Raw genomic sequence first — 55865 nt, 5'->3', positions numbered from 1 at the left:
CCGGTCGGGGTCGTGGCGGCCGTGGTGCCCTGGAACGTCCCGCAGTTCGTCGCCGCCGCCAAGCTCGCGCCCGCGCTGCTCACCGGCTGCTCGGTGATCCTCAAACCGTCCCCGGAGTCGCCGCTGGACGCGTACATCCTGGCCGACATCACCCGCGAGGCCGGGCTGCCCGAGGGGGTGCTGTCGATCCTGCCGGCCGACCGCGAGGTGAGCGAGTACCTGGTCGGGCACCCGGGCGTCGACAAGGTCTCCTTCACCGGATCGGTGGCGGCGGGCAGGCGCGTGATGGAGGTCGCCTCCCGCCATCTCACGCGGCTGACACTGGAGTTGGGCGGCAAGTCGGCGGCGGTCGTCCTGCCGGACGCGGACGTCGAGAGCACGGTCGCGGGCGTCGTCCCGGCCGCCTGGATGAACAACGGCCAGGCGTGCGTGGCCCAGACGCGCATCCTGCTGCCGCGCTCGCGCTACGACGAGTTCGCCGAGGCCTTCGCGGCCGCGGCGGGCGCCCTCGTGGTCGGGGACCCGCTGGACGCGGCCACCCAGGTCGGCCCGCTGGTCGCCCGGCGCCAGCAGCAGCGCAACCTCGACTACATCCGCATCGGCCAGGAGGAGGGCGCCAAGATCCTCACCGGCGGCGGCCGTCCGCCGGGCCTGGACCGCGGCTGGTACGTCGAGCCGACCCTCTTCGGCGATGTCGACAACTCGATGCGGATCGCCCGGGAGGAGATCTTCGGACCGGTGATCTGCCTGCTCCCCTACGGCGACGAGTCCGACGCCGTGAAGATCGCGAACGACTCGGAGTACGGGCTGAGCGGCAGCGTGTGGACCGCGGACGTCGAGCACGGCATCGACGTCGCGCGCAGGGTCCGTACCGGCACCTACTCGGTCAACACCTTCAGCCTCGACATGCTCGGCCCCTTCGGCGGCTACAAGAACTCAGGTCTGGGGCGGGAGTTCGGGCCTGAGGGGTACGGCGAGTACCTGGAGCACAAGATGATCCACCTGCCGGCCGGCTGGAAGGCGTGAGCGGCATGGGCGACCGCTGGCACATCGAGGTCGACCGCTCCGTCTGCATCGGCTCGGCCCAGTGCGTCAACCGCGCCGAGGGCGCCTTCCGCCTCGACTCCGCCATGCAGTCCCACCCCGTGGAACCGGAGACCGACGCCAACGAACGCATCCTGGCCGCGGCGGAGAGCTGCCCGGTGGAGGCCATCGTGATCACCCTGCTGGGCAGCGGGGAGCCGGTGTTCCCGCCGGAGGACTAGGAGTACGGTGCGGCTCGCAGGGTGGCGATCAGCCCCCGCACCCGACTGCCGTCGGACTGCTCCCACACCCCGGAGACATGGCCGACGGTCTCCGGTACGGGGGCCTCGTCCACGAGGGTTTCGTCCACGGGGGCCTCGTCCCGTATCGGTGTCAGTGCGCGGTGCAGGCGCAGGATCAGGCCGCCCGGCACGGTGAACTCGGTGCTGTCCTGGGTGTCCTCTGGGGCGCCCGGGGCGCCGATCGGGCCCTCGCCGGTGTAGGAGCGGACGACCTCGTGGTCGAGGGTGTCGCTGACGCTCTGCGCGTGCGCGGGGGTGCGGCCCTCGATCAGGGCGAGCAACTGCCTTGTCAGCAGGGGGTCGTGGCAGCCGTCGTAGGCCCAGCGGGGGCCGAGCACGCCGTGCTCCATGGTGCCGACGAGCGCGTGCTCGGCGCCGTCGAGCGGGGCGCCGCGATACGTCAGCGGTACGAGATAGGTCCCCGACGCCTCCCTGGCGACCAGGAACTCGATCCCGACCTCGCCCTCCGGATCGTCCAGCCGGAATCCGCCGGCCTTGGCCAACTCCGGTTCGGCGGAGCCGTGGTACCAGGAGCGGGTGGGCAGCCATGCGGAGAGGAGTTCGAGTTTGGTGGGCTTGAGGGTGGTGTGGTGAATGACGGCCATGCCGGCATTCTCCGGTCCGACCGGCCCGGCCCGCCAGACGACCTCAGCGAGGCGTCACTCCGGCGCTCTGGGATCGGTCAGGTCGATCAGCCGGCACACCGTCTCGATGTCGATCTTGACCTGGGCGATGGAGGCGCGGCCCGACAGCCAGGTGATCAGGGCGGAGTGCCAGGTGTGCTCGATGACACGGACGGCGGACAGCTGCTCGGGGGTGGGGTTCTCCAGGCCCACCGCGTCCAGGATGATCATCGTGGTCTGGCGGGAGACCTGGTCCACCTCCGGCGAGACGCTGCGGTCGGCGAAGGTGAGCGCGCGGACCATCGCGTCGGCCAGATGCGGCTCGCGCTGCAGGGCGCGGAAGGCCCGCATCAGGGTCTCCGCGACCCGCTGGGCCGCCGTGTCGCCGGTCGGCGGTTTCTTGCGCAGCGTGCCGTGCATGTGCTCCAGCTGGTCCTGCATGGTGGCGACCAGCAGATGGATCTTGGACGGGAAGTACCGGTACAGCGTGCCCAGCGCCACCTGCGAGGACTCCGCGACCTCACGCATCTGCACCGCGTCGAAACCGCCCCGGCTGGCCAGCTGCGCGCTCGCGTGCAGGATGCGCCGGCGACGCGCCTCCTGCCGCTCCGTGAGGGGCGGGGAGGCCGGCTGCGAGGCATTCATTTCCACCTTGGCCTCCTTGGCTTCCGCAGACATGGGTCCCGTTCCGTGACGGTCGGTGAGGGCTGGTGATCGGACCGAGCATGGCAGCAGCTCCGCCGTGGCGCGAATCACCTGATCCACTGCTCACAGCGCCCCTACCGCCCGGTAGATTCAGAGCCTCCTGGACGATCAAGTCTGAAACTTGTTCTAGATTAGCGTCCCGGCGTAATCTCGCGGGACAGTGCATGCAGAAGGGGGCCCAGAGTGACCGCTGAGGCCAGTCAGGCGGGGCCCCGGGAGGACCCCGCCGCGGACGGCGAGCGACCGCTCCACATCGCGCTCCTCACCTATAAAGGGAACCCGTTCTGCGGCGGCCAGGGCGTCTACGTCCGGCATCTCTCGCGTGAACTGGCCCGCCTCGGCCACCGCGTCGAGGTCATCGGCTCCCAGCCCTACCCGGTCCTCGACGAGGGCGCGGACTACGCGCACCGTCTGAGCCTGACCGAGCTGCCCAGCCTCGACCTCTACCGCTCGCCGGACCCCTTCCGCACCCCCGGGCGCGAGGAGTACCGCGACTGGGTCGACGCGCTGGAGGTCGCGACGATGTGGACCGGCGGCTTCCCCGAACCGCTGACCTTCTCCCTGCGCGCACGGCGCCATCTGCGCGCCCGGCGCGGCGAGTTCGACGTCGTGCACGACAACCAGACGCTGGGCTACGGCCTGTTGGGCGACGTCGGCGCCCCGCTCGTCACCACGATCCACCACCCCATCACCGTGGACCGCCAGTTGGAGCTGGACGCGGCCGAGGGGTGGCAGCAGAAGCTGTCCAAGCGCCGCTGGTACGCCTTCACCCGCATGCAGAAGCGTGTCGCGCGCCGCCTGCCCTCCGTGCTCACCGTCTCGGGCACCTCCCGCGCCGAGATCGTCGACCACCTCGGCGTGCGTGAGGACCGTATCCACGTGGTGCACATCGGCGCGGACACGCAACTGTTCTCGCCCGACCCGTCCGTGCCTGTCGTGCCCGGCCGGATCGTGACGACCTCCAGCGCGGACGTGCCGCTCAAGGGCCTGGTCTTCCTCGTCGAGGCGCTGGCGAAGGTCCGCACCGAGCACGCCTACGCCCACCTCGTCGTCGTCGGCAAGCGGCCCACCGAGGGACCCGTCGCCCAGGCCATCGAGCGCTACGGCCTCGAAGGCGCCGTCGAGTTCGTCAAGGGCATCTCGGACGCCGAACTGGTCGACCTGGTCCGCTCGGCGGAGGTCGCCTGCGTCCCCTCCCTCTACGAGGGCTTCTCCCTCCCGGCGGCCGAGGCGATGGCCACCGGCACACCGCTCGTCGCGACGACCGGCGGGGCCATCCCGGAGGTCGCGGGACCCGACGGCGAGACCTGCCTCGCCGTGCCCCCGGGCGACCCGGGCGCGCTGGCCGCCGCCGTCAACCGCCTGCTGGGCAACCCCGAACTGAGGGTGCGCCTGGGCCGCGCCGGGCGGGAGCGGGTGCTGAAGCACTTCACCTGGGCCCGCGCCGCCGAGGGCACGGTGCGCCACTACCGCGACGCCATGGCCGCCTCCGCCGGGCGGCCCCCCGCGCGCCCCGCCGCCCCGCACACCCCCGCGGCCGGCCAGGCGGCAGCCGTGGAAGAACTAGCCGTATCCAACCCCGAAAGCAGGGCCACGTGCTGACCGTCGACTTCTCCCGGTTCCCGCTCGCCCCGGGCGACCGCGTCCTGGACCTCGGCTGCGGGGCGGGCCGGCACGCCTTCGAGTGCTACCGGCGCGGCGCGCAGGTCGTGGCGCTCGACCAGAACGGCGAGGAGATCCGCGAGGTCGCCAAGTGGTTCGCGGCGATGAAGGAGGCCGGCGAGGCGCCCGAGGGCGCGAGCGCCACGGCCATGGAGGGAGACGCCCTCCAACTCCCGTTCCCCGACGAGTCCTTCGACGTCGTCATCATCTCCGAGGTGATGGAGCACATCCCCGACGACAAGGGCGTGCTCGCCGAGATGGTCCGGGTGCTGAAGCCCGGCGGCCGCATCGCCATCACCGTCCCGCGCTACGGCCCCGAGAAGGTCTGCTGGGCGCTGTCCGACGCCTACCACGAGGTCGAGGGCGGCCACATCCGCATCTACCGGGCGGACGAACTCCTCGCCAAGATCCGGGAGGCCGGACTCAGGCCCTACGGCACCCACCACGCGCACGCGCTGCACTCGCCGTACTGGTGGCTGAAGTGCGCGTTCGGCGTCGACAACGACCAGGCGCTGCCGGTGAAGGCGTACCACAAGCTGCTGGTCTGGGACATCATGAAGAAGCCGCTGGCCACCCGGGTCGCCGAGCAGGCGCTCAACCCGCTGATCGGCAAGAGCTTCGTGGCCTACGCGACCAAACCGCACCTGCCGACGCTCGCCGAGGCGGGGGCGGAGACCCGGTGACCACTCCCCGGACAGAACACCTCGTCCTGCCCGGGGTTCTCACCGCCGGGCAGGCCGCCGCGACCGTAGGGGGCATCCTCGCCGTGCAGCGGGAGGACGGGGCGATCCCGTGGTTCCGCGGCCACCACCTGGACCCCTGGGACCACACCGAGGCCGCCATGGCGCTGGACGCCGCGGGCGAGCACGAGGCGGCCGAGCGGGCCTACGCATGGCTCGCCCGCCACCAGAACGAGGACGGCTCCTGGTACGCGGCCTACGCCGACGGGGACTTCGCGGACGTCACCGACCACGGCCGGGAGACGAACTTCGTCGCCTACATCGCGGTCGGCGTGTGGCACCACTATCTGTCGACCGGCGACGACCTGTTCCTGGACCGCATGTGGCCGTCGGTGTACGCGGCGGTCGAGTACGTGCTCAGGCTCCAGCAGCCCGGCGGGGAGATCGGCTGGAAGGGCGAGGACGACGGCAGCTTCACCACCGACGCGCTGCTGACCGGCTCCTCCTCCGTCCACCACGCGCTGCGCTGCGCGCTCGCCATCGCCGAGCAGCGTGAAGAGCCGCAGCCCGACTGGGAGTTGGCCCTCGGCGCCCTGCGGCACGCGATCCGCCGCCACCCCGAGCGGTTCCTCGACAAGGACCGCTACTCGATGGACTGGTACTACCCGGTGCTGGGCGGCGCGCTGACCGACACGGAGGCCAAGTCCCGTATCCAGGAAGGCTGGGACCGCTTCGTCGTGCCCGGCCTCGGGGTGCGCTGCGTCGTGCCGAACCCGTGGGTCACGGGCGGGGAATCGGCCGAACTCGCCCTCACGCTCTGGGTGATGGGCGAGTCCGACCGCGCGCTGGACATCCTCCAGGCGATCCAGCACCTGCGGGACGCGGAGAGCGGCCTGTACTGGACGGGATACGTCTTCGAGGACGAGGCCGTCTGGCCCCGGGAACTGACCACCTGGACGGCCGGCTCGCTCCTCCTCGCGGTCGCCGCCCTGGGCGGCCACGAGGCGACGTGCACGGTGTTCGGCGGAGAGAGCCTGCCGCGAGGACTCGACCCCGACTGCTGCTGAGCCCTCGGCCCGCGGCGATCGGGGCCTACGGCCTCAGCGACGTCGGCGTCGGCGTCAGTGGCGGTGGACGCGGTTGGCGATGGCGTGGCCGACGAAGAGGTAGACCACGGCCGCGAGGCCGTAGCCGGCCACCACGCGCGCCCACGCATCGTCGAACGTGAACAGGTCGTGCGACCAACCCGCCAGCCACAGAGCCGCGTTGTGGATGAACTGCACGAAGTCGTTCGCGCGGTTCGCGTCCAGCAGGTACATGAGAATCCACAGGCCCAGGATGAGGGCCATGACGTCGGCAACGATCGCGATGACCGTTCCGGCCTGGTTGGCACCGTTGCGATATCGAGGGGACATGCCGAACAGGTTGCCGCCGAAGCGCATGTGAAACCTTCGTGACCGACGGCCCCTACGAGTTGAGCTCCGCCAGCACCCGCAGCGAGTGCCGGTCCGGGGACAGCGCGAGCAAATCCGTCACCGGGCCCTTGCGCCACAACTCCAGCCGCTCCGCGATCCGTTCACGCGGCCCGACCAACGAGATCTCGTCGGCGAAGGCATCCGGGACCGCGAGCACCGCCTCCTCGCGCCGGCCCTCCAGGAACAGCCGCTGAATACGCCGCGCCTCCTCCTCGTACCCCATGCGCGCCATCAGGTCGGCATGGAAGTTGCGCGACGCGTGGCCCATGCCGCCGATGTAGAAGCCGAGCATGGTCTTGACCGGCAACAGCCCCTCCGCCAGGTCGTCGCAGACCTGGACGCGCGCCATCGGGGCGACGAGAAAACCGGGCGGGAGCTGCTCGAGTGCCGGGCCGTACACGTCCGGACGGCTCGGCGACCAGTACAGCGGCAGCCAGCCGTCGGCGATGCGCGTCGTCTGCGCGACGTTCTTCGGCCCCTCCGCACCGAGCAGCACGGGCAGATCGGGGCGCAGCGGATGCGTGATGGACTTGAGCGCCTTCCCGAGCCCCGTCCCGTCCTCGCCGCGATACGGATGCGCGTGGAACCGCCCCTCCGCCTCGACGGGCCCCTGCCGCCGCAACACCTGCCGTACGACGTCGACGTACTCCCGCGTCGCGGTCAGCGGCGACCTGGGGAACGGCCGCCCGTACCACCCCTCCACCACCTGCGGTCCCGACAGCCCCAGACCGAGCATCATCCGCCCGCCGGAGAGATGGTCGAGGGTGAGCGCGTGCATCGCGGTGGTGGTCGGCGACCGGGCCGCCATCTGCGCGACGGCCGTGCCCAGCTTGATCGTTGAGGTCCGCGCCGCGATCCAGGTGAGCGGCGTGAAGGCGTCCGAACCCCAGGACTCCGCGGTCCACACGGAGTCGTACCCGAGCCGCTCGGCCTCCTGCGCGAGCGGTACGTGGTCCGCGGAGGGGCCGCGGCCCCAGTAGCCGAGGGCGAGCCCGAGTCGCATCGACGCCTCCTGACGGGTCGTCAGTTACCTGCCGGTGGGCTGCGACTGTACGGCAACGGCCCCCCCACCCGGAAGGGCGAGGGGCCGGTGTGAGGCCGTGCGCGCGGACTCAGCCGCGTTGGATGCCGGACGTGTCCTGCAGAACGCCACGACGGCCGTCCTGCGTCTGCGCCACCAGACCCGGGCCGCGCTGCTCCACGGCCAGGTACCAGGTGCCGGGCGCCAGTTCGGCGATCGGCGTCGGCGAACCGTCCTCCGCGAACAGCGGCCGCGGCACGGGCACCGCGAACCAGAACGGCGAGAAGTCCCCACCCGCCGCCTGCGGCTGAGGCTGCCCCGGCTGCGGCTGCCCGGGCTGAGGCGCGCCCGCCTGCGGCTGGGCACCGTAGGGCTGCCCCGGCTGCGGCTGACCCCCGTACTGCGGCTGCTGCGCACCCGGGTAGCCGTAACCACCCTGGGGCTGGGCGCCGTAGGGCTGGGGGGCGGCGGGCTTGGGGGCGGGGAGGAGCGGCGCACGGAGCGCGGGGACGAGAGCGGTGGCGACCGCGGCTCCGGCCATGACCAGGGTCGCGATGAGCGCGAGAATCAGGCCGGTGCCGGCGCTGACGCCGTTGTCCGAAGCGGAGCCGACGTTGTCCGTGCCGCCGAGCGGGTCGAAGATGTTCCCGAGCGCGGCCCAGGCAGCGAAGACGGTGAACGCCGTGCCGAACTGGCCGAGGTCGAGACCGGCCACCTTCGGGACCTGCGGCAGGCCGTGGGACACAACGACGAGCGCGGCGCCGATGATGCCTGCGAGGACGACGCCCATCAAAACCGGACCGCTTTCCCAGGAGTTGGGGAGCTCGGCGCTGTCAGGGGCCCCATCGACGGAGTAGATGTCGAGGAACGACGCGATGAACAGCAACACCGCTGCTCCGATCACCACGCCGTCGCCTCGAGTGAGGGAGCGGATATTCACTTCAGGTCCTTCGTAGGTCGTCTCGTCGTCGGTAGACACTATCGCCCCCCGACCAGGGTGTCTGCCGGGATCCGCCCGCCTGTCACGAAGCGTGCAGGAAACTCACGATTCCATCAGAGATCCCTTGCGCGGCCTTCTGTCGCCAGGTGCTACTGGTGAGCAGTGCCGCATCCTTGCTATCGCGCATGTTGCCGCACTCGATGAAGACCTTGGGAACTGTTGACAGATTGAGACCGCCCAGGTCCTTACGCGTGACGATGCCGGAGCCGTCGCCGATGTAGTTGGCCGGTGCGCTGCCGGTCACGCGCACGAACTTGCCCGCGATGTAGTTGCCGAGATCGGCGGAGGGGCCGACGATCTTGCGGGTATCCGCGCCGCCCGCGTCGACGAACCCCGGGAGGATGACGTGGAATCCGCGGTTGCCGACGGCGGAGCCGTCCGCGTGGATGGAGATCGCGGCGTCGGCGTGGGCCTTGTTGCCGATCTCGGCCCGTTCGGTCACACAAGGGCCCCAGGCGGGGGAGCCGTTGTCGTGGGTCAGCTTCACCGTGGCGCCCTGCTTCTCCAGCAGCGCCTTCAGCCGGTGCGAGACGTCCAGCGTGAACTGGGCTTCTGGGTAGCCCGCGTTGGTGGCCGTGCCCGTGGTGTCGCACTCCTTGCGGTTGGTGCCGATGTCCACCTGGCGGTTGATCTCGGCCGTGTGCCGGAAGTTGCCCGGATTGTGGCCCGGGTCGATGACGACGACCTTGCCCTTGAGGGAGCCGGTGGCGGCGGGCGCCGAGGAGGTGGGGGAGGCGTGCGTGGCCGGCGCGCTCGGCCGCTTGCCGTCGTCGGTGGCGGTGGAGCCGGCGGCGCTGGGTCCCGACGATCCCGACGCCGAGGTGGCCGAGGTCTGCACGGTCGCCTTGTCCGCGCCGTCCCCACCTCCCGTCCCGCCGACCGCTTCGTACACGAGCCACCCGAGCAGCGCACCCGGCACGAGCGCGGCGACCGCGACGGTCAGAGGGCGGCGGCGGGGGCGGCGGGGCTGGGGAGGATCGAAATCCGGGCCTACATACGACACGGCTGTAACCCTAGCGGCCGTTCAGGAAGCGCGTGGCAGTCCCACCCCCTTGCGGCGCCTATCGAAAATCGATAGATTCCCATCGCGAATCGATGGAAGGATGGCTCATGGGGCAGCTGGCGGTACGTGCGCTGCGCGCCGTGCTCGGTGTGGTGCTGGTCGGCACCGTGCTCGTTCAGGCATTGATGGTGTGGGTGCTGATCAGCGGGAACGACCCGGAGGACGGGACGCTCCCGCTGACCGCGATGCGCGTGATCACGATCCTGGGCATGGTGACGGTCCAGGTCGCCGTGGTCTGCGTGGGGCGGCTGGTGGCGATGGTGCGTCGCGGAACCGTGTTCTCCCACGCGGCCTTCCGGTACGTGGACGGGGTGATCGGCGCGGTCGTGGCGGCCGCCCTGGTGTGGTTCGCGGTCACGGGCGTCAACGCGCCGGGCCAGCGCGAGGATCCCGGCGTCACCGTCATCATGGCCGGGATCGGCCTCGCCATCCTGGGGGTCGCCCTGATCGTGCTCGTGCTGCGGATGCTGCTCGCCCAGGCCGTCGCCCGCGACGTCGAGGCGACGCGGATGCGGGCCGAGCTGGACGAGGTGATCTGATGCCGATCGCCGTCGACATCGACGTGATGCTGGCCCGGCGCAAGATGTCCGTGGGCGAGCTCGCGGAGCGCGTGGGGATCACGCCCGCCAATCTGGCGGTGCTCAAGAACGGCCGCGCCAAGGCGGTGCGCTTCACGACGCTCGCCGCACTCTGCGAGGCGCTCAAGTGCCAGCCGGGCGACCTGCTCCGCTGGGAGGCCGACGACTCCGCGAGCGGATGAGGCAGTGCGTCAGCGCCCGGTGGCCGACGTCCCCGCGCCCGTCCGCCGCAGGACGCGCAGCGAACCGGTCGCCGAAACCTCCGTGAAGGCCCCGGACCGCAGGGCCCGGAGGTAGACGCGGTACGGGGCCTGTCCGGTGAACTCGTCCTCGGGGTCCGGGAAGACGTCGTGGATGAGCAGCAGTCCGCCCTCGGCGACGTGCGGGGCCCAGCCCTCGTAGTCGGCGGTCGCGTGCTCGTCGGTGTGCCCGCCGTCGATGAAGACCAGGCCGAGAGGCGAGCCCCAGACCGACGCCACCTGCGGCGAACGGCCGACCAGCGCCACCACGTGCTCCTCGAGACCGGCCCGGTGCAGGGTCCGCCGGAAGGTGGGCAGCGTGTCCATCAGGCCGATCTCGGGGTCGACCGTCTCCGGGTCGTGGTAGTCCCAGCCGGGCTGCTGCTCCTCGCTGCCGCGGTGGTGGTCGACGGTCAGCGCCATGACCCCGGCCTCACGCGCCGCGTCGGCGAGCAGAATCGTGGACCGCCCGCAGTACGTCCCCACCTCCAGCAGAGGCAGCCCCAACGCCCCCGCCTCCACGGCCGCCGCATACAGCGCCAGCCCCTCGTCCACAGGCATGAACCCCTTCGCCGCCTCGAACGCGGCCAGAATCACGGGCTTGGGTGCGGCCGCGGGCATGGGGGTTCCTTCCGTTCGTACGTGCACATAGCCGCCCCATGCTGCCGCACCCCCGGCCGAAGCATCGACGGGGGGTGCGGCAACGGTTTTTGCTTTTAGGGGCGCGGGGAACTGCGCGACAAGCCACATCAATGCCGCAGCCGCCCAACGACGGACCGCGGCACCGCATTGGGCGCTACGCCGTCACCGCATCCCCGGGCAACGCCAAATCCACGGACACCGCCCGCTCCTCCCCAGGATGCGTAGCAGCAGAAGCAAGCGGCCCATACCCCGCAGCCCGTGCGGCCAGCACATACGCCCCCTGCGCCGGCACGGCGATGACATAGCTGCCGTCCTCCCCGGAGACGGCGGCCCCGGCCTGGCGCCCCCGCCGGTCGATCAGCGTCACCTTGGCGCGGGCCACAGGCGCACCCTCGGCGTCCAGCACCCGCCCGCGGAAGCCCCGTAGAACCTCCTCGGCACGTGCGATACCGGCCTCCTCCTCGCTGCTGATCCGCAGCTGCGGGGCGCGGTTCGGCTTCGGCAGGAACAGGGCCATCAGCAGGCCGACGGCGACCGCGGCGGTGGCGATCAGGAAGGACACGTGGAACCCGTGCATGGTCGGGATCGCGACGCCGCCCACGTTCTGCGCGGTGTTCGCCAGCACCATGCCGACGACGGCGCTCGACACGGACGTACCGATGGAACGCATCAGCGTGTTCAGGCCGTTCGCCGCGCCCGTCTCCGACGCGGGCACCGCGCCGACGATCAGGGCGGGCAGCGAGGAGTAGGCGAGACCGATGCCCGCGCCGAGGATCACCGCGATGAGGGCGCTCTGCCAGGGCGCGCTCATCAGGCCGAGGCCGGCGCCGTACCCGATGCCGATGATCAGCATGCCGAGGATCAGGGTGACCTTCGGGCCGTACTTGGCGGACAGCCGGGCGTAGACCGGCGCCGTGAACATCATCGTCAGGCCCAGCGGGGCGACCAGCAGACCGGCGACGACCATCGACTGGCCGAGGCCGTAGCCGGTGGACTTCGGGAGCTGCAGCAGCTGGGGAAGGACGAGGGAGACGACGTAGAAGCTGACGCCGACCATGATCGAGGCCAGGTTGGTGAAGAGGACCGCCGGGCGGGCGGTGGTGCGCAGGTCGACCAGGGGGGCCTGCTTGCGCAGCTCCATCACGCCCCACAGGAAGAACACGAGGGCCGAGGCGCCGAACAGGCCGAGCGTGGTGGCCGAGGTCCAGCCCCAGTCGCTGCCCTTGGTGATCGGCAGCAGGAACAGCACCAGTCCGGCCGACAGGCCGACGGCGCCGAGCACGTCGAAGGTGCCCTTCGCGCGCATTGGCGACTCGGGTACGACGAGGAGGGTGAGGGTGATCGACAGGACGCCGAGCCCCGCGGCGCCGTAGTAGAGGGCGTGCCAGTCGGCGTGCTGGGCGACGAGCGCCGCGAGCGGCAGGGCGAGCCCGCCGCCGACGCCTATGGAGGAGCTCATCAGGGCCATGGCCGAGCCGAGCTTCTCGCGGGGCAGCATGTCGCGCATCAGGCCGATGCCGAGCGGGATCGCGCCCATGGCGAAGCCCTGGAGGGTGCGGCCCGCGATCATCGTGAGCAGGTCGCTGGTGAACGCGCTGATCAGTGCGCCGACCACCATCACGGCGAGGCTGAGGATCAGCATGCGCCGCTTGCCGTAGAGGTCGCCGAGCCGGCCCATGATCGGAGTGGCGACGGCGCCCGAGAGCAGGGTCGAGGTCAGGACCCAGGTGGCGTTGCTGGGTTCGGTGTCCAGCAGCTGCGGCAGGTCCTTGATGACCGGGACGAGCAGGGTCTGCATCACCGCGACAACGATGCCCGCGAAGGCGAGTACCGGGACGACGGCCCCGCTCGTCCTCCTGGTGGGCGGTTCGTTCGTCGTGTGCGTCATTGCGTGAGGCCTCCCGTTAGATAAGTGCTCGGTAAACCTCGTATGCACAGGCAACTATTCCGTTGCTTCGGGTCTCTAATCATTTCTTGACCCGGTCATGGGATTCTGATCGGTCATCAGATCTGGTGGCTGAATGGAACGTGTTCTAGTCTGCGCGCCATGAAGGCCTACGTCGCCGGGGTCGGCATGACCCGATTCGAGAAGCCCGAGACCCGTGAGTGGCAGTACTGGGACATGGTGCGGGAGGCGGGGAGCGCGGCGCTCGCGGACGCCGGAGTGACCTACGAGGACGTGGAACAGGTTCCCGTCGGCTACTGCTTCCAGCCCTCAACCGCCGGGCAGCGCGCCGCCTATGAGCTGGGTCTCACCGGAGTGCCCGTCTACAACGTCAACAACAACTGCGCCACCGGCTCCACCGCCCTGATGCTGGCCCGGCAGCTGGTGGAGGGCGGGGCGGCCGGCTGCGTCCTGGCGCTGGGCTTCGAGAAGATGAGGAAGGGAGCGCTGGGCGGGGGTGCGGACGGCGGGGACTTCGCCACCTCGCCCGTCGCCCGGCACTACGGGATCATGGCAGCCCGGCACGGCTTCGAGGCGACCCCGCCCACCGCGCAGATCTTCGGCGACGCGGCCCGTGAGCACATGGAGAAGTACGGCACCACCGAGGCGCAGCTCGCCGCCGTGGCCGCCAAGAACCACCGGCACTCGGCGCACAACCCGTACGCGCAGTTCCGGGACGTGTACGAGGTCGGCGACATCCTCGCGGCCCGCACCGTCCACCGGCCGCTGACCAAGCTGCAGTGCTCGCCTACCTCGGACGGGGCGGCGGCCGCGGTCGTGGTGTCCGAACGGTTCGCCGAGGAGCGCGGGCTGACCTCGCTCGTCGAGATCGTCGCACAGGCGATGACCACCGACACGCAGGAGTCCTTCGCCTCCGGTTCCTGCATCGACGTCGTGGGGCAACCGATGTCGCGGGAGGCGGCCCGGCAGGTCTACGAGCGGGCCGGGCTCGGCATCGAGGACGTGGACGTCGTGGAGCTGCACGACTGCTTCTCCGTCAACGAACTGCTGACGTACGAGGCGCTCGGGATGTGCGCCGAGGGGGAGTCCGGGAAGCTCGTGGAGTCCGGGGCGACGACGTACGGCGGGCGCTGGGTGGTGAACCCGTCCGGCGGGCTGATCTCCAAGGGGCATCCGCTGGGCGCGACCGGGATCGCCCAAGTCGCCGAGCTGGCCTGGCAGTTGAGGGGCGAGGCGGGGGAGCGGCAGGTGCCGGGCGCCGGTGTCGGGCTGGCGCACAACATCGGGTTGGGCGGGGCGGCGGTGGTGACGCTGTTGCGGGCGGCGTAGGCCCCCTGGGCTTTGTTTTGTGGCGTGCGGGTGCGGTCTCGGTTCTGTGGTCTCGGCGTCGCGGCCTAGGTCTCCCGCCCGAAGCCCTGGTCGGGCGAAATCCCGATGCAAGGGGTGCGGGCGGGTTGAGAGCATGACGGACATGCTGGAAGCCACCGAGGTCACCCCGATCGTCCGCCGTAGCACGCCGCCCACGTGGCTGGTGGTGGCGCTCGCCTGTGCCGGGCAGTTCCTGGTCGTGCTGGATGTGTCGGTCGTCAACGTGGCGCTGCCGTCGATGCGTACGGACCTGGGGCTCAGCCCGCAGGGGCTGCAGTGGGTGGTGAACGCCTACGCGATCGCCTTCGCCGGGTTCATGCTGCTCGGCGGGCGGGCCGGTGACCTGTACGGGCGCAAGCGGATGTTCCTGGTGGGGCTCGCCCTGTTCACGCTCGCCTCGCTGGGCGGCGGCCTCGCCCAGGAGGGCGGCCAGCTGCTGGTGGCGCGGGCCGTGCAGGGTCTGGGGGCGGCCGTGCTCGCTCCGTCGACGCTCACCATCCTGACCTCCGCCGTCCCCGAGGGCCCGGCGCGGGCGCGGGCCATAGCGACCTGGACGGCCGTGGGTGCGGGCGGCGGCGCCGCGGGCGGTCTGGTCGGCGGGGCGCTGGTGGACGGGCTGTCCTGGCGCTGGGTGCTGCTGATCAACGTGCCGGTGGGCGCGGTGGTGCTGGCCGGTGCGATGCGGTGGCTGGTGGAGAGCCGCAACGGCGGCGGGCGACGCCTGGACCTGCCGGGCGCGGTGCTGGTGACGGCCGGGCTCGCGACCCTCGCGTACGGCATCTCGCAGACCGAGGCCGAGGGGTGGACGGCGGCGGCCACGCTGGTGCCGCTGGCGGCCGGACTCGCGCTGGTCGCACTGTTCCTGTTCGTCGAATCGCGTACGGCCGCCCCGCTCATGCCGCTCGGGCTGTTCCGGGTGCGGTCGGTGTCGTCGTCGAACGCGGCGATGTTCATCAGCGGGTCCGCGATGTTCTGCATGTGGTACTTCATGACGCTGTACGCCCAGAACGTGCTGGGCTACTCCCCGCTGGAGGCCGGACTCGCGCTGGTGCCCAGCTCCCTCGCGGTGCTCCTCGGCTCCAAGGCGGCGCCCCGCTTCATGCCGCTGCTCGGCGCGCGCACCGTGGCCGCGCTCGGGGCGGTCGTGGCGGCGGCCGGCTTCGGCTGGCAGTCGCTGATGACGTCCGAGGGGGCGTACCTCACGGAGATCATGTTCCCCGGCATCCTGATGATGCTGGGCGCCGGCCTGATGGCGACCCCGCTCGCCGCGCTCGCCACCTCGGGGGCGGCGCCTGGGGAGGCCGGACTCGTCTCCGGCCTGATCAACACCTCCCGCACGATGGGCGGTTCACTGGGCCTCGCGATCATGTCGACCATCGCGGCGGCACGGACGGGTGACCGGCTGACGCCCGCGGCGCTGACGGAGGGCTATGCGCTGGCGTTCCGGGTCGGGACGGTGGTGCTGCTGGCGGGCGTGGTGCTGATGCTGGCGTGGCTGCCGCGCGCAAGCTCCGCCGCTGCGGCCTCGGGGAAGGTGACGCGGTAGTCAGCGCGTCACAGCCACCCCTGCTGGCGGGCCTCCCGCATCGCCTCCATCCGGTTGCGGGTGCCCGTCTTGCCGATCGCGGACGACAGGTAGTTGCGGACCGTGGACTCGGACAGGTGCAGCTTTGCGGCGATGTCGGCGACGGTCGCGCCGTCCACGGAGGCCTTGAGGACGTCGCACTCGCGGGCGGTGAGGGGGCTGGGCCCGGCGCTGAGCGCGGCGGCGGCGAGTGCGGGGTCGATGACGGTCTCGCCGGTCAGCACCCGGCGGATCGCCTCGGCCAGCTCCTCCACGGGGCCGTCCTTGACCAGGAAGCCGGCGGCCCCGGCCTCCATGGCGCGGCGCAGATAGCCGGGCCGGCCGAACGTGGTCAGGATCAACACCCGGCAGTCCGGGGCCTGTTCACGCAGCTCGGCCGCCGCGTCCAGACCGCTCATGCCCGGCAGCTCGATGTCGAGCAGGGCCACGTCCGGCCGGTGGGTCAGTACGGCGTCGACGATCACGTCGCCCGTCGCGACCTGGGCGACGACCTCCAGGTCGGCTTCCATGCCCAGCAGCAGGGCGAGCGCGCCCCGCATCATTCCCTGGTCCTCGGCGAGCAGAACCCGCACACTCTTCGACGGCCGGTGGTCCCGGGGCATCTCGTTCACGGACCAAGAATAGGGCCAGGTCGGGGCCGGGAGGCGGACAAAGCCCCCACCCGCCGCCTGCCCGAAGAATTGTCATGGTTCCGTTCCGCGAGTCTTGACGGTTCCCAAAATCACCTCAACAATCACCTCTGCATTGGGAGTTCACCTTTGCAATTTCTGTGCCTCTGCCCCCACCCGTAATTGTTCGGCATTTCGATCGAATAATTAGGTTCGGTATTTCGGCCGAACAACGTTCGGTATGTCGGACGTCAAAGGAGGTCCACCGTGCTCTCCAGACTCAGAACCGCGACGCTCGCCGCGCTCTCGGCGCTGATCACCGTCCTCGCGCTCGCCGCCGGCGTCCCGCAGGCCCAGGCCGCCGGCTCGCTGCCCTGCGACCTCTACGCCGCCGCGGGCACCCCCTGCGTCGCCGCGCACAGCCTCGCCAGGGCGCTCTACTCCTCCTACAACGGCTCGCTGTACCAGGTGCAGCGAGCCTCCGACGGCGCCACCAGGAACATCGGGCTGCTGTCCGCCGGCGGATACGCCGACGCCGCCGCCCAGGACTCGTTCTGCACCGGCACGACCTGCATCATCACCAAGATCTACGACCAGTCCTCGCGCCACAACGACCTCACGATCGAGGGCGCGGGAGGCGCCGGCGCGGCCGATGTCGGGGCGCCCGCCGACGCCCTGCCGGTCACCGTCGGCGGGCACCAGGTCTACGGCCTGGAGATCTCGGCCGGCATGGGCTACCGGGACAACTCCACCTCGGGCGTCGCGGTGGGCGGCCAGGCCGAGGGGATGTACATGGTCACCTCCGGCACCCACGTCAACAACCGCTGCTGCTTCGACTACGGCAACGCCGAGACCAACAACCAGGACACCGGCAACGGCCACATGGACGCGATCAACTTCGGTACGGAGTGCTGGTTCTCGCCCTGCTACGGCGGCGGCCCCTGGGTGCAGGCCGACCTGGAGAACGGCCTGTTCCAGTCGGACGCCGGCTACAGCAAGAACTCCTCGAACACCGGAACAGGAGCCATGCCGTTCGTGACCGCTTTGCTGAAGAACAACGGTCAGGACCATTTCGCGCTGAAATACGGCAACGCCCAATCCGGCGGACTCACCACCACCTATTCCGGCGGTGAACCCACCGCCGGCGGCTACTCGCCCATGCACCAGGAGGGCGCCATCGTGCTCGGCACCGGCGGCGACAACAGCAACGGCTCCATCGGGTCGTTCTTCGAGGGCGTCATGACGTCGGGCATCCCGACCGACGCCGCCGACAACGCCGTACAGGCCAACATCGTCTCCGTCGGCTACGGCGGCGCGACCGGCTCCACCGGCTCACTGACGCCGGGTTCGGAGATATCGCTGCGCGCCACCACCGCGTGCTGCACCACCGACTACATCCGCCACCAGAACAACAACGCCGTCATCTCGCCGGTCACCTCCGGCAGTTCGGCGCTGGACAAGGGCGACGCCACCTGGATCGTGCGCCGTGGCCTGGCGGACAGCTCCTGCGTCTCCTTCGAGTCCCGCAACTACCCCGGTGACTTCCTGCGGCACTCGAACTTCCAGCTCTACCGGCAGCCCATGGACGGCACCGCGCTGTTCAGAGGCGACGCGACCTTCTGCCCGACGACCGGGAAGAGCGGCACGGGCACCTCGTTCGCGTCGTACAACTACCCGACGAGATTCCTGAGGCACTACGACCTCAACGTCTACATAGCGAGCAACGGCGGCTCGAACGCCTTCGACAGCGCGACGTCCTGGGCGGACGACGTGAGCTGGGCCGTCAGCCAGCCGTGGGCGCCGTAGCCAGCACCGCGTCCGCCAGGTCGCTGGGCTCCCGCGGGAGTTCCGCGGCGACCGTGAAACCGCCTCGCGGCGACGGGCCGGCCGTAAGGGAGCCGCCGGCCGCCGCGAGGCGCTCGGTCAGGCCCTTCAGACCGGTGCCGCCGATGCCCGGCGGGCAGGGCGCGGACGGCTCGCCGTCCCCGGTGCCGTTGTCGGTGACCGTGAGGCGGACCCGCTCGGAGGTGCTGTCCACGGTGATCGAGCAGCGCGTGGCACCGGCGTGCCGCACCACATTGGTGACCGCCTCGCGCACCACCCAGCCCAGCAGCGCCTCGGTCTGCGGGGCCAGCGGGGTGCCCGAGCGGACCACCACCGGCTCGACCGCCGCCGCGCTCAGCGCCGAGCGGGCCCGGTCCAGTTCGGTGGCGAGACTGCCCTCGCGGTAGCCGGTGACCGCCTCGCGGATCTCCGTGAGCGCCTGGCGGCCGACGGCCTCGATGTCGGTGACCTGCGCGATCGCGGCGTCCAGGTCGCGCGTGGCCAGCCGCCTGGCCGCCTCCGACTTCACCACGATCACCGACATGGTGTGCCCGAGCAGGTCGTGCAGGTCGCGGGAGAAGCGCAGGCGTTCCTTCTCCACGGCCTGCAGCGCGAGCTTCTCGCGGGCCTCGTGCAGCTCGCGCACCGCCTCCGACAGGGACAGGATCGCGGCCGTGACCATGGTCGACAGGAAGGTGCCGTAGGCGACGTTCAAGGAGGCGTTCCAGCCCGTGCGGTACACCGAGACCGCCGCCGCGAGGGCGGTCAGCGCGAGACCGAACTGACCCAGCCAGGGGCCGCGCATGGCGGCGCCGGTGGCCAGGCCCAGCAGCGGGAAGAAGTACAGCCAGCTGCCGCCGTAGCCCATGGCGAGCCCGATGGTCAGCAGGGTCATCACGATCAGCGCCACCCGGGTCGAGGTGGACTTGCGCTTGTCCTTCACGAAGGAGCGGAAGGTGACGTAGATGTAGAGGGAGTTGAAGGCGAACAGGCCGATGCCGCCGATCCAGGGACTGGGCGTCTTGCCCTGGAGGAGGTTGGAGAAGGCGCCCATGCCCATCAGCAGCCAGGGCAGCAGCGCGAAGCCGCTGGGCGGCGGACCCGGGTTCACGGGTGTCCGCCCGGTTCGGCGGGCCTCCTTCTGCGCGGCCTTGTACTGCGCCATGTCCGCCCTCCAGCGGGCCCGCGCCGCCCGCCACATGCCCAGCTGGCAGGTGACCTCTCGCATCCAGGACATGTCTCGCTCCCCGTTCAGACGGTCCGGCCGGAACGTCGGTACGACAGCACAGCGTACGAACCGAAGGCCAGCATCCAGAGGGTAAGGACCGCGATCGCGCCGAATGCGGGGGCACGGCCCACCGCGACGGAGGTGCCGAGCTCGGCGAAGCGGTTGGTGGGCGTGTACTGCGACACGCTGCGCAGCCAGTGCGGGAACAGGCTGATCGGGAACCACAGGCCGCCGAGGACCGACAGGCCCAGGTTGCACACCATGTTCGTGACGCCGGTGGTCTGCCCGGTCAGCCGGTAGCCGTTGCCCAGGCCCAGCAGGGTGAAGGGCACCGAGCCCAGCCACAGCAGCCCCGCGACCGCCGCCCACTGCCAGGCGTCCAGCCGTACGCCGTTGATCAGTCCGCCCGCGGCCAGCACCGCGAGGATGGCCGGCAGCACCGTCACCGAGCCGGTCAGGGTCCGGCCGATCACCACCTCGCGCGGCGTCATCGGCGTCACCCGCAGCTGCCGCAGCCAGCCGATCGCCCGGTCCTCGGCGACCCCGCCGCCGGTGTTCAGCGCGGAGCCGACCGCCCCGTACCCGGCCATCCCGACCATCGCCCCGGTCTTCCACCCGCCGTCGTCCCCACCGAGATTGGTGAACAGCAGATACATCAGCACCGGCATGGCGACCCCACCGATGACGAAGCCGACGTCACGGAGAGTGCGGCGGACTTCCAGTCGCAGGTAGTCGAGCATCACGCAGCCTCCTTCACCGGTGCCGCCGTCAGGGCGAGGAACGCGTCGTCCAGTGACGCCGGGGCGACCTCCAGGCCGCGTATCGCGTGCAGTTCCGCCAAAGCGATCACCGTCGCGTCCGGGTCGTCGCTGCGCAGCCGCGCCCGGTCCCCGCGCACCTCCACCGACCGTACGCCGGGCAGCAGCTCCAGGCCCGCGGTGGAGCGGCCCCCGAGGTCGAAGGCGACCAGGCTGCCGCCCACGGCCCGTTTGAGCTGCTCACCGGTGCCGTCGGCGACGATCCGGCCGTGGTCGATGACGAGGATGCGGTCGGCGTGCGCGTCCGCCTCCTCCAGGTGGTGGGTGGAGAACAGCACGGTGTGGCCCAGGCGGGCGTAGGAGCGCATCGACGCCCAGAACGCGTGCCGGGCCTCCACGTCCAGGGCGGCGGTGGGCTCGTCCAGGACGATCACCGAGGGGTTCCCGGCGAGCGCCACGGCGAACCGCACGCGCTGCGTCTGGCCGCCGGAGAGCCGGTCCACGCGCCGCCCCGCCAGCTCCGGGATCCCGGCCAGCTGCAGGGCGCGCGCGACGGGCATCGGCTCGGGGTAGCGGCGGGCCACGAAGGAGACCAGCTCCTGCACGGTGACCCGGGGGACCGCACGCCCCTCCTGCAGCATGGCGCCGACCCTGCCCGCCCGTACCGCCCGCTCCGGGGGCGCGCCGAAGAGCCATACCGTGCCCTCGTCGGGCTCGTCCAGGCCGAGCAGCAGCGAGATCGTCGTCGACTTGCCGGCACCGTTGCGCCCGAGCAGCGCGACCGTCTCGCCGGCCGCGATCTCCAGGTCGACGCCGTCGACGGCCCGTACGGTGCCGAAGGTCTTGACCGCCCCCGTGAAGGACACGGCGGCGTTTTCCGTCTGTGTCATACCGACGACGCTACGGAGCAGGGTCCGCGCCCGGCAGAGGCTCCTGTACCGACTCCGGCAGGACAAATGTCACGGGTGCCCGCCCAACAGAACTGACACAGCGTCAGGAGCCTTCACAAGTGCGGAGCGCTGGGCTATACAGAGGGCGCCGGACTGGAACGCGTTCTAGACCGGCACGCGTGACGACCTCGGTGCGGCCGACGGTGCGGACGGCCGCGCCGGGGTCCCGCACTTCTCCCACGTCAGGAGCCGTATGCCCATCGACGCAGCGAAGGCCCTCGCCGCCGAGCCCCACACCGGCGAGATCACCTGGGACCGCAAGGACGTCCAGCTCTACCACCTCGGCATCGGCGCGGGCATCCCCGCCACCGACCCCGACGAGCTGCGCTACACCCTGGAGTCCCGGCTGCACGTCCTGCCGAGTTTCGCCACCGTCGCGGGCGCCGGTTCGCCCGGGGTGATCAGCGGACTGTCCATGCCTGGCGTCGAGGTCGACCTCGCCAAGGTCCTGCACGGCGGCCAGTCGCTGACCCTGCACCGCCCCATCCCGGTCGCGGGCACCGCCACCGCGACCGGCCGCATCGCCGCTGTGTACGACAAGGGCAAGGCGGCCGTGCTGGTCATGCGCACCGAGGTCGCCGACGCCGACGGGCCGCTGTGGACCAACGACGCCCAGATCTTCGTACGGGGAGAGGGCGGCTGGGGCGGCGACCGAGGACCGTCCACGCGTACGGACCCGCCCGCCGGCGACTCGGACCGCACCGTCGAGCGGGCGATCCGCGAGGACCAGGCCCTGCTCTACCGCCTGTCCGGCGACTGGAACCCGCTGCACGCCGACCCCGACTTCGCCAAGCTCGCCGGATTCGAACGGCCCATCCTGCACGGCTTGTGCACCTACGGCATGACGCTCAAGACGGTCGTCGACACCCTGCTCGGCGGTGACGTCACCCGGGTGCGCTCCTACGCCACCCGGTTCGCGGGCGTCGTCTTCCCGGGCGAGACCCTGCGCATCCGCATGTGGCAGGGCGAGGGGCGGGTACGGGTGGCCGTCGGCGCCGTCGAGCGGGACGACGCGCCCGTCCTCGCCGACACGATCGTCGAACACTCCTGACACAGCCGATAGTTGAGGGGAGCCGCACCATGCGCGCAGCCGTACTGCACGAGATCGGCCAGGACAAGCTGGAGGTCCTCGACGACGTCGAGGCGGTGGGGTTCGGACCCGGCAAGGTGAGGATCCGGGTACGGGCCACGGGGCTGTGCCACTCGGACCTGTCGGCGATGAGCGGGGTGCTGCCGCAGCCGGGCCCGTTCGTCCCCGGGCACGAGGGCGCGGGCGAGGTCGTCGAAGTCGGCGAAGGCGTACGGAACCTGAAGGCCGGCGACCGTGTGGTGGTGTGCTGGCTGCCCGCCTGCGGCGCCTGTGCCGCCTGCAAGCGCGGCCAGACCCAGCTGTGCCTGGCCGGGTTCATGAACGCGGGCAACCCCAACTTCAAGCGCCCCGCCGGTGACGTCTTCGGCTTCGCGGGCACCGGCACCTTCACCGAGGAGGTCGTCGTCGACGCGGGCTGCGCGGTGCCGATCCCCGACGACGTGCCCTTCGACATCGCCGCGCTCATCGGCTGCGGCGTGACGACCGGGCTCGGCGCGGCCCTCAACACCGCCGACGTACAGGCCGGTTCGTCGGTCGCCGTCATCGGCTGCGGCGGCGTCGGCATCTCCGCGATCCAGGGCGCACGGCTCAAGGGCGCCGCCGAGATCGTCGCCGTCGACCCGGTCGCCTCGCGCCGCGAGTCGGCGCTCAAGTTCGGTGCCACCAGGACCGTTTCACCGGACGAGCTGGCCGGGGTCAAGCAGGAGGTCACCGCGGGCGAGGGCTTCGACTACGTCTTCGAGGTCGTCGGCAAGTCCGCCACCGCCCGCACGGCGTACGAGAACACCCGGCGCGGTGGCACCCTCGTCATCGTCGGCGCGGGCGCCATGGACGACTTCCTGCAACTCAACATGTTCGAGCTGTTCTTCGACGAGAAGCGGATCCTGCCCTCGATGTACGGCGGCGGCGACGTCCTGCGCTCCTACGAACGCACCATCGCCCTGTGGCGGGCCGGCCGCATCGACCTCGCGGGGCTCATCACGCACCGGGTGCCGCTCGCCGACATCAACGAGGCCCTGGACCAGATGCGTACGGGGACGGCGCTGCGTACGTGCATCGAGATCTGACCCCCGCCGTCGGCCGAACGCCCCTTTCTGGAAAGGACCTTGATGTCACCGCCACTCGAGGGACTGTCCGCGATCGTCACCGGCGCCGGCCGGGGCCTTGGCCGGGCCGAGGCGCTCGAACTCGCCCGGCTCGGCGCGGCCGTCGTCGTCAACGACTTCGGACAACCCGGCCGCGACGGCTCGGGCGAGGCATCCGCCGGTCCCGCCGAACAGGTCGCCGAGGAGATCCGGGCCGCGGGCGGCAGGGCGCTGGCGCACACCGGTGACGTCGCCGACTTCCAACAGGCGGGTGAACTCGTCGAGTTGGCCGTCGCCGAGTTCGGCACGCTCGACATCCTGGTCAACAACGCGGGCATCCTGCGCGACCGCATGGTCTTCTCCATGACCGAGGACGAGTGGGACTCGGTGATCCGCGTCCACCTCAAGGGCCACTTCAACACGACCCACTTCGCGGCCGCGCACTGGCGCGAGCGGTCCAAGGCGGCGGGCGGCCCGGTGTACGGGCGGATCGTGAACACCTCCTCCGAGGCGTTCCTCGCGGGCTCGGCGGGCCAGCCCAACTACGCGGCCGCCAAAGGCGGAATCGTCGGCCTGACCACCTCCACCGCCCTCGCCCTGGCCAAGTACGGCGTCACGGCCAACGCCATCTGCCCGCGCGCCCGCACCCGCATGACCGAGGACGTCTTCGCCGGATTCGAGCAGCCCGCCGACGCCCTCGATCCGCTGGCCCCCGAGCATGTCGCCCCGCTCGTCGGCTATCTGGCCTCGCCCGCCGCGGCCCGCGTCAGCGGCCAGCTGCTCGTCGTGCACGGCGGCATGGTGGCGATCGTCGAACGGCCGCGCGTACAGGCGCAGTTCGACAGCAAACAGGAGACCTTCACCTACGACGAACTCGACGGGCTGCTCACCCCGCACTACGCGGAGCGACCGCACGGGGAGACGTTCGCGGCGGCGGAGGTGCTGGGGCTCAAACGGCGGGGCTGAGCGGGGCTGAAATGCTGAAGAGGGGGTGCCCGTCGGGCACCCCCTCTCCCTTACTGCCTACTACCGTCAGACAGCCGCCTCGGCGGTCTCCCCGGCCGGCTTGCGGTGCCGGCCGTGCGGAGAGGACTCGCCCTCCTGGGCCGAGACCGGCCCCCGGTGCCGGCCGTGACCGGTGTCCTCCAGGGAGTCGGCGGACAGCTGCTCCGTCGTGCTGGTGTCGCTCATCGGACGTATTCACCCCGTCAAAACTGATCTTTCTTACAGCCCGGCGAGCATATCCATCACCCCGTTGTTCGAATCCACACGGGCACGCCCATCGGCACTAGTTCGTTACAAGACGTCCCAACGGTGCTTGCTGCAGGGGCACGGGACGTGCCGCGACAGGCTCCGGAGGATCCGGCTGCGAGGGCTCGCCCGGCGCGGGGGACGACGTCCCCGACGCCCCCTGACCTGCCGCGCCGCCCCCCACCGGATCCTCCGGTCCCGCATCCCCCGCGCCCCCCGATCCCCCTGCTTCCCCCGAAGGTGCCGCCATCCGCGCCACGCCGCACGGCACCTCGGCCGTGGCGTAGGGCAGTTGAAGCACCCCGTCCTGTGTCCACCATCCGGTGCCCGCCAACCACCCGGCGGGCGCCGCGAGTTGGTGCACCTGCCGGCGGTCCGGCCGCCACAGCCCCACCCAGCTGCCGACCGGGCCGTCGATGCGCAGCGCCACCCCGCAGTTCTCCGGCGTCAGCACCTGCCCCGGCTGAATGGCGAACGGCGTCACCGCGCAGTCCGCGAGCCGCAGGCATTCCGGGAACCGCACCGGCAGCGTGCTGCCCAGCACACCCCAGCCCAGCCGCTCCTCGCCCGGCGAGGGCGCGTCCGAGCGGATCAGCAGCAGCCCGCTGTCGGGGTCGGCGAGCAGCAGCCGGTCGTCGCTGTCATCGGCGATCTGCAGCAATGGGGAGATCTCCCCGGCCCGCTCCAGATCCACCACGACCGCCTTCGTACGGTCGCCGATCTCACGGTCCAGCGCCAGCATCCGCCCCGCGCGGTCCAGCCACACCCCGCCCGAGCAGCGCCCGGGGATCTCCGCCACGCGCTCGGGCCCGAAGGCACCGCCCACCACCTGCCACACCGCGCTGGAGTGCCGGCCCACGGCGAGGGCGTACGCGTTCTCACCGCCCGGTGCGGGCGGCAGCAGCCGTAGCCGGGTGTCGTCGTCAGGGCACTCGACCGCGCCGATCATGACTTCGCCGGTGCCGGGGCCGGTCGGGTAGAGCAGACAGAAGACGTGCCGCCCGGCCACCGGCCGGCACACCAGGACCCGCCCGTCGCCCATCGGCTGCACCTGCGTGCCGGGCTCCTCGGGCTGGTTCACCGGCAGCGACACCGCGTACGGTTCCGGGCCGTCCAGCGTCCAGCGCTCCGGGTACCAGGAGTCGCCGTCCCGCGTGAGACGGGCGCCGTAGGCACCGTCCGCGGTGATGGTGCAGCCCGATTCCGGTGCACCGCCCTCGGGGGCAGCCTCGGGCTCGATCGCACACGCCGTCATGGTCTGGTCACCTCCGGCGACGAAACTAGTTTTCGCACGCACACACGTGGGACGCCGGGCTTCTGCTTCACACATAAGGGTGGCCGGGGCACGATTCGCCTGAGGAAACGGGGACGGGTGTGCTGGAGGCGCCCCGTGGGGGCCGTGAGCGTGCCCGGGCGCTCCGCACACTCGGCGCCGACGGAAACGAATCCGGGCGCCTACGGAAACGGGACCCTGGCACGGACGGAAACGGCCTTCGGTTCAGCAGCGCAGATCAGGCAGGTAGCCTTTTGTCCGTGCCCCGTCTGTCTGAAGTCATCGCCGCGCTGGACAACCTGTGGCCCGCCGAGCGGGCCGAGTCCTGGGACGCGGTCGGCACCGTCGTGGGCGACCCCGACCAGGAGGTCTCCCGGGTCCTGTTCGCCGTCGACCCGGTCCAGAGAATCGTCGACGAGGCGATCAAGCTCGGCGCCGACCTGCTCGTCACGCACCACCCGCTCTACCTGCGCGGTACGACGACGGTCGCGGCGAGCCACTTCAAGGGCCGCGTCGTGCACACGCTGATCAAGAACGACATCGCGCTGCACGTCGCCCACACCAACGCGGACAAGGCCGACCCCGGCGTCAGCGACGCGCTGGCCGGAGCGCTGGACCTGCGCGTCCTGCGGCCGCTCGTGCCGGACCCGAGCGACCCGCACGGCCGCCGCGGCCTCGGCCGGATCTGCGCACTGGACCACCCGCTGACCGTCCGCGCCTTCGCCGCCCGCGCCGCCTCCCGGCTGCCCGCCACCGCGCAGGGCATCCGCGTGGCCGGCGACCCGGAGGCCACGATCAGCACGGTCGCCGTCAGCGGCGGCTCGGGCGACAGCCTCTTCGACGACGTACGGGCGGCAGGTGTCGACGCCTTCCTGACGGCCGACCTCCGCCATCACCCGGCCGCGGAGTTCACGGCGGCCGTGGCACACAGTCCCCTCGCGCTGCTCGACGCGGCGCACTGGGCCACCGAGTGGCCCTGGTGCGAGCTGGCCGCAACCCAGCTCGACGAGATCTCCGACCGCCATGGATGGGACCTTCGCGTCCATGTCTCCAAGACGGTCACCGACCCCTGGACGGCCCATGCGGCCTCCCCTGACACCCCTGCAGGAGCCCCCAACTGAACGCCGCGCCCGCCGACCAGATCCGCCTTCTCGACGTCCAGGCACTCGACGTCCGCCTCCAGCAGCTCGCCCACCGGCGGAAGTCGCTGCCCGAGCACGCCGAGATCGAGTCCCTGAACAAGGACCACACCCAGCTGCGCGACCTGCTGGTGGCCGCGCAGACCGAGCAGAGCGACACCGCCCGGGAGCAGACCAAGGCCGAGCAGGACGTGGACCAGGTGCGCCAGCGCGCCGTCCGCGACCAGCAGCGCCTGGACTCCGGCGCGGTGACCTCCCCGAAGGACCTGGAGAACCTGCAGCGCGAGATCGCCTCCCTCGCCAGGCGGCAGAGCGACCTGGAGGACGTCGTCCTGGAGGTCATGGAGCGCGTCGAGTCCGTGCAGGAGCGGGTCGCCGAGCTCACCGAACGGGTCTCCTCCGTCCAGTCCAAGGTCGACGACGCCACCGCGCGCCGCGACGCCGCCGTCGAGCAGATCGACGGGGAGGTGGCCACGGTGACGAAGGAGCGCGAGGTCATCGCCGGCACCATCCCGGCCGACCTGCTCAAGCTCTACGACAAGCTGCGCGAGCAGCAGGGCGGCATCGGTGCGGCCAAGCTCTACCAGCGCACCTGCCAGGGCTGCCGCCAGGAGCTGGCCATCACCGACATCAACGAGATCCGCGCCGCCGCCCCCGACACGGTGGTGCGCTGCGAGAACTGCCGCCGCATCCTGGTGCGTACGGCCGAGTCCGGTCTGTAGACGCCTTCAGACGCCTTTCCGAGGTCAGTAAGGGGCTGGTGCCGTGCGGGAGTTCATCGTCGAGGCGGACGGCGGGTCGCGGGGGAACCCGGGGCCCGCGGGCTACGGCTCCGTCGTGCTGGACGCGACGACGGGCGAGACGCTGGTCGAGGCCGCCGAGTACATCGGCGTCGCCACGAACAACGTCGCCGAGTACCGGGGCCTGCTGGCCGGCCTGCGCGCGGCACACCAACTCGACCCCTCGGCGATCGTCCACGTCCGCATGGACTCCAAGCTCGTCGTCGAGCAGATGTCCGGCCGCTGGAAGATCAAGCACCCGGACATGAAGCCACTGGCCATGCAGGCGTCCCAGGTCTTCCCGCCGGAGCGGGTGACGTACGAGTGGATCCCCCGCGAGAAGAACAAGCACGCGGACCGACTGGCGAACGAGGCGATGGACGCGGGCGCGCGGGGAGAGCAGTGGTCGGCGGCGGATTCGACGGCGGAGCTGGAGGCTGCCGCGGCGAAGGTCGAGGCGGATGTGCGTGCCGCAACGGTGGTCAGCAAGGTGAGCAGTCCTGGCTGGGCGCCCGCCGACCTGGGTGCGCCCGCGACCTTTGTGCTGCTGCGGCACGGTGAGACGCCGTTGACTCCGCAGAAGCGGTTCTCCGGGAGCGGGGGGACGAACCCGTCCCTGTCCGAGGTCGGGCGGGAGCAGGCCGAGCGGGCGGGCGCCGCGCTGGCCCGGCGTGGGACGATCCAGGCGGTCGTCGCGTCGCCGCTCGCGCGCACCCGTGAGACCGCCGAGATCGTGGCCCGGCACCTCGGTCTTGAGGTGAGCATCGAGGAAGGGCTGCGCGAGACGGACTTCGGGGCCTGGGAGGGCCACACCTTCGGCGAGGTGCGCGAGCGCTACCCGGACGACATGAACCGCTGGCTGGCCGACCCGACGGCGGAGCCGACCGGCGGCGGGGAGAGCTTCGCCGCGACCGGGGCCCGTATCGAGGCCACCCGGGAGAAGCTGGTGGCGGCCTACGCGGGCCGCACCGTCCTGCTCGTCTCGCACGTCACCCCGATCAAGACGTTCGTGCAACTGGCCCTGGGCGCCCCGCCCGAGGCCCTGTTCCGCATGGAACTGTCGGCGGCCGCGCTGTCGGTGGTGGCGTACTACGCGGACGGCAACGCGAGCGTGCGGCTGTTCAACGACACCTCTCACCTGCGCTGAGCGCGCTGAGCGGCGCGCCTGACATCCGCTCGACGGAGGATGTCCGCCGTCTGCGTGTCCGCCGGCAGGAACGCCTCCAGATGCAGCTCGGCCAGCGTCACGTCGACGGCGGTCGCGAAGGACGTGAGCGTGGTCAGCAGCCTCAACTCGCCCTCCGGGCAACGCAGTCGGAGCGGTACGGCGAATCCCAGGTAGTCGTCGCCGGGATCGGTGAGCGGCGGGACGTACGCGGCGAGTTCGTCCGCCAGCTCGCTCAGCAGCGGGTCCGGACTGGTGCGCGCCCGCGCCCGCAGGTTCTCGATGATGTGTCGCCCCCAAGCCTCCAGGTTCACCACGCGTGAGGCCATGCCGTCCGGATGCAGGGCCAGCCGCAGGACGTTGACCGGTGGCTTCAGCAGGTGCGCCGCCGCCCCCTGCGTCAGCACGTCAAACGCCGCGTTGGCCGCGACCAGTTCACCCCGCGGCCCGGCGACCACGGCCGGATACGGCAGATGACCGTCCAGAATCCCGTCCAACGCCTCGCGCACGGGCTTCAGCTCGGCCGCGTCCAACGACGACTCGGAGAACGCGGGCGCGTAACCGGCCGCCAGCAGCAGCGCGTTGCGCTCGCGGAGCGTCAGCCCCAGCGACTCGGCCAGCCGGATCACCACGGCCCGCCCCGGCACGGAACGCCCCCGCTCGATGAAGCTGACGTATCTCTGCGTGGTCCCGGCCCGCGAGGCGAGCTCCAGCTGACTGACCCGCCGGGTGGTGCGCCAGCGCAGCAGCTCGCGGGCGAAGGGTGAGGGTTCGACGGCGTGCGTGGTCATGGATCCAGTTGTACGTCACGGGTACGACAACGGCCTTCACCAGCGCCGATACCCTGCCGGGAATTGAGGACGCCGCCCCCTCCGACCAGCATGACCGCATGGGCACCCAAAGCAGCCACCCCACCCACCACACGTACCGCACCCACCACCTGCAAACCCCCGGCCCGGTCGAGGGCATAGTCCCCCGTGACACCCCCGGCGCCCCGCCCGCACCCGGCCCCCGCGACATCCTCGTACGCGTCCACGCCGTCTCCCTCAACAAGCGCGATCTGCTGATCCTGGACGGCAGTTACCCCCTCAAGGCGGCCCCCGACGTGATCCCGGTCAGCGACGGAGCGGGCGAGGTGGTCGCGGTGGGGGAGGAGGTCACGCGCTTCGGTGTCGGCGACCGCGTCACCAGCACCTACTTCCCGCGCTGGCTGGACGGCCGGATCACCCCCGCCATGATCGACCAGCCCGGCGCGACCCTCCCCGGCATGCTCGCGGAGTACGTCCGCCTCGACGAGAACGCGGCCGTACGGATGCCCGACCGCCTGACCTGGGAGGAGGCGGCCTGTCTGCCCTGCGCGGGGGTCACCGCCTGGAACGCCCTGACCGGCGCCGAAGCGGTTCTCCCCGGCGAGACGGTCCTGACACTCGGCACCGGCGCACTGGCCTTGTTCGCGGTGCAGTTCGCCAAGACGCTGGGAGCGCAGGTCGTGGCCACGACGTCCAGCGGCGCGAAGGCCGCACGTCTCAGGGAACTGGGCGCCGACCACGTACTGAACTACGTGGAGCACCCGAAGTGGGCCGCGAACGTACGGGAGTTGACCGGTGGCCGCGGCGCGGACCTCGTGGTGGAGACCGGCGGCCCGGACACCATCGAACAGTCCGTCCGGGCGACCGCCCTCTACGGCCGCATCGCCCTGATCGCCGCCAACAGCCCGCACAGGCCCAACCTGGAGATCACCACGGACGCTCTCGCGTCGAGCGTGCTGACGATGCGGCGGATCTTCGTCGGCAGCCGCGCCCACCACGAGCGGATGAACCGCGCGATCACCGCGCACGGCCTGCGCCCCGTCGTGGACCGCGTGTTCCCCTACGAGGAGGTGCACGCGGCGTACCGCTACTACGCGTCCGGTGCGGCCTTCGGCAAGGTCGTCATCCGCGTGTCGTGAGTTCCGCGGCCTCGCGCGCCAGCGTCTCGATCCGCGCCCAGTCCCCGGACGCGACGGCATCCGCGGGGATCATCCACGTCCCGCCCACGCAGGCGACGTTGGGGAGCTGGAGATAGTCGAGCGCGTTCGCGGCGCCGACCCCGCCCGTGGGGCAGAAACGGGCCTGCGGCAACGGCCCCGCGAGGGACTTCAGATACGGCGCCCCGCCCGCGGCCTGCGCCGGGAAGAACTTCATCTCCTGCACCCCGCGCTCCAGCAGCGCGACCACCTCGGAGGTGGTGGACACCCCCGGCAGATACGGCACCCCGGACGCCTGCATCGAGTCCAGCAGCAGATCGGTCCAGCCCGGGCTGACCAGGAAGCGCGACCCTGCGTCCACCGACGCCCGCACCTGCTCCGGCGTGATCACGGTCCCGGCCCCGACCACGGCCTCCGGCACCTCGCCCGCGATCGCGCGGATGGCGGCCAGGGCGGCCGGCGTACGCAGCGTCACCTCGATCGCGGGCAGCCCGCCGGCCACCAGGGCGCGGGCGAGCGGTACGGCATCGGCGGCATCGTCGAGCACGACGACGGGGATGACGGGCGCGAGATCGAGAACGGAGGCGGGCAGGGAGGCGGCGGGCTGCGAGGTCATGACCTCATCGTGCCCCGTGGTGCGCACTCTGCGCAAAGACCATTGCGCAGAACGCAACCATCACCGGCATCAAGACGGCATCAGGCCAGGTCAGACCGGTCAGTGCACCTCGTCCACCAACACGTCCAGCAGCCACGCCTTCCCGTTCCCCTTCGGAGGCTCCACCTCGACGACGTGGCCGAGGTCGCGCAGCGCCTCCACCAGTTCGGCCGGACCCTTGGGCGCCGCACCGGCCGTCAGCAGACTCCGTACGATCCGCCCCTTCGTCGCCTTGTTGAAGTGGCTGACGACCTTGCGGGTCGGCGCGTGCAGCACCCGTACGCTCGCCGTCCGCCCGGCTGTCTCGCCCTTCGGCTTCCAGGCGGCGGCGTAGGCGGAGGAGCGCAGGTCGAGGACCAGGCCGTCCCCGGCGACCTCGGGCAGCACGTCCGCCATGGGCGCCCGCCAGTGCGCGCCGAGCGCCCCGAGCCCGGGCAGCTTCACGCCCATCGAGCAGCGGTAGGAGGGGATGCGGTCGTTGACGCGGACCGCGCCCCACAACCCGGAGAAGACCAGGAGGGAACGGGTGGCGCGCCGCTTCGCCGCCGCGTCCAGCGAGGCCAGGTCGAGGGCGTCGTAGAGGACACCGGTGTAGATCTCCCCGGCGGGCCGTGCGCCGGCGACCGGCAGCTCGACGTTCTTCGCGATCTCGCCGCGCAGTCCTTCGCTCAGCCCGAGCACCTCGCGCGCCTTGTCCTCGTCGCCGGCACACAGCTCGACCAGCTCGCCGAGTACGGCCTCACGGGCTGCGGTCAGGCCGGGCAGCGACAGCGACTCCAGCTTCAGCGGGGCGCCACGGCCGGAGGTCGCCTTGCCTTCGGAGGGCGGCAGCAGGACCAGCACGGAAGATCTCCTTCTGTTTGAGCTCCCGAACAGCGTACGGGCCGCGATCTGCATACCCTCGCTGTATGCCTCGCCGCCACATCCGCGTGACCGGCGCCCCCGAAGCACCCCTGAGGGCCGCCCTCACCGCGCTGCGCACCGAACTGGGCGCCCCCGAGAGCTTCCCGCCCCAGGTGGAGGCCGAAGCCGAGGGGGCCGCGAAGGCGCCGGTTCTTCCGCCGTACGACGCCACGGACATTCCCTTCTTCACGGTCGATCCGCCCACCTCCCGGGACCTCGACCAGGCGATGCACCTGTCCCGGCACGGCACCGGCTACCGCGTCCACTACGCCATCGCCGACGTAGCCGCCTACGTCGCACCGGGCGGCGAGGTCGACGCGGAGGCCCACCGCCGGGCGAACACGCTCTACTTCCCGGACGAGAAGGTCTCCCTTCACCCCTCCGTGCTCAGCGAGGGCGCCGCCAGCCTGCTGCCGGGCGAGACCCGCCCCGCCGCCCTGTGGACGATCGACCTCGACGCGGACGGCCGTACGGTCGCGGTCGACGTCCGCCGCGCGACCGTCCGCAGCCGTGCCCGCCTCGACTACACCGCCGTACAGAAGCAGATCGACGGCGGCACGGCCGAGGAGCCGCTGGCGCTGCTGAAGGAGATCGGGCAGGCGCGGGAGCGGCTGGAGGTGGAACGCGGCGGGATCTCGCTCAACGTCCCCGAGCAGGAGATCGTCCAGCGGAACCACGCGTACGAGCTGACCTACCGGGCCCCGCTCCCGGCCGACGGCTGGAACGCACAGATCTCCCTGCTCACGGGGATGGCGGCCGCGGACCTGATGGTCGCGGCGGGCACGGGTGTCCTACGAACCCTGCCCGCCGCCCCCGACGGCGCGGTCGGCCGCCTGCGCCGCACCGCACTCGCACTGCACATCGACTGGCCCCACCACGTCTCGTACGCCCAACTGATCCGCTCCCTGGACCCCCACCAGCCGCACCACGCGGCCTTCCTCCAGGAGTGCACGACGCTGCTGCGCGGCGCCGGATACACGGTCTTCCGGGACGGCGCCCTGCCGTCCATCACCACACACGCCGCAGTGGCGGCCCCCTACGCCCACTGCACGGCCCCGATCCGACGACTGGCCGACCGCTACGCCGCGGAGATCTGCCTCGCGACGGTGGCGGGCGACCCCCCTCCCGACTGGGTCCTCGCCGCCCTCGACGCCCTCCCGCACGAGATGGCCGACGGCGCCCGCCGCGCGGGCACAGCCGAACGCGAGTGCGTCGACATCGTGGAAGCGGCCCTGCTCAAGGACCGAGTGGGGGAGATCTTCGACGCCTACGTGGTGGAAATCGACGACCACAAACCCACGGTCGGCAAGGTGCAGTTGACGTCCCCGGCAGTCATCGGCCGGGTCGAGGGCGGCGGGGACCTGCCGCTGGGGGAGCGACTGCGGGTACGGCTGACACAGGCTGACCCGGGGTCGGGGAAGGTGCGGTTCGCGCCTGCGTGAGGGCCGTGCCACGATCGAGGGAACGGGCCCCGATCTCTTGGACAGGTGATCTTTCGATGTCCCAGTCTGGTGAGCGACCGAAGGAGGGGCGTGACATGGCCATGGCTCACGAGCCGCTCACGCAGGAAGAGGTCCTGCTGGAGGGCTTTCTCGCCCTGGACACGCCGGAAGGTTTCAGGTCGGAGCTGATCGAGGGGGACATCGTTGTGACGCCGCCGCCGGACGGCGAGCACGAGAAGTACATCAGCCGGATCGTGCGGCAGGTGATCAAAAGTTCGCGGACCGAGATGGACTTCTCCGGGAACAAGGGGCTCAGGATGGGGAGCGGTGGGGCCTGCCCGAAGAACCACGTGGTCCCAGACGTCACCTTCGCCCCCCTCGCGCGCGACCTCTTCGGCGGCGCCGACTCCTGGATGCCCTGCGACGGCGTCGCCATGGTTCTGGAAGTGACGTCCACCAAGGCCAGGCCCGACCGGGAGGCCAAGCGTCACTGCTACGCCCGCGGCGCCATCCCCCTGTACCTGCTGGTCGACCGCGAGGTCTCCTCGATCACGCTCTTCAGTGACCCGGAGAAGGACGACTACCGCGAGCTGTGCACCCGCCCCTTCGGCAAGCCGCTCACTCTCCCCGCACCCTTCGCCTTCGACCTGGATACCGCGGATTTTCTCTGAGCCCTCCGGCGTTGCACCCTGACGGTGGAAGGGGGCGACGTATGGAACAGGCATTGTGGACGAGGGCGAGGCTGGGGCGTTGTGGGCCGGCGTTGGATCTGCTGACGGCGCGCTTCGACAAGCATGTCTACGCCCCGCACGCGCATGACGAGTTCACGATCGGTGTCTGTGTCGACGGTTCCGAGGTCATCGACTATCGCGGCGGTCATATCCGCACCGGCCCGGGCTCCATCGTGGTCCTGGCCCCGGGCGAGATGCACACGGGCGGCCCGGGCAACGCGACGGACGGGTACGCCTACCGGGCGCTGTACGCCGACCCGGCCCTGCTCACCGACGGAACGTTCTCCGAGGGCCTGCCCCACTTCCGGGAACCCCTGATAGACGACCCGGAACTGGCCGCAGCGATCCTGCGCACCCACACGGATCTGCGCGCGTGCCCCGACCCGCTGGAGGCGGAATCCCGCCTGCCCTGGCTGCTGACGGCCCTGGCCCGCCGCCACTCCGCGTCCCGCCCGACGTCGGACGTGATCCCCGGCGCGGACCGCATCGCGGTCGCCGTACGAGACCGCCTGGCGGACGAACTCCTGGACCCCCCGTCCCTGGCGTCGCTCGCGGCGGACGTGGGCCTGTCCCGCTACCAGCTCCTGCGGGCCTTCCGTACGACGATGGGGATACCGCCGTACGCCTGGCTGGCCCAGTACCGGGTGACCAGGGCACGCCGCCTGCTGGACACCGGCCTGCGCCCGGCCGAGGTCGCCGCCCTGGTGGGCTTCGCGGACCAGGCGCACCTGACGCGCTGGTTCCGCCGCGTGCTCGGGGTGACGCCGGCGGCGTACCGCAACAGCGTTCAAGACGGCCGGTAGCCGGTCGGCCGAAACTCTCCGTATGACTGCACGCGGCTGGTTCCTGTTCTCCCTGATGGGAGTCGTCTGGGGCATCCCCTACCTGATGATCAAGGTGGCGGTGGACGCCCCGCTCTCCCCGTCCATGGTGGTGTTCACGCGCTGCGCCCTCGGCGCCCTCCTCCTGCTCCCCTTCGCGCTACGACAAGGCGGCCTGGTCCGCATGGTCCGTACGCACTGGCTGCCGATGCTGGGCTTCGCGTGCATAGAGATCATCGGGCCCTGGTTCACGCTGACGGACGCGGAGCGGAACCTGTCGAGCTCGACGGCGGGCCTGCTGATCGCCGGTGTCCCGATCGTGGGCGTGGTCCTGTCCCGCTTCTTCGGCAACGTGGAACACCTGAGCACCCGGAGGACGACGGGGCTGGGCCTGGGCCTGGCGGGCGTGGCGGTCCTGACCATCCCGCACCTGACCGGCGGCGACGCGCGGTCGCTGGGCGAGGTCATGCTGACGGTGCTGGGCTACGCGACAGCCCCGCTCATCGCGGCCCGCTGGCTCAAGGACGTGCCGACGCTGCAACTGACGGCCCCGTGCCTGGCACTGGCGGCCCTGGTCTACGCACCGGCCGCGGGCATGAGCTGGCCCACGGAGATGCCGTCGACATCGGTGCTGGTGGCCCTGATCGGCCTGGGCGCCATCTGCACGGCACTGGCCTTCGTGGCCTTCCTGGAGCTGATCAAGGAGGTGGGCCCGACGCGGGCGACGGTCTTCACCTACGTCAACCCGGCCGTCGCGGTGGCGGCGGGCGCCCTGTTCCTGGGCGAGGAGCTGACGCTGGGCATCGGAGCGGCGTTCACCCTGATCCTGGCGGGCTCGGTACTGGCGACGGCGGGCCCTGGCGCGGCCACGGGCGGTTCCGGCTCCGGCTCCGGTCCTGCCGGTCGGGACAAAGCCACCCGCCGGGTAGCATGGTCGACACGGCAGACGAGCCGGGCGGACGGCCGCGTGGAGTCCTCTTGACGGAGAACTCCCCGAGGAACGTCCGGGCTCCACAGGGCAGGGTGATGGCTAACGGCCACCCGGGGTGACCCGCGGGAAAGTGCCACAGAAAACAGACCGCCCGGTACTTCGGTGCCGGGTAAGGGTGAAACGGCGGTGTAAGAGACCACCAGTGCCCAGGGCGACCTGAGCAGCTAGGTAAACCCCACCCGGAGCAAGGTCAAAAGGAGCCGCTGTAAAAGGCGCGCTCTGCGGGGACGTTCGAGGGCTGCCCGCCCGAGTCCCCGGGTAGACCGCACGAGGCCTACGGCAACGTAGACCCTAGATGGATGGCCGTCTCCCCGGCCGCCGCGAGGCGACCGGGTGACAGAACCCGGCGTACAGCCCGACTCGTCTGCCGTTGTACGACGGATCGCCCGACCCTTCCTCCTGCCGGCTCCGCCGCGCTCCCGGGCCGCCGGTCTGAACCGTCATGGCCCCGACAGCCGTTGTGCGATCACGACCGGCGTCGACGCCCGGTCGTCCGGTCGTCGCGTCAGGAAGGTCGTCCATGCCCGCGCCGCTGTTCACGTCACCGGAGCCGTCCGGCTCGTACATCCCCTCCGGTCCCTCCGGCCGCACCCCCCGGCTCGGCCCGCACGGGCTGCTGAGCCGGCGCAGGGTCGCGCCGGGCACGGACGGGTCCCGGCAGGCAGGGCCCGCACAGCAGGCGCGGCCCGGCGGTCGTGCTCCGGAGCCGGCCGGCACGCCGCTGCCGTCCGCCCTGCTGCCGTTGCCGCCGGGGTTCGCGCTGAACCGCGACCAGGTCGCGTTCGTTGTGCCTGCGTAGGCGCCACCCGACACCCCGATGCGGGGCAAGCGCGATCCGAGAGGCACGCTTCATGCGCAGACGCTCACTCCTGCTCGTTCTGTTACTGGTCCTCGTGGGCGCGACGACCACGACGGCCGTGGTCCTCGGCCGGCACAGCGACGGCGCGGGTCTGCACGGCACGCCGGCCGCCGACGTGGCCGACGCGGAGCACACCGTCACCCTGCAGAACAGGACCGACAGCCGCATCTGGGTCGGCAGCAGGGTCAACGCGGACGGCTCAGCCGCGCTGACCGGGCTCCCGGCCCTCGACCCCGGCCAGTCCGCCACCATCACCGTCCCCGAACGCGAGGGCGCCGGGCACTGGCGCGGCACCTTCTTCGCCCGGCAGGGCTGCTCCGGCGACGACGGCAGCACCTTCCACTGCGCGGTCGGCGACTGCGGCCCCTACGCCGACCACTGCACCACCGGCCAACAGCCCACCAGCCTCGCCGAGTTCAACTTCGACCCCGCCGACTCGCACGCACCCTGGTACGACGTCAGCTACGTCGACGCGGTGTCGACCGCCGTCACCATCACCCCGAACGACATGACGCCGCCCGCCACGGGCGAGTGCGCGGCGGCGGGCTGTGCCGTCGACCTGCTGTCGTCCTGCCCGGCCGAGGACCTGACCAAGGACGCGTCGGGCAAGCCGCTGGTGTGCGTCAACCCGAACCGGGACGCGAAGACCCCCTACAGCGACGCGATCAACCAGAAGTGCCCCACCGCGTACGCCTGGTCGAAGCAGGACGCCGAGCCCGGGAACCGGACCATGTACCAGTGCTCCAAGTGCAGCGGGATGACCGTCACCTTCAACGGCGCCGGCACCCCTCCCGCCCCCGTCCCGACCACCACGTCGCCGGCTCCCGCCCCCACCACACCGGCCCCGGTCCGCAAGGGCGTCAGCCTGAACCCGTTCGACGGCGCCTCGCAGGCGCTGGCGGACTCGGGCGTCTCCTGGTACTTCAACTGGGCCTCGTCCACGGGCAGCGTCACCCCGCCGCAGGGCGTCGAGTACGTCCCGATGATCTGGGGCCCCGGCGCGGTCACCGACGACCAGCTCGCCAGTGCCAGGAAGGAGGGCAAGGAACTCCTCACCTTCAACGAGCCCGACTCCGCCACCCAGTCGAACATGACCCCCGAACAGGCCCTGGACCTCTGGCCCAAGCTGCAAAACACCGGCCTGCGCCTGGGCGCTCCGGCGGTCTCCCGCGACGCCGACGTCCCCGGCGGCTGGCTGGACCGCTTCATGCAGGGAGCCGAACAGCGCGGCCTGCGCGTCGACTTCATCCCGCTGCACTGGTACGGCAGCGACTTCGGCCCGGACGCGGCCGGCCAGCTGCGCGACTACATCCAGCGGGTGCACGACCACTACCACAAGCCGATCTGGCTGACCGAGTACGGCCTGATCGACTTCACCCACGGCACCCCGCGCTACCCCGGCGACCAGCAGAGGACCGACTTCATCACGTCGTCGACACGGATGCTGGACGGGCTGGACTACGTGGAGCGCTACGCCTGGTTCACGCTGTCCACGAAAACCGACCCGAACGGCCTGTACGACGGCACCACCGCGAACGCGGCGGGCCGGGCCTACCGCGCCGCGAACTGAAGGGATTGCAGCTTCTGCTCGATCTTCGCGGCGTCCGGATGATCGAACTCCGCGAAGATCGACAGGGCCTGCCGCCAGGTCGTGCCGGCCATCTCGGGTGCGCCGATGGCCAGTTGGACGTCGCCGAGGTGGCCCAGGGTGTGTCCCTCCCCCCACCGGTTGCCGAGGTCCCGGTGGACGGCGAGAGCCTCCCGGTAGTACTCGACCGCGCGGTCGCGGGCACCCAGACGGTGGTGGACCGTGCCGAGGATGTCGAGGGTGACGCCCTCGACCCACCGGTTGTCGCTGTCGCGCAGGACGACCAGCGCCTGTTCCAGGATGCGGACGGCCTCGTCGAACCGGCCGAGCCGCTGGTAGGCGTCGCCCAGGTTGCTCAGGGAGATTCCCTCGCCCCACTTGCTGCCGACGGCTCGGCCGAGGGCCAGCCCGCGGCGGCAGTATGCCGCGGCCTTGGCGAACTGGCCGGCGTGGAGGTAGGCGTCGCCCAGGTTGGCGACGGCCCGCAGCCTGCCCTTCGAGTCTCCCAGCTCCCGGAAGACGGCCATCGCCTGAAGGTAGTGGTCGATGGCCTCGTCGTAGCGGTTCGCGCAGCGCAGTGCCGCGGCCGTGTCCGAGAGTCCCTGTGCCTCACCCCGGCGGTCGCGGACGGCGCGAGCGGCGGACAGGCCCGCCCGGGCGGCGTCGAGCCAGTCGACCAGATGACTGCGGAGGTAGAAGAACCCCCACAGGACGGCGGGCAGGCGCCAGGCGATGCCCGGCTGTCGGCACGCGGCGGCCTGGTGGACCGCGCGGACCAGGTTGGCCCGCTCGGTCTCGCACCAGTCCAGGGCCTGGTCGTAGGTCGTGAACGACAGGGGCCGGCAGGACGGTGGCAGCGGTTCCAGGGTGACCCGGTGGCGGCCGGGCGTGATGTGCGCACAGGTGGCGTCCGCGGTGTGCAGATACCAGGACAGCAGTCGCTCCACCGCCAGGTCCCGTTCCTGCGCCGTCTCCTCGGCGGCGACGCGCTCGGCGGAGTAGACGCGCAGCAGGTCGTGCAAGGTGTAGCGGCCGGGGTAGTGCTCGGTGAGTAAGTGGGCGCGGGTCAGCTCGACGAGCAGGCCGCGGGTCTCGCGCGGGGTGAGCCCGGCGAGAGCGGCCGCGGCGGGCGCGGAGATGTCCGGCCCCGAATGCAGCCCCAGCAGCCGGAACAGCCGCGCCGCCGGGGGCGACAGGGCTTCGTACGAAGAGGAGAACACCGACCGTACGTCGATGGCGATGTCGTCCCCGGCGAAGACGTCGAGGCTGTCGTGGCTGTCCCGCAGTTCCTCCGCGATGGCGCTGAGCGGGAAGCCGGGGTGGGTGGCGGCGCGGGCGGCGACCACCGCGAGGGCCAGCGGCAGCAGGGCACACCGCGCGACGATCTCCTCCACCGCCTCCGGTTCCTCCGCGAGCCGCTGGGCGCCGAGCCGGCGCGCCAGGAACTCGTGTGCCTCGGCGGACGTCAGCTGGTCCAGCGTCAGCGGGTGCGCCCCCTCGCCGACGACCAGGCCGGTGAGCTGGTTGCGGCTGGTGACGATGACGAGGCAGCCGGGGGAACCGGGCAGCAGCGGGCGTACCTGCTCGCTGTCGCGGGCGTTGTCGAGCAGGATCAGCACCCGCCGCTCGGCCAGCACGCTGCGGTAGAGCGCCGCCTGTGCCTCGAGTCCGGCCGGCAGCCGCTGCGGGGGTACGCCCAGGGCGTCGAGGAGGATACGGATGGCCTCCTGCGGGGGCATGATCGAGCCGGTCGGATCGAAGCCGCGCAGGTTGATGCAGAGCTGCCCGTCGGGGAAACGGTCGGCGACCCGGTGGGCCAGGTGCACCGCCAGGGTGGTCTTGCCTATGCCGGCCATGCCGCCGATCGCGCTGATCGTCAGCGTGGCCGGCCCGCCGCCGTCGAGGGGCAACAGGCTCAGGGACCGCTCCAGTTCGGCGTCCCGCCCGGTGAAGGCGGTGAGGTCGGCGGGGAGTTGGGCGAGGCGGGGTGTGTAGCCGGGCGGGGTGGTGGTGACCGGGCTCGGGTCGGGGGACTGTCCGACGGCGGGTTGGAGGAGGGCGGCTGGAGCTTGCCCTTCCGCGCGGGCCTGGTCGTCGGCATCGGCGTCGGCGTCGGCGTCAGGGGAAGTGCGCTGCTGCGGGAGGGGAGTTGTGCTGTCCCGGAACCGGCCGGGCGCGTCGGGGTGCGGGGCGTAGGCGGCCGTGCCCGGGGTGTTCGTGGTGCCTGCGGAACCGGAGGGGTCCGTCGTGCTCTGCGTGGGTGCAGCGGTGGTCGCGGTGTGCCGTGCGGGTGACGGGGCGGCCGGCGGTTCCTCGTGGCGGAGCGGTGAGGAGCCCGGATTCGAGGCGGGGGCCGGCGAGGCGAGCGACGCGTCGGACGCGAGGATCCGCGCATGTAAGTCCCGTAGGGCGGGGCCGGGTTCGACGCCCAGCTCGGCCACGAGGGTGTCGCGCGTCGTGCGGTAGGCCGCAAGGGCCTCTGCCTGTCGCCCGGAGCGGTAGAGGGCCAGCATGAGGAGCCGGCACAGTTCCTCCCGCAGCGGGTGCTCCCCGGTCAGCGACATCAGTTCGCCGATGACGTCACCGGGGTGGCCGAGCCGGATGTCGAGATCCAGACGCCTCTCCAGCGCGGTCAGCCGTACCTCGGCGAGCCGGGAGCGCTCGGCCTCGGCCAGCGGGCCGGGCAGCCCGGCGAGCGCCGCGCCCCGCCGCCCGTCCAGGGCGTCGTGCAGGAGTTTCGCGGCGGTGGACTCGTCGCCGGCGGCGGATGCACTCGCTGCGTCCGCGATCCGCCGTTCGAACACGGCCAGGTCCAGGGTCTCGTCGGGTACCTGGATCTGGTATCCGTCCCCGACGGAGATGATCGTCCGTGGCGGGTGGGCCGAGTCGCGGCCGGGCTCCAGCACCTTACGAAGGCGGGAGACGTAGGTGCGCAGGACGGACGCGGCGGTTGGCGGCGGCTCGACACCCCAGACGGCGTCGACGAGTTCGGCGAGAGTCACGGCCTGCCCCCGGCGCAGCAGCAGCACGGCCAGCACGACGCGTTGCTGTGGCGAACCCAGGTCCAGCTCTCGATCGTCGTGCCAGGCCCGCACCGGGCCGAGCAGGGAGAAGCGCAAGGTGGTCAAGTTCGCTGCGTTCACCCTGCGGACTGTACTGACACTCCGCGTGGTCAATGGTGCTGCTGAGGTGAACTGTTTCCGTTCAGCGACCGTTGCATTACACGAACCGATACGGTCGTCTTCAATCAGGACGGGGCGGGACGGAACAGGACGGGGTGGGGCGGGCGGGACGGGCGGGACGGGGTGGGCTCACACCGCGAACTTGACCGCCTCCAGCCACACGTCGTTGCTGAGGGTGCCGCCGAAGGTGTACTCGGGGCGAGGGTTGACGCAGCCCTGCTGACCCCAGTCGGCGTTGTGGACGCGGGCGACCTGGCAGATCTGCCCGCCGCTGCCGATGTTGATGGCGAAGCCCAGCATGTTCGGGGCGCTCTTCCTCCCGCTGCCGATGTAGATGTTCTTGCCGTCGTCGGTGTTGGGAGTCCAGTGCGGCATCCAGACGCCCTTGCCGTCGGTCGAACCGGCCTTGTGCACGAAGGCGTTGGCGGCCACACCGCCCGTGCCGCGCACCGCGATGTTGAGTGCCTTGATCGCCCGGTTCTGGCCCGTCGTACCGGCCACTGTCCCGTCGCACACGGGCTTTTGCCAGCCGCGTCCGGAGACGTAGGCGCGATAGCAGATGTGCCGTCCGGGATCGTTTTTGGCAAGGCGGTTCACGGCGCTGGCGGCGGTGTCCGCCGAGGGTTTGGCGGTCACGGTGACCCTGACCTCCGACGGCCGCACGGTCACGGTGGCGGTGGCCTTGTCCTTCGGTTTGCGCTTGGCCTTGGCCGACGGTGAGGCACTGAACGACGGCGGCGGCACCAGGCTCGGCGACACGGAGACGGTTGGCGACGTCTTCGACTTGTCGTGTTCCGGGGACCTGTCCAGCTTGTCGCTGGTGCCGGCGGCCTGGTTCTGGCCTCCGTCGCCGTCCGATCCGCTGCCCAGTATCACCAACGGCACGATGACGAGCACGGCCACTCCGAGCGCCACCGGCCCGACGACCAGGGGCCGGTGAAGCAGACCGGTGGCCCGGTACTCGTCGTCCGACTGCCGCGTCGCCCGCGCGCCGGAGTCCTTGGAACGGCGCGGCAGCGACAGGGAGGGGATACCGGGGGAGAAGGAGGGCAGGGAGGGGCGGGGGAGCGAGGGGCGCGGCAGCGCGAAGCGCGATTCTTCGAGGCCGTCGTCGGGGCTGTCGTTGAAGTCGTCGTCCCGGCTGTCCTCGTGCAGGCCGTCGTCGTGAAGGTCGTTGTCGCGGAGGTCGTTGTCGGGAAAGTCTTTGTCGTGAAGGTCGTCCTCGCGGAAGCCGTCGCTGTGAGAACCGTCGTCGGAGGGGCCGCCGATGGGAGCGCCGACGCCCCAGAGTCCGGATTCGGGGGCGTCGGGGGCGTCGGGGGCGTCGGGGGCGTCGTGGACGTCGGGGGCGTCGTGGACGTCGTGGGCGCCGATGGATTCCGAATCCCCGGCCGCCCCCGGCGCAGGCGCAGGCGCAGGCGGTGGCGGAGGCGGCGTCAGCGGCTCCTCCACCAGCTTGCTCGAACCGTCGGGGGCGACCTCGACGAAGGTCACCTCCGCGACGGCAGGGTCGGAAATGGCCGCAGTGACGGGGGAGTTGAGCTCGCGCGCGTGGCGGTGCAGCGTGTCGAGGACGGCCTCGTCGACGGACTGTCCTCCCGCCGCGTGCACGGGCACTCCGTCGACGGAGGCGGAGCCGTCGGCGTCGATGAACACCGAGAAGTGCGACGACGGTCCGGCAGCTTCCGCGAAGGGCTCCCGCTTGCTGAAGTTCACCGGATCCCCGGGCGCAGCGTGCTGGCCCGCCGCGATCGCGTCGTCCGTCTCTTCGTCCCGGCTCATGCCCATCCCTTTCTGGCAGTGCGGCTGCGAGCTACAACGGTGGGCGGGGGACGTACGGTTCAATCGGCCGTGCGGAGGTGGAGTATGTGGTTCAACGGGACGCCGGCTCAGCGGCGGCGCCGCCCGTTCGCGGAAGAGGCCGATCGTGTCTGCGGCACGGCGGCGGGGCGCGTGGCACTCCTTGCGTCGGATCCGTCCATGACGTACGTGACATTGACGTTCGTCGCATAGATGGTTGCGGGGGCCAGTGCCCGCCTGTCGGTCACGGGGTTCGACGGGGCCGAACTGACGTCGGCACCCGCGGAGGGCGTGGCGGGATGGGCGGTGCTTTCCGCGAAGTTCACCGTGGCGGAAAGGTTGTCAGAGTCCTGGTCCCTGTCGGGGAACTCGGGGGCGGAGAAGGGAGCTTCGAGAGAGGCATTCGTAGCCTCGGCGGCTCCCGGATCTGGACTCTCCTGCGGCTCAGTTTTCTTGCCCGCCTGTGTGAACGTGGACGACTGCGACGCCGGATCCGTGCGCGGAGGCTCGGTCCTCTGGAGCAGTTCCTCCACCACCGGCAGCCTTCTGTCCAGGTATGCCTGCTGCAGCTTGGGGTCTTCCGCGATCCGTTCCAGGATGGCGTGCAGGACCTGCTGGAGTTCCGGGGTCGAGAACTCGGCCACCTTCTGGCGCGCCCGACGAGGATTCTCCTGTTGGGCCGGGTAGTTCGCTCGCTCCGGCCGGCTCTGGATGGGCGCTGCAGCACCTGAGGAGAACCTCCTCCGCAGCCACTCCCGCAGTCGGGCCAAGGCCCCCGACCGGCTGGGCTGCCGTTGCGACCGCGGTTCACCCGCTTGCAGGTCCTCGTCGATCAGTTCCCGCGCCAATTGCTGCGCAGGCGTCGGGGGTGCGGGCCTGGTCCACCTCGCCTCGGGACGTGCCGGCCCGGAGCCCGGACTTTCCATGGCCATGCTGGCCCTCCCTCTCGCCTGTTCCGTGAACGGGACCCCTTGTGGCATGGGCCCTGACACGACAAACGACGGGGGGCGGGGGTGAACGGTTCAGTACGGGCGGGCAGGGCGTCACCGCCTTCTGCATCCCTGCAACTCAGGATGTGTTTCACGCTTGGCCGGGCGGCGGAGGCGGAGGCCCGAACGGGTCAAGGGCGTCGACGGTGGGCTTCTCCTTCCCGCGGTGGGAACCGGGCTTGCAGCCGGCGAAGGGGCCCATGGGCTCGCGCAAAGAGTTCATCACTGGTGCAAGGTAGTCACGGTGCCAGTTCGCGGGCCCGCACATCCCGGAACCGGGACCGGTCAACTCGCCCCAGGCGAGCCAGAGGCTGTGCAACTGGGCGACTGCTTCGGGGTGCTCCCACCAGCGGGAGCACCAGGGCTGGGTCGAGGTCACCTCTCTGCCGTAGACGGGCAGCAGAACGTGGTGTGTCCAGAGGGTCAACTGGCGCAGCGCCTCCACATATTCGGGCCCCTCCTTGTAGAGGATGAAGTGCGAGGGGCTCGGAGATTCCTCCTGAGGGGCCGTGCTGTCCGCCTTCGCGTCGGCCTCTTCGGCAGCATCGGCACCCCGCGCTTGCGCGGAGACCTCGACGGTCTCAGTGGGCATGGCAGCCCCACCTTCTCTCGGCAGCTTTGGCTCGGTCCGTGCGTCGACACCACGTGCACACGCGGCATTCGGTTCAACGGTCACTGCCGGCACCCGTCCGCGCACGGAGTCCAGCCCGTTCCGTGTCCGCTTGAACCGCCCCGAAACCGGCGCCGTTGTGGCCCTCTGGAAGCAGGTTTCATGATCTGCGAAAGGACACCCGGCATGCCGACACAACCTGTACGCGGCTTCTCGTTCAATCGTGGCGACGGCCCAGGAAGACGGAATTCGATCCAAGCCACCGGTGACGCTGTGATAAACATGCCGTCCCCGTCGGAGACACAGCCTTCAGCGATCATCCACGACCAGCGATCGGGGTTGTACTACGCGGCCGTCATCGGCAGCAGGGGCATTGAGGTTCTCAAGTGGGGCGCAGAACGCGCCGGGGGCGCTGCCAGGTGGATGTGGGAGCACGACACGGAAACCAAGCAGTACGTCAAGATCGCGGCCGAAATCCTCCAGGCTGCGGGCAAGTTCGTTCAGGCGCATGCGACGTCCGAGCAGTACAAGACGTACGGGAACATCGCGCAGCAACTCGGGGCCGGCACGGCGAGTATCGCCAACGGTTATGACTCGGCGAAATTCGCACACTCTTCATGGCAAACGGGCAGTGTGGTGGACGGTCTCAAGGCGGGAGCCGCGTTCATGGGCGCTGTCGGGGGGATCACAAACGCCACGGGGCAAAGCAGTGCAATGCCCGCCGATCAGGGGAAACAGCAGCAGGCGATCGGACACACCTTCTCGGCCATCGGGCTGACCGCTTTCGGTGATCCAGAGGCCAAAAAGCGGGCAGCGGCGCTAGCGAACCAGTCCAAGCGGCGCGACTTCATGCTGCAGGACAATGATTCGCAGCTCAACCTGACCGAGCTGGTGGATTCCCCCGATGCGGTCGAATCGTCAAGTGATACATACTTCCCGTCGAACTCCACAGGCCTGTCGAGTTCCACGGCGTACCTGAACCAGCAGCCGACCCAACGAGCTCGCCCTCCGCTGGCAGAGCAGCCCGCATACATGTCCGGGGGGCTGCGCATGGTACCGGCAGGCAGGACACTGCCGCCGAGCCCTCCGGGAAAGAGGGGGTCGAACAGCAGCAGTGACGGTGGCAGCGCGGAGCGGCCCAAGGAGAAAGGAAAGGAGAAAGAAAACCGCAGGAATGGGACAACGCGGCGCTGATCCCGGCGGCATCGACGAGGTCTCGGCGACTGAGCCCATACGCGTCTGAACCGGTACGGCCCGATCCACGTTGTGGTTACCAGGAACGCGACCAGAACGAAGGGGTCAAGGAAAATGGACAAAGTATGGGGCCTTTTCAACATGACCAAGGACAAGGCGCCCAGCGGTCGCACGCCGCGTGCGGATGCCCAGCAGCATATCCGTGAGGTGCTGGCACGAAACGGTGTGGATCCAGACCAGGGCGACACCGTGGGACACGGCGTCGCGGCCGCTATCGGCGCCATTCAGGCGTTCGCCGGGGAAAAGGGCGCCCGCCGGGTCGACACCGTGTTCAAGGATCCGGAGGTGTCCCAGTACTACGCCCTCCCCTCCAACCACCCGATGGCGGCGGACGCCCACAAGTACATAGCCCAGAAAGAATTGGAGTACTGGCAGAAGGAGCACACCCAGAAGCCGTCGCAAGGCACGGAAGCCGCCCTCCAGTTCACGGCGGACGAGCGTGTAGCGGTGCAGCGGGGTTTCGCCGCGTTGGACAGTTACGGAAGAATGTTCAACCGGCAGTACCAGCAGGAGTTCAACCCCTCCGGGGGCTACGCCCAGAGCACCGGGCCGAACGCCTACTACACACAGCAGTCCACGTACGCGAGCTCGTCCGCGACCCCGCAGGCGGGGGCGCAGTACCCGGGCCAGAAAGCCGGGACACCCCCGAAGAAGGGAAACGCTCGCTGAACGTCATCCCGTAAGGGCGAAGCGGCGCCCCCGGTCGACCGGGGGCGCCCTCGTCTGTGTGATGCCAGGCGCGGTGGCGGCCGAGCGTCAGGGCGCGGAGCGTTGCGCCCGCCACACAACGCGTCGCGTTGACAGAGAAATCCGAGCAGGTGCTTTCGAGCAGCACCTCACCGCCGCGATGAAGCCGTCACGCATCCGGCCGCACCACCCCCAAAATCTCCATCGACCCCGCCGGCGACACATACACCCACCGCCCCGGCCGCGGAGCGGAGATGATCTTTCCGGCGCCGATGTAGAGGGCCACGTGGCTGGCGTCCGAGAAGTAGATGATGAGGTCGCCCGGGCGCATCCGGGAGACCGGGACGTGCGGGAGGCGGGCCCACTGTTCTTCGGCGGTGCGGGGGATGGGGATGCCCGCGTGCAGCCAGGCCTGGGAGGTCAGGCCGGAGCAGTCGAAGGAGTTGGGGCCCTCGGCGCCCCAGACGTAGGGCTTGCCGAGTTGTCGGGTGGCGTAGGCGATGGCTTTGCGGCCCGCCTTGCTGGCCTTGGTGCCTGCCTTGTCCAGGACGCCCGTGCCGACCCACTTGGCCTGGGCCTCGGCCTGTGCCTGCTGCTCCAGTTCGGCCAGGTGGTGCAGTTGGGACTGCTGCAGCCGGGACTCCAGTGCGCGGGCGGCGGCGATGCGTGCCTTGATCTTGTCGCGGTCCCTGGCCATGGCGCTGCGGCTCGACTTCAGGCCCCGCAGCTCCTCGGCGGCCTTGTCGGTGCGGGTGCGCAGCTCCTTGCGGGTCGCCTCAAGGGCCGTCAGCTGCCGCTGCGTGCCCTGCTGCGCCTGTTGCGCCAACGCGGCGTCGTCCAGGGCGTGTTCGGGCTCGGGGGCGAGGGCGAGCTGCACCTCGGCGGGCAGTCCGCCGCTGCGGTACTGGGCGCGGGCCGCCGAACCGAGCAGCGCCTTCAGCCGCGTCTCCTTCTGCCCGGCCGCCTTGACCTGGCTGTTGAGCAGCGTGACCTTCTTCGCTTGAGCCCTGGCCTTCTCGTCGGCGGCGTTGTACTTCTCGGTGGCCGCCTCGGACTGGTGGTAGAGGTCGTCCAGTTGCCGGCGTACCTCGTCGAGGGTGGCCGGCCGCGGATCGGGGGCCGCGAGCGCCGCGGGCACCTGTGTCGTCGCGGTCAGGGCGCACAGCAGGGTGAGGGCCGCGGCCGTCCGGTGGCCGTGGGTGTGCGGGGTCCGTGTCATGCCGTCCGAAGCTCCCTTCGCAGCCGACCCGGTGACGGCCTCGCCCTCACAACGGGGGTGCCGCGCGGGACGGTTCAAGAGATCGCGCGCGGCGTGAACCGTGCCGCACCGCCGCCCGTTGTGGCCTGTCGTGGGGGCCCACGCCGGTTGCCGTACATCGAGGACATCGAGGACGGGGCCGTGGAGCGCGGCCCTCGACAGGGCGGCCGAAGGGGACAAGGAGACCGGATGGATGCGGAGTTGGTGCTGCTCGCGCTGTGCACAGGATTCGGCCTCGGCTTCATGACGCTGGCCGTTCGCGCGGTCCTGACGGCCGTGCGGCTGTGGGCGCGCGGCCTGCGCGTGACGGGCCGGGTCACCGAGCGCGCCCCGGCCGACCGGCGGGGCGGCGGGCTGGTGCTCTTCTCCGATCACCTCGGGCGCGAACTCCTCCTGGATCCGGGGCCGTACGCGCCGCTGTGCGGGCTGCCTCCCGTCGGCGGAACGGTCCCCGTGGTCTACGTACGGGACCGGCCCACCGCGGCCCGGCTGTGGACCCTGCGGCATCTGCTCGCCCCGTCGTTCGGGTGGTTCCTGTCCTCGACCGTCGCGTTCGGCACCGCCGTGACGGTGACGTCTTGAGGCGTGACGACGGCTTCGTGAGGCGCGAGGACCCCGCGCGTCTGCCCGAACCCGACATCCTGCGCGGCTTCGCCCTGTTCGGGATCCTGCTCGTCAACGCCGAACTGATGGCCGGACCGTACGCGTCGTTCGGCGGGGGACCGGGGGCGGGCGCGCTCGACCGGGCCGTAGCCTGGACGGTGACCGCGCTCACCGACACCCAGTTCTATCTGCTCTTCTCCTTCCTGTTCGGCTACAGCTTCGTGCTGCAGCGGCGGTCCGCCCGACAGGAGGGCGCCGCCTTCGCACCGCGTCATCTGCGGCGTACGGCGGGGCTGTTCGGGCTGGGGGTCCTGCACGCCGTCGTGCTCTACCCGGGCGACATCCTGATGACGTACGCCGTCCTGGCGCTGGTGCTGTACGGGCTGCGCGACCTGGCCCCGCGGACCGCGCTGCGGCTGGCCGCGGGCCTGGCCGTCGCCCTCGCAATCCTCCTGCTGGCGTACGGCCTGCTGACCGTCGCCGCCACCGAGCCGCTCACCCCCGCCCAGTACGCGCCCCGCGTCGCCGGCACCGTGGCCGCCTACCGCGGCGGCGTCCAGTCGGTGCTCGGCGCCCACCTGCACGACCTGCCGTCGACGCTCGGCACGGACCTCCTGTACGCCCCCCACTTCCTGGCCGCCTTCCTGGCGGGCCTCGCGGCGGCCGGGCTACGGCTCGTGGAACGACGCGGGCGGGACCGCGCATGGCTGCGCCGCGTCGCCCTGCGGTGCCTTCCGGCCGGTCTGGCCGGCGGCGCGCTGACCGCCTGCTGCGCCGACGGCCCGCTGGACAGCCGCTGGTTCCTCGTCGGGCACGCCGTGGCGGTGCTGACGGCGCCCGCGCTGGCGGCCTCGTACGCCTGCGGGCTGCTGCTCCTGGTGCGCGGGCGGGCGGCCCGCGTGCTCGCGGCGGCCGGGCGGATGTCGCTCACCCACTACCTCACCCAGTCACTGGTCCTGGCCCTGGTGTTCACCGGCTACGGCCTCGGGCTCTACGACCGGGCAGGCACCGCCGCAGTGATCGCGGGGTGCCTGCTCCTGTACGGCCTGCAGCTCGCGGCCGGAGGCGCCGTCGCGGCGCGGGTGCGCTACGGGCCGGCCGAACTGCTCCTGCGCACCGTCACATCGGCGCGGCGTCCCGCACCCAGCGGCTCTTCTTCTCCAGTGCGACACCACCGGTCAGGCGAGCCGCGGCCCGTTCGGTGATGGCGTTCGACTCCGCCTTCGCCTGCGCCGAGATGAGACCGGCGCCGGGCTCCTTGTACCAGGGGCGCAGCCGGATCAGCGCCGGCCGGATGCCAGTGGCCAGCAGCAGGGCGGTGCCCTTGGGCAGGGCACGGATTTTGTCGGGCGGCAGGATCGACTCCTGGCGGTAGGAGTACGAGCGCTGGGAGCCGTCCTTGCTGCGGGAGACGCTCGGCGTCCTCACGTCGTGCTGGCCGACCAGCGTGGAGATCTTCTGCACGAAGTCGGCGTCGTCCAGGCCCGCGCCGAGCAGCTTGACGGTCGCCGCGCTCCACAGCGCGTCCATCCCGACCTCGCCCCACACCCGGGCGCCCTGCCGGTAACTCTGCAGCAGCGTCACCACGTTGATGCCGCGGGAGCCGAAGTGCGAGTAGAGATCCGGCAGATCGGAGATACGGCATACGTTCGCCGCTTCGTCCAGGACCGCGGTCAGCGGCGGGTCCAGACGGCCGCCCATGCGCTCCGCGGCCATCACGCCCGCCCGCATCGTCGCGTCCGCGAGGCCCGCGATGACACCTGCCGCGGAGCCGCCGCCGTCCTTGGACAGCAGGTAGAGGGTGTCCCGGCCGACGACGTGCCGGTCGGGCCGGAACTCGGGGAGATACGGGTCCGGCGTGACCCAGGCGAGGATCTCCGGGTCGAGCAGACAGGACACGGTCTGCCGCGCGGTCTCGTAGATGCCGTCCCTGGTCTCCACGGCGCCGCGCACCGTGCCCTGCAACTGCTCCGCCATCGCGAGCATGCCGGCGTCGCGCAGCAGGTCGATCGGGGTGCGGTCGGCGGGATCGGCCAGCCAGCCCAGCAGGTCCTGGACCGGGGCCCCGCCACGCGCCGCGGCCAGGAAGAGCGCCGTGAGGGTGTTCTGCGCCGCCGAGATCCAGAAGTCCTTCTTCGCGGTGTCGTCGTTGACGGACGCCACGAAGTGCCCGGCCAGCCGGCGCGCGCCCTCGATGGTGTGGCAGTCGCCGAGGAGGTTCCACCACATGGCGCGCTCGGTGTGGGCGATGCCCTGCGGGTCGAACGTCCACACCCGGCCCGCCTTCTCGCGCTCGGCGCGGGTGACGGCGTAGACGTCGGACTTGTTGGAGGTGAGCAGGACGGCGCCCTGCGCGCGCAGCACGCGGGGCACGGCGATCCCCGTCGACTTGCCGGCCCGCGGCGCCATCAGGTCCAGCTCGACGTCCTCGTAACTGCTGCGCAGTTCGGGCCCCTTTGGATCGAGGTCGCCCAGGAGGTTGCCGGTCTCGTCCGGGTGGAGTTGCGTACGGCCCTTGAGGCTGGGGCGCAGCTCGCGGGCGCGGGCCTCGATGCTCTTGGGGCACATGGCCGCCAGCTCGCGCCGGCCGGCCAGGCCCTTGGTGCGGCCGGCGCGCGCCAGCAGGAACCGTAGGAGGAACACCGTGGGCATCGAGATCAGGGCGAGGAGGGCGAGCATGCCGCCGTAGACCGCGGCCGGCGGCGTGCCCGGCCACACGCCGCCCGCACCGTCGGCGACGAGGTGCCCGGCGGTGGACAGGGCGAACGGCGGGGCGTCCCAGCCGTGACCGGTGACCCCGGCGCCGAGCGTGCCGCCTGCCCAGCCGACGGTGAACACGCACAGGGAGGCCGCGGCGACGGCCACGATCGCCCAGGGGGCGAGTTCGTGCATGCCGCCGGTCGCGGGGGGCCTGCCCGTCATGCGGTCCACCGTCCCGGCAGGGAGCGCGGTTCCTCCTGAGCGGCCCGCGCGATCTGCTCGGTGGCGTGGGCGAGGGACTGCTCGACGGCCTCCTCGTTGGGCGTCCAGCGGGTGTTGGTGTTGTGCAGCCGGCGTTCGGCGTCGGTGATGGCCACCTTGATGGGGATGCCGGGCCGGCCACCGACCTTGATGAGGAAACGGCCGCGGCCGGGCGGCTCCTCGTGTCCGCCGGAGACGCCCCAGCCGGGGGGCGACGACCAGGACGACACGAGTTCGATCTCGCGCCGGGACAGGCCCACCACCCGGCCGAGCTCCTCCATCTCCTGCCTCGGCAGCCCGGCGCACACCACCATCCCGGCCCGCTCCACGAAACCGCGCGCCTTGGCCCGGTCGGAGTCGGTGCCGAGCGCCTCCGCGTCCTTGAGGGTGTGGGTGATCTTGGCGTCGCCGAGGCCCAGGGTCCGGTTGAGCCGGGTCAGCGCGTCGATGCGGTCGACGATGCCGGAGGCGGCGCGCAGCGGGCGCCACAGCTCGTCCAGCACGGTGAAGAACCAGCGCCGGGGCGCGAGTCCGGCGTCCGCCAGGGCGTGCGAGGCGGCCACCGTGCCCAGCCCGTCCGACCAGGCGGCGAGCATCGCGGCCGCGGTCAGCTGGGTGTCGGCCTCGCCGATGCCGGAGATGTCGATGCACACGGCGGGCGCGTCCGGGTTGATCCGGGTCGACGTCGGGGAGGCGAAGGTGTCGCCGAGCGGGCCGTCGAGGATGCCCAGCAGGGAACGGTGCAACGGGTCGACGGCGTCCCGGTAGCGGGACTCGTCGCCGCGGTCGAGCGTGACCGCACGCACCCGGTCGGGCCCCTCGGTGAGCACCCGCAGCACATCGGGCAGCAGCGCCGGCCGGTCGTGGGCGGTGCGCTCGCGGATGTGGTGCAGGACGGCGGAGAGCACGGACTGCTCGTGGTCGTCCATCGGGCGGCCACGCACGATGGTGACCAGCGCGGCCACCATGTTCAGCACCCGGCCGTGCGTCTCGGCCTTCAGCACCTCGCCGGCCTCGCCGCCGATGCGCGCCGCCGCCGCGCCCATCGCGCCCGGGTCGAGGACGTTGATGCCGCCCCGGCCGCGGCCGATGGAGATCACCTGGCCGCCCAACGCCCGTACGGTGTCCGCGTAGTCGGGCTTGAGGTCGCCGAGCACCAGCGGCACCACGCCGGTCGCGGTCAGCCCGATCAACATCCGGTTGACGAGGGTGGACTTGCCCAGGCCCGGCATCCCCAGCATGAACAGGGACGGGTTGGAGATGTAGCGGGCACGCGTGAACCAGTTGAGCGGATCTCCGCAGACCGTGGCACCCGTGAACAGGTGCTGCCCGAGCGGCACTCCGGTCATCGGCGAGCCGGAACCGGCGGCGAACGGCCACATGCCGCAGGCCTGCACGGTGGTGGCACGCCACATGGTCGGCGGATCCAGATAGCCGACGCGGCCGCCGCCGGGGCCGTACCAGCCGCGCGGCGGGACGTACGGCTCCTTTGGGGCGGAGGCCTTCTGCCTGCCGGACCGGTTCTTCCGCTCGGGCCCCTTCTTCATCCAGGCCGCCTCGACGTTCGGCAGCGGAGCGCCGGGGCCCGCCCGCCACGCCAGCTCCTCGAAGTGCCGGTCCGCCTGCTCGGCCCGCTTCTCCTCGCTCCGGCGGCTCACAGCGCCTCCTGCAGATCGCTCGGGATCAGGGTCTGCTCCCACGGGAGGATGCCGGCGGGCAGCGTGCAGCTGAACGCCGCCGCCTGCATCCGGTCGGCGGGGCGCATCAGCACCCGGGAGGCCGCGGTCAGATTGCGTACGGCGACGGTCGCGTCCGCCAGCTGGTCCACGTCGTCGACGGTGACCGTCAGCATCAGGGAGAACTCCACCAGCCCGGCGCCCGCGGCCTCCTCCGTCGCGGTCTGCTCGGCCGCGCGCATCTCGGAGGCGGCGCGCGCCTGCATCATGCCCCGGCGCGAGGTGGCCATGAACTGGGCGGCGCGCCGGTCCGACTCGACGATCCGCGCCGATGTGGCCGGATCGAGGGGCTTGTAGACCAGCGCGACCCGCTTGCGGCGGGTGCCGGGGCTCGCCTCCAGCAGGCCCCTGAGCACCGAGGACCGCACGGTGCCGCGCGGTGCCAGCGTCAGCAGCCAGGTCCGGGACACCCCCGAGTCGTGCTGGTAGCTGTTGACCGTCTCCACGGCCGCGGCCGGTCCGGCGTCGTCCCACTCCAGGCCCGTGCCGCCGTGCTGGGCGCGGGCGTCGAGCACGTCGCCGGCGACCGCCGGGTCGTAGGCGACCCGTACGACCTCGGCGATGCGCTCGGCCGACAACGGGTACGCGGCGCCGCCGCCGGCCGCGACGAGCCCGCTGAGCAGACCCGGGATGCGGATGGCGAGGTCGGTGATCACATCCTCCTTGCTGCGCCGCTGGCCCGGGTGCGGACCGTAGGTGAGGGTGACGTAGGTGTGCATCTCGGAGGAGGCCGTCGGGTAGCGCTCGACGACCTCCTCCATCACCGCGCGGGCGGAGGCCGGCGCGTCGGGGCGGATACGGGGCAGCACCTCATGGGCGAGCGTCGTGCCCGGGTCGGGCGCGGTCTCCACGATCAGGGAGGCGCCGCGCAGCCCCGGCTCGTGCGCCAGCCTCGCCAGCCACTCGCCCCACAGGGCGACCCAGACGTCGATCTGGTCGGAGTCGACCAGGGAGCCGCCGTCGGGATCGCAGCCCAGCACGATCGTGTACAGATTGCGTGCCGGGTGGTGCAGGATGCCGAAGGGGCGGTCGTAGGCGTCCCGGCCCTCGGTGGCGGTGACCTTGTTGAGCAGGCCCGGCGGGCGGAAACGGCCGCCCGGCCGGGCGGACAGCGGTCCGGAGACATACAGGTGCGCGCCCCTGGCCTTGCGGCGGCTCCAGCTGATGCGCAGGGCGATCAACTGGTAGACGTTGCGTCCGTCCTGGGTGCGGATGGCCAGCGGCACCAAGAACAGCAGCATCATCAGGATGACGAACAGGGCCGCGTACAACGAGATCAGGGACGCGATCAGGGCGACGACGAGCCCGCCGAAGACACCGACCGTGCCGACGAGCCCGAGTGATCCGAGCCCCGGCCGCCGTGGCCGGCGCCAGTTTCCATAGGTCGGCTGGGAGACGGCTTCCGTGGACATGGGCGTCCGGTTTCCCTTCGTGAGGTGATGGAGCTACGGGGGTGGCTGCCGGGGAGCGGGGACGGCCGCCGGACTCCCGGGGGGTGGGGAGTCCGGCGGCCCGCTGAGGGCGGCGGAGTACGGGCCCGGCCCGCCGCCCCGGGTCAGTGGGGCACTAGTGCCGGCTCGGGTTGTGGCCCTGGTCGCCGTCGGCGTCGTTGACGGCGCCGGAGGCTGCCTTGCCGAGGATCTGCACCCCGGTCAGCACCGCGCCGGCCACCGCGCCCACCGGTCCGGCCGCCGCCGCGGCCCGGCTGCCGGCAGCGGCACCGCCGCCACTGCCTCCTCCGCTTCCCCCGCCCATACCGCCCGGGCCTGTCCTGCCGCCGCCGCTGCCGCCGTCGGCACCGTTCGCC

General features: G+C 71.4%; 52 protein-coding genes, 1 other RNA gene and 1 pseudogene (1 of these 54 running past the window's edge). 28 read left to right on the top strand and 26 right to left on the bottom strand.

Annotated elements, in window-relative coordinates:
* Positions 1–1026 carry the 3' portion of an aldehyde dehydrogenase gene (locus JYK17_RS20925; RefSeq protein WP_108007900.1) on the top strand. It extends 432 nt beyond the left edge of the window, so 1026 of the gene's 1458 nt are visible here — the last part of the coding sequence; its start codon lies off the left edge, out of view; its stop codon occupies positions 1024–1026.
* Between the two features lie 5 nt (positions 1027–1031).
* Positions 1032–1265 carry a ferredoxin gene (locus JYK17_RS20920; RefSeq protein ID WP_108007901.1) on the top strand — a complete coding sequence of 78 codons (234 nt, stop codon included), beginning with the start codon at positions 1032–1034 and terminating at the stop codon, positions 1263–1265.
* On the opposite strand, the gene JYK17_RS20915 is transcribed toward JYK17_RS20920, so the two are convergent.
* Together JYK17_RS20915 and JYK17_RS20910 are read right to left on the bottom strand one after the other, a co-directional pair.
* Positions 1262–1930, bottom strand: coding sequence for a maltokinase N-terminal cap-like domain-containing protein (locus JYK17_RS20915; RefSeq protein ID WP_222810979.1), 669 nt, complete (start codon positions 1928–1930; stop codon positions 1262–1264). The two genes, JYK17_RS20920 and JYK17_RS20915, sit on opposite strands and share 4 nt — an antisense overlap.
* Positions 1931–1984: 54 nt before the next feature.
* Positions 1985–2626 (bottom strand): TetR family transcriptional regulator, encoded by a 642-nt coding sequence (locus JYK17_RS20910; protein ID WP_108007903.1) that lies wholly within the window; start codon positions 2624–2626, stop codon positions 1985–1987.
* 210 nt (positions 2627–2836) lie between these two features.
* On the opposite strand from JYK17_RS20910, the gene JYK17_RS20905 reads away from it, so the two are divergent.
* The 3 genes from JYK17_RS20905 to JYK17_RS20895 are packed head-to-tail and all read left to right on the top strand — an operon-like array spanning position 2837 to position 6062.
* Complete coding sequence (locus JYK17_RS20905; RefSeq protein WP_108007904.1) at positions 2837–4255, top strand: glycosyltransferase family 4 protein; 1419 nt, start codon at positions 2837–2839, stop codon at positions 4253–4255.
* Positions 4249–4998: a class I SAM-dependent methyltransferase gene (locus JYK17_RS20900; protein WP_108007905.1), complete on the top strand. Its 750-nt coding sequence runs from the start codon at positions 4249–4251 to the stop codon at positions 4996–4998. Before JYK17_RS20905 ends, JYK17_RS20900 begins: the two co-directional genes overlap by 7 nt.
* The gene (locus tag JYK17_RS20895) at positions 4995–6062 is read left to right on the top strand and encodes a prenyltransferase/squalene oxidase repeat-containing protein (protein WP_222810978.1); all 1068 of its coding nucleotides are present in this window, start codon (positions 4995–4997) and stop codon (positions 6060–6062) included. Before JYK17_RS20900 ends, JYK17_RS20895 begins: the two co-directional genes overlap by 4 nt.
* 54 nt (positions 6063–6116) lie before the next feature.
* On the opposite strand, the gene JYK17_RS20890 is transcribed toward JYK17_RS20895, so the two are convergent.
* The 4 genes from JYK17_RS20890 to JYK17_RS20875 all read right to left on the bottom strand — a co-directional run bounded on the left by JYK17_RS20890 (position 6117) and on the right by JYK17_RS20875 (position 9494).
* Positions 6117–6410 carry a hypothetical protein gene (locus tag JYK17_RS20890; protein WP_108008074.1) on the bottom strand — a complete coding sequence of 98 codons (294 nt, stop codon included), beginning with the start codon at positions 6408–6410 and terminating at the stop codon, positions 6117–6119.
* A 52-nt stretch (positions 6411–6462) separates the two neighbouring features.
* Positions 6463–7473, bottom strand: a complete 1011-nt coding sequence (locus JYK17_RS20885) for an LLM class F420-dependent oxidoreductase (RefSeq protein ID WP_222810977.1) — start codon at positions 7471–7473, stop codon at positions 6463–6465.
* A gap of 109 nt (positions 7474–7582) precedes the next feature.
* Complete coding sequence (locus JYK17_RS20880) at positions 7583–8431, bottom strand: DUF5336 domain-containing protein (RefSeq protein ID WP_108007908.1); 849 nt, start codon at positions 8429–8431, stop codon at positions 7583–7585.
* Positions 8432–8513: 82 nt separating this feature from the next.
* On the bottom strand, positions 8514–9494 hold the full coding sequence (locus JYK17_RS20875) for an N-acetylmuramoyl-L-alanine amidase (RefSeq protein ID WP_222810976.1): 981 nt from the start codon (positions 9492–9494) through the stop codon (positions 8514–8516).
* 107 nt (positions 9495–9601) lie between these two features.
* Between JYK17_RS20875 and JYK17_RS20870 the strand changes: the two genes are divergently transcribed.
* Together JYK17_RS20870 and JYK17_RS20865 are read left to right on the top strand one after the other, a co-directional pair.
* On the top strand, positions 9602–10093 hold the full coding sequence (locus JYK17_RS20870) for a DUF2975 domain-containing protein (RefSeq protein ID WP_222810975.1): 492 nt from the start codon (positions 9602–9604) through the stop codon (positions 10091–10093).
* The gene (locus JYK17_RS20865; protein ID WP_108007911.1) at positions 10093–10314 is read left to right on the top strand and encodes a helix-turn-helix domain-containing protein; all 222 of its coding nucleotides are present in this window, start codon (positions 10093–10095) and stop codon (positions 10312–10314) included. Before JYK17_RS20870 ends, JYK17_RS20865 begins: the two co-directional genes overlap by 1 nt.
* A 9-nt stretch (positions 10315–10323) precedes the next feature.
* Here JYK17_RS20865 and JYK17_RS20860 read toward each other — a convergent pair whose 3' ends face one another.
* Positions 10324–10992: a class I SAM-dependent methyltransferase gene (locus tag JYK17_RS20860; RefSeq protein ID WP_128803188.1), complete on the bottom strand. Its 669-nt coding sequence runs from the start codon at positions 10990–10992 to the stop codon at positions 10324–10326.
* A 175-nt stretch (positions 10993–11167) separates the two neighbouring features.
* Positions 11168–12901, bottom strand: a complete 1734-nt coding sequence (locus JYK17_RS20855; RefSeq protein ID WP_222810974.1) for an MFS transporter — start codon at positions 12899–12901, stop codon at positions 11168–11170.
* A 159-nt stretch (positions 12902–13060) separates the two neighbouring features.
* On the opposite strand from JYK17_RS20855, the gene JYK17_RS20850 reads away from it, so the two are divergent.
* Both JYK17_RS20850 and JYK17_RS20845 read left to right on the top strand, forming a co-directional pair.
* Positions 13061–14248 carry a lipid-transfer protein gene (locus JYK17_RS20850; RefSeq protein WP_128803190.1) on the top strand — a complete coding sequence of 396 codons (1188 nt, stop codon included), beginning with the start codon at positions 13061–13063 and terminating at the stop codon, positions 14246–14248.
* A 142-nt stretch (positions 14249–14390) separates the two neighbouring features.
* Positions 14391–15833, top strand: coding sequence for an MFS transporter (locus tag JYK17_RS20845; protein WP_108008075.1), 1443 nt, complete (start codon positions 14391–14393; stop codon positions 15831–15833).
* 8 nt (positions 15834–15841) lie between these two features.
* On the opposite strand, the gene JYK17_RS20840 is transcribed toward JYK17_RS20845, so the two are convergent.
* Entirely contained in the window at positions 15842–16474 is a 633-nt protein-coding gene (locus tag JYK17_RS20840) for a response regulator transcription factor (protein WP_108007915.1), read from the bottom strand.
* Between the two features lie 273 nt (positions 16475–16747).
* Here JYK17_RS20840 and JYK17_RS20835 point away from each other — a divergent pair, with 273 nt between their 5' ends.
* Positions 16748–18286: an alpha-L-arabinofuranosidase B gene (locus JYK17_RS20835; protein ID WP_222810973.1), complete on the top strand. Its 1539-nt coding sequence runs from the start codon at positions 16748–16750 to the stop codon at positions 18284–18286.
* Here the strand turns inward: JYK17_RS20835 and JYK17_RS20830 are convergent.
* From JYK17_RS20830 to JYK17_RS20820, 3 genes are read right to left on the bottom strand one after another with little or no spacing between them, the layout of a single operon-like run.
* On the bottom strand, positions 18264–19541 hold the full coding sequence (locus JYK17_RS20830) for a sensor histidine kinase (RefSeq protein WP_108007917.1): 1278 nt from the start codon (positions 19539–19541) through the stop codon (positions 18264–18266). The two genes, JYK17_RS20835 and JYK17_RS20830, sit on opposite strands and share 23 nt — an antisense overlap.
* Positions 19542–19555: 14 nt before the next feature.
* Positions 19556–20272, bottom strand: a complete 717-nt coding sequence (locus JYK17_RS20825) for an ABC transporter permease (protein ID WP_108007918.1) — start codon at positions 20270–20272, stop codon at positions 19556–19558.
* Entirely contained in the window at positions 20272–21180 is a 909-nt protein-coding gene (locus JYK17_RS20820) for an ABC transporter ATP-binding protein (protein ID WP_222810972.1), read from the bottom strand. The genes JYK17_RS20825 and JYK17_RS20820 overlap by 1 nt, the downstream gene beginning before the upstream one ends.
* Before the next feature lie 253 nt (positions 21181–21433).
* On the opposite strand from JYK17_RS20820, the gene chsH3 reads away from it, so the two are divergent.
* From chsH3 to JYK17_RS20805, 3 genes are read left to right on the top strand one after another with little or no spacing between them, the layout of a single operon-like run.
* Positions 21434–22291: an enoyl-CoA hydratase ChsH3 gene (gene chsH3, locus JYK17_RS20815; protein WP_222810971.1), complete on the top strand. Its 858-nt coding sequence runs from the start codon at positions 21434–21436 to the stop codon at positions 22289–22291.
* 29 nt (positions 22292–22320) lie between these two features.
* Positions 22321–23397, top strand: a complete 1077-nt coding sequence (locus JYK17_RS20810; protein WP_108007921.1) for a Zn-dependent alcohol dehydrogenase — start codon at positions 22321–22323, stop codon at positions 23395–23397.
* 42 nt (positions 23398–23439) lie between these two features.
* Positions 23440–24381 carry a 3-oxoacyl-ACP reductase gene (locus JYK17_RS20805; protein WP_108007922.1) on the top strand — a complete coding sequence of 314 codons (942 nt, stop codon included), beginning with the start codon at positions 23440–23442 and terminating at the stop codon, positions 24379–24381.
* A 66-nt stretch (positions 24382–24447) separates the two neighbouring features.
* Here JYK17_RS20805 and JYK17_RS20800 read toward each other — a convergent pair whose 3' ends face one another.
* The gene (locus JYK17_RS20800; protein WP_164932268.1) at positions 24448–24606 is read right to left on the bottom strand and encodes a hypothetical protein; all 159 of its coding nucleotides are present in this window, start codon (positions 24604–24606) and stop codon (positions 24448–24450) included.
* A 97-nt stretch (positions 24607–24703) separates the two neighbouring features.
* Positions 24704–25921, bottom strand: coding sequence for a hypothetical protein (locus tag JYK17_RS20795; RefSeq protein WP_128803196.1), 1218 nt, complete (start codon positions 25919–25921; stop codon positions 24704–24706).
* A gap of 278 nt (positions 25922–26199) precedes the next feature.
* Here JYK17_RS20795 and JYK17_RS20790 point away from each other — a divergent pair, with 278 nt between their 5' ends.
* From JYK17_RS20790 to JYK17_RS20780, 3 genes are read left to right on the top strand one after another with little or no spacing between them, the layout of a single operon-like run.
* On the top strand, positions 26200–27060 hold the full coding sequence (locus JYK17_RS20790; RefSeq protein WP_108008076.1) for a Nif3-like dinuclear metal center hexameric protein: 861 nt from the start codon (positions 26200–26202) through the stop codon (positions 27058–27060).
* Positions 27057–27800, top strand: a complete 744-nt coding sequence (locus JYK17_RS20785; protein WP_108007924.1) for a zinc ribbon domain-containing protein — start codon at positions 27057–27059, stop codon at positions 27798–27800. Before JYK17_RS20790 ends, JYK17_RS20785 begins: the two co-directional genes overlap by 4 nt.
* Before the next feature lie 43 nt (positions 27801–27843).
* Positions 27844–29004 carry a bifunctional RNase H/acid phosphatase gene (locus JYK17_RS20780; protein WP_128803197.1) on the top strand — a complete coding sequence of 387 codons (1161 nt, stop codon included), beginning with the start codon at positions 27844–27846 and terminating at the stop codon, positions 29002–29004.
* Here the strand turns inward: JYK17_RS20780 and JYK17_RS20775 are convergent.
* On the bottom strand, positions 28992–29813 hold the full coding sequence (locus tag JYK17_RS20775; protein ID WP_108007926.1) for a helix-turn-helix domain-containing protein: 822 nt from the start codon (positions 29811–29813) through the stop codon (positions 28992–28994). The two genes, JYK17_RS20780 and JYK17_RS20775, sit on opposite strands and share 13 nt — an antisense overlap.
* Before the next feature lie 98 nt (positions 29814–29911).
* On the opposite strand from JYK17_RS20775, the gene JYK17_RS20770 reads away from it, so the two are divergent.
* Positions 29912–30970: a zinc-dependent alcohol dehydrogenase family protein gene (locus JYK17_RS20770; protein ID WP_222810970.1), complete on the top strand. Its 1059-nt coding sequence runs from the start codon at positions 29912–29914 to the stop codon at positions 30968–30970.
* Here the strand turns inward: JYK17_RS20770 and eda are convergent.
* Together eda and yaaA are read right to left on the bottom strand one after the other, a co-directional pair.
* The gene (gene eda, locus JYK17_RS20765; RefSeq protein ID WP_108007928.1) at positions 30954–31604 is read right to left on the bottom strand and encodes a bifunctional 4-hydroxy-2-oxoglutarate aldolase/2-dehydro-3-deoxy-phosphogluconate aldolase; all 651 of its coding nucleotides are present in this window, start codon (positions 31602–31604) and stop codon (positions 30954–30956) included. The two genes, JYK17_RS20770 and eda, sit on opposite strands and share 17 nt — an antisense overlap.
* Before the next feature lie 99 nt (positions 31605–31703).
* A complete protein-coding gene (gene yaaA / locus JYK17_RS20760) occupies positions 31704–32486 on the bottom strand; it encodes a peroxide stress protein YaaA (protein WP_108007929.1) in 783 nt (260 codons plus the stop codon).
* Between the two features lie 65 nt (positions 32487–32551).
* Between yaaA and JYK17_RS20755 the strand changes: the two genes are divergently transcribed.
* The 7 genes and pseudogenes from JYK17_RS20755 to JYK17_RS20725 all read left to right on the top strand — a co-directional run bounded on the left by JYK17_RS20755 (position 32552) and on the right by JYK17_RS20725 (position 38960).
* Positions 32552–33988: an RNB domain-containing ribonuclease gene (locus JYK17_RS20755; RefSeq protein ID WP_222810969.1), complete on the top strand. Its 1437-nt coding sequence runs from the start codon at positions 32552–32554 to the stop codon at positions 33986–33988.
* A gap of 101 nt (positions 33989–34089) precedes the next feature.
* Positions 34090–34659, top strand: coding sequence for a Uma2 family endonuclease (locus JYK17_RS20750; RefSeq protein ID WP_222811007.1), 570 nt, complete (start codon positions 34090–34092; stop codon positions 34657–34659).
* A 41-nt stretch (positions 34660–34700) separates the two neighbouring features.
* Positions 34701–35522: a helix-turn-helix transcriptional regulator gene (locus JYK17_RS20745; protein ID WP_108007932.1), complete on the top strand. Its 822-nt coding sequence runs from the start codon at positions 34701–34703 to the stop codon at positions 35520–35522.
* A gap of 22 nt (positions 35523–35544) precedes the next feature.
* Positions 35545–36327 (top strand): annotated as a pseudogene (locus JYK17_RS41215) (DMT family transporter); the annotation flags it as partial.
* A 160-nt stretch (positions 36328–36487) separates the two neighbouring features.
* An RNA gene (rnpB, locus tag JYK17_RS20735) (RNase P RNA component class A) lies at positions 36488–36898 on the top strand.
* A 153-nt stretch (positions 36899–37051) separates the two neighbouring features.
* Positions 37052–37330 carry a hypothetical protein gene (locus JYK17_RS20730; RefSeq protein WP_222810968.1) on the top strand — a complete coding sequence of 93 codons (279 nt, stop codon included), beginning with the start codon at positions 37052–37054 and terminating at the stop codon, positions 37328–37330.
* A gap of 52 nt (positions 37331–37382) precedes the next feature.
* Positions 37383–38960, top strand: coding sequence for a glycosyl hydrolase (locus JYK17_RS20725; RefSeq protein WP_222810967.1), 1578 nt, complete (start codon positions 37383–37385; stop codon positions 38958–38960).
* Here the strand turns inward: JYK17_RS20725 and JYK17_RS40615 are convergent.
* From JYK17_RS40615 to JYK17_RS20700, 4 genes are all read right to left on the bottom strand, one after another.
* On the bottom strand, positions 38942–42121 hold the full coding sequence (locus JYK17_RS40615) for an AfsR/SARP family transcriptional regulator (RefSeq protein ID WP_308011697.1): 3180 nt from the start codon (positions 42119–42121) through the stop codon (positions 38942–38944). The genes JYK17_RS20725 and JYK17_RS40615 overlap by 19 nt on opposite strands.
* A gap of 168 nt (positions 42122–42289) precedes the next feature.
* Positions 42290–43942 carry a hypothetical protein gene (locus JYK17_RS20710; protein ID WP_222810966.1) on the bottom strand — a complete coding sequence of 551 codons (1653 nt, stop codon included), beginning with the start codon at positions 43940–43942 and terminating at the stop codon, positions 42290–42292.
* A gap of 107 nt (positions 43943–44049) precedes the next feature.
* Positions 44050–44604, bottom strand: a complete 555-nt coding sequence (locus JYK17_RS20705) for a hypothetical protein (RefSeq protein WP_108007936.1) — start codon at positions 44602–44604, stop codon at positions 44050–44052.
* A gap of 436 nt (positions 44605–45040) precedes the next feature.
* The gene (locus JYK17_RS20700; protein WP_108007937.1) at positions 45041–45541 is read right to left on the bottom strand and encodes a DUF4913 domain-containing protein; all 501 of its coding nucleotides are present in this window, start codon (positions 45539–45541) and stop codon (positions 45041–45043) included.
* A 204-nt stretch (positions 45542–45745) separates the two neighbouring features.
* Between JYK17_RS20700 and JYK17_RS20695 the strand changes: the two genes are divergently transcribed.
* Together JYK17_RS20695 and JYK17_RS20690 are read left to right on the top strand one after the other, a co-directional pair.
* On the top strand, positions 45746–46753 hold the full coding sequence (locus JYK17_RS20695; RefSeq protein ID WP_146191704.1) for a hypothetical protein: 1008 nt from the start codon (positions 45746–45748) through the stop codon (positions 46751–46753).
* A 141-nt stretch (positions 46754–46894) separates the two neighbouring features.
* Complete coding sequence (locus tag JYK17_RS20690; RefSeq protein WP_146191705.1) at positions 46895–47482, top strand: hypothetical protein; 588 nt, start codon at positions 46895–46897, stop codon at positions 47480–47482.
* A 187-nt stretch (positions 47483–47669) separates the two neighbouring features.
* Here JYK17_RS20690 and JYK17_RS20685 read toward each other — a convergent pair whose 3' ends face one another.
* Positions 47670–48719, bottom strand: coding sequence for a C40 family peptidase (locus tag JYK17_RS20685; protein WP_128803206.1), 1050 nt, complete (start codon positions 48717–48719; stop codon positions 47670–47672).
* A 228-nt stretch (positions 48720–48947) separates the two neighbouring features.
* On the opposite strand from JYK17_RS20685, the gene JYK17_RS20680 reads away from it, so the two are divergent.
* Together JYK17_RS20680 and JYK17_RS20675 are read left to right on the top strand one after the other, a co-directional pair.
* Positions 48948–49340: a hypothetical protein gene (locus tag JYK17_RS20680; RefSeq protein WP_108007941.1), complete on the top strand. Its 393-nt coding sequence runs from the start codon at positions 48948–48950 to the stop codon at positions 49338–49340.
* On the top strand, positions 49337–50566 hold the full coding sequence (locus JYK17_RS20675) for a DUF418 domain-containing protein (RefSeq protein WP_234547693.1): 1230 nt from the start codon (positions 49337–49339) through the stop codon (positions 50564–50566). The genes JYK17_RS20680 and JYK17_RS20675 overlap by 4 nt, the downstream gene beginning before the upstream one ends.
* Here the strand turns inward: JYK17_RS20675 and JYK17_RS20670 are convergent.
* The 4 genes from JYK17_RS20670 to JYK17_RS20655 form a co-directional block, all read right to left on the bottom strand.
* Complete coding sequence (locus JYK17_RS20670; RefSeq protein ID WP_222810965.1) at positions 50481–52283, bottom strand: type IV secretory system conjugative DNA transfer family protein; 1803 nt, start codon at positions 52281–52283, stop codon at positions 50481–50483. The two genes, JYK17_RS20675 and JYK17_RS20670, sit on opposite strands and share 86 nt — an antisense overlap.
* Positions 52280–53869 (bottom strand): putative type IV secretion/conjugal transfer ATPase, encoded by a 1590-nt coding sequence (locus tag JYK17_RS20665; RefSeq protein WP_372465206.1) that lies wholly within the window; start codon positions 53867–53869, stop codon positions 52280–52282. Before JYK17_RS20665 ends, JYK17_RS20670 begins: the two co-directional genes overlap by 4 nt.
* Positions 53870–53976: 107 nt before the next feature.
* Complete coding sequence (locus tag JYK17_RS20660) at positions 53977–55470, bottom strand: SCO6880 family protein (RefSeq protein ID WP_128803209.1); 1494 nt, start codon at positions 55468–55470, stop codon at positions 53977–53979.
* 154 nt (positions 55471–55624) lie between these two features.
* The coding region (locus JYK17_RS20655) for a hypothetical protein (protein WP_372465198.1) at positions 55625–55865 on the bottom strand (241 nt) is incomplete at its 5' end.

It is taken from the genome of Streptomyces plumbidurans (assembly GCF_019857225.1).
GTDB classification, from domain to species: Bacteria; Actinomycetota; Actinomycetes; order Streptomycetales; family Streptomycetaceae; genus Streptomyces; species Streptomyces plumbidurans.
The sequence above is the reverse complement of the archived record's forward strand: the minus strand, read 5'-3'. Positions and strand labels throughout refer to the sequence as shown.

Excerpts from the sequence above, each read along its gene's own strand:
- JYK17_RS20920 (WP_108007901.1), top strand. The coding sequence starts at position 1,032 with ATGGGCGACCGCTGGCACATCGAGGTCGACCGCTCCGTCTGCATCGGC.
- JYK17_RS20915 (WP_222810979.1), bottom strand. The coding sequence starts at position 1,930 with ATGGCCGTCATTCACCACACCACCCTCAAGCCCACCAAACTCGAACTC.
- JYK17_RS20910 (WP_108007903.1), bottom strand. The coding sequence starts at position 2,626 with ATGTCTGCGGAAGCCAAGGAGGCCAAGGTGGAAATGAATGCCTCGCAG.
- JYK17_RS20890 (WP_108008074.1), bottom strand. The coding sequence starts at position 6,410 with ATGTCCCCTCGATATCGCAACGGTGCCAACCAGGCCGGAACGGTCATC.
- JYK17_RS20885 (WP_222810977.1), bottom strand. The coding sequence starts at position 7,473 with ATGCGACTCGGGCTCGCCCTCGGCTACTGGGGCCGCGGCCCCTCCGCG.
- JYK17_RS20870 (WP_222810975.1), top strand. The coding sequence starts at position 9,602 with ATGGGGCAGCTGGCGGTACGTGCGCTGCGCGCCGTGCTCGGTGTGGTG.
- JYK17_RS20865 (WP_108007911.1), top strand. The coding sequence starts at position 10,093 with ATGCCGATCGCCGTCGACATCGACGTGATGCTGGCCCGGCGCAAGATG.
- JYK17_RS20860 (WP_128803188.1), bottom strand. The coding sequence starts at position 10,992 with ATGCCCGCGGCCGCACCCAAGCCCGTGATTCTGGCCGCGTTCGAGGCG.
- JYK17_RS20855 (WP_222810974.1), bottom strand. The coding sequence starts at position 12,901 with ATGACGCACACGACGAACGAACCGCCCACCAGGAGGACGAGCGGGGCC.
- JYK17_RS20850 (WP_128803190.1), top strand. The coding sequence starts at position 13,061 with ATGAAGGCCTACGTCGCCGGGGTCGGCATGACCCGATTCGAGAAGCCC.
- JYK17_RS20845 (WP_108008075.1), top strand. The coding sequence starts at position 14,391 with ATGCTGGAAGCCACCGAGGTCACCCCGATCGTCCGCCGTAGCACGCCG.
- JYK17_RS20840 (WP_108007915.1), bottom strand. The coding sequence starts at position 16,474 with ATGCCCCGGGACCACCGGCCGTCGAAGAGTGTGCGGGTTCTGCTCGCC.
- JYK17_RS20830 (WP_108007917.1), bottom strand. The coding sequence starts at position 19,541 with ATGTCCTGGATGCGAGAGGTCACCTGCCAGCTGGGCATGTGGCGGGCG.
- JYK17_RS20825 (WP_108007918.1), bottom strand. The coding sequence starts at position 20,272 with ATGCTCGACTACCTGCGACTGGAAGTCCGCCGCACTCTCCGTGACGTC.
- JYK17_RS20820 (WP_222810972.1), bottom strand. The coding sequence starts at position 21,180 with ATGACACAGACGGAAAACGCCGCCGTGTCCTTCACGGGGGCGGTCAAG.
- chsH3 (WP_222810971.1), top strand. The coding sequence starts at position 21,434 with ATGCCCATCGACGCAGCGAAGGCCCTCGCCGCCGAGCCCCACACCGGC.
- JYK17_RS20810 (WP_108007921.1), top strand. The coding sequence starts at position 22,321 with ATGCGCGCAGCCGTACTGCACGAGATCGGCCAGGACAAGCTGGAGGTC.
- JYK17_RS20805 (WP_108007922.1), top strand. The coding sequence starts at position 23,440 with ATGTCACCGCCACTCGAGGGACTGTCCGCGATCGTCACCGGCGCCGGC.
- JYK17_RS20800 (WP_164932268.1), bottom strand. The coding sequence starts at position 24,606 with ATGAGCGACACCAGCACGACGGAGCAGCTGTCCGCCGACTCCCTGGAG.
- JYK17_RS20795 (WP_128803196.1), bottom strand. The coding sequence starts at position 25,921 with ATGACGGCGTGTGCGATCGAGCCCGAGGCTGCCCCCGAGGGCGGTGCA.
- JYK17_RS20775 (WP_108007926.1), bottom strand. The coding sequence starts at position 29,813 with ATGACCACGCACGCCGTCGAACCCTCACCCTTCGCCCGCGAGCTGCTG.
- JYK17_RS20770 (WP_222810970.1), top strand. The coding sequence starts at position 29,912 with ATGGGCACCCAAAGCAGCCACCCCACCCACCACACGTACCGCACCCAC.
- eda (WP_108007928.1), bottom strand. The coding sequence starts at position 31,604 with ATGACCTCGCAGCCCGCCGCCTCCCTGCCCGCCTCCGTTCTCGATCTC.
- JYK17_RS20755 (WP_222810969.1), top strand. The coding sequence starts at position 32,552 with ATGCCTCGCCGCCACATCCGCGTGACCGGCGCCCCCGAAGCACCCCTG.
- JYK17_RS20750 (WP_222811007.1), top strand. The coding sequence starts at position 34,090 with ATGGCTCACGAGCCGCTCACGCAGGAAGAGGTCCTGCTGGAGGGCTTT.
- JYK17_RS20745 (WP_108007932.1), top strand. The coding sequence starts at position 34,701 with ATGGAACAGGCATTGTGGACGAGGGCGAGGCTGGGGCGTTGTGGGCCG.
- JYK17_RS20730 (WP_222810968.1), top strand. The coding sequence starts at position 37,052 with ATGCCCGCGCCGCTGTTCACGTCACCGGAGCCGTCCGGCTCGTACATC.
- JYK17_RS20725 (WP_222810967.1), top strand. The coding sequence starts at position 37,383 with ATGCGCAGACGCTCACTCCTGCTCGTTCTGTTACTGGTCCTCGTGGGC.
- JYK17_RS20710 (WP_222810966.1), bottom strand. The coding sequence starts at position 43,942 with ATGAGCCGGGACGAAGAGACGGACGACGCGATCGCGGCGGGCCAGCAC.
- JYK17_RS20700 (WP_108007937.1), bottom strand. The coding sequence starts at position 45,541 with ATGCCCACTGAGACCGTCGAGGTCTCCGCGCAAGCGCGGGGTGCCGAT.
- JYK17_RS20695 (WP_146191704.1), top strand. The coding sequence starts at position 45,746 with ATGCCGACACAACCTGTACGCGGCTTCTCGTTCAATCGTGGCGACGGC.
- JYK17_RS20690 (WP_146191705.1), top strand. The coding sequence starts at position 46,895 with ATGACCAAGGACAAGGCGCCCAGCGGTCGCACGCCGCGTGCGGATGCC.
- JYK17_RS20685 (WP_128803206.1), bottom strand. The coding sequence starts at position 48,719 with ATGACACGGACCCCGCACACCCACGGCCACCGGACGGCCGCGGCCCTC.
- JYK17_RS20680 (WP_108007941.1), top strand. The coding sequence starts at position 48,948 with ATGGATGCGGAGTTGGTGCTGCTCGCGCTGTGCACAGGATTCGGCCTC.
- JYK17_RS20670 (WP_222810965.1), bottom strand. The coding sequence starts at position 52,283 with ATGACGGGCAGGCCCCCCGCGACCGGCGGCATGCACGAACTCGCCCCC.
- JYK17_RS20665 (WP_372465206.1), bottom strand. The coding sequence starts at position 53,869 with ATGAAGAAGGGGCCCGAGCGGAAGAACCGGTCCGGCAGGCAGAAGGCC.
- JYK17_RS20660 (WP_128803209.1), bottom strand. The coding sequence starts at position 55,470 with ATGTCCACGGAAGCCGTCTCCCAGCCGACCTATGGAAACTGGCGCCGG.